60 protein-coding genes, 1 tRNA gene and 1 pseudogene (1 of these 62 running past the window's edge) are annotated in these 55,154 nt (G+C 72.3%); 43 read left to right on the top strand and 19 right to left on the bottom strand.

Translation table 11 applies throughout. The annotated features are described in order from the left end of the window. Positions 1–409: 409 nt before the first annotated feature. Positions 410–483 (bottom strand) — tRNA-Ile (locus tag IE290_RS09845). Between the two features lie 257 nt (positions 484–740). On the opposite strand from IE290_RS09845, the gene IE290_RS09840 reads away from it, so the two are divergent. After that, positions 741–2,507, top strand: a complete 1,767-nt coding sequence (locus tag IE290_RS09840; protein WP_191244236.1) for a homocysteine S-methyltransferase family protein — start codon at positions 741–743, stop codon at positions 2,505–2,507. 31 nt (positions 2,508–2,538) lie between these two features. Further along, positions 2,539–3,684 carry a serine hydrolase domain-containing protein gene (locus tag IE290_RS09835; protein ID WP_191244235.1) on the top strand — a complete coding sequence of 382 codons (1,146 nt, stop codon included), beginning with the start codon at positions 2,539–2,541 and terminating at the stop codon, positions 3,682–3,684. Here the strand turns inward: IE290_RS09835 and IE290_RS09830 are convergent. Then, positions 3,663–4,877: an amidohydrolase gene (locus IE290_RS09830; protein ID WP_229874369.1), complete on the bottom strand. Its 1,215-nt coding sequence runs from the start codon at positions 4,875–4,877 to the stop codon at positions 3,663–3,665. The genes IE290_RS09835 and IE290_RS09830 overlap by 22 nt on opposite strands. Positions 4,878–4,904: 27 nt before the next feature. Here IE290_RS09830 and IE290_RS37780 point away from each other — a divergent pair, with 27 nt between their 5' ends. Continuing rightward, on the top strand, positions 4,905–5,138 hold the full coding sequence (locus IE290_RS37780; RefSeq protein WP_229874368.1) for a hypothetical protein: 234 nt from the start codon (positions 4,905–4,907) through the stop codon (positions 5,136–5,138). A 36-nt stretch (positions 5,139–5,174) separates the two neighbouring features. Beyond that, positions 5,175–5,537: a hypothetical protein gene (locus tag IE290_RS37775; protein ID WP_229874367.1), complete on the top strand. Its 363-nt coding sequence runs from the start codon at positions 5,175–5,177 to the stop codon at positions 5,535–5,537. Here the strand turns inward: IE290_RS37775 and IE290_RS09820 are convergent. Further along, positions 5,506–6,270: an SDR family oxidoreductase gene (locus tag IE290_RS09820; protein ID WP_191244234.1), complete on the bottom strand. Its 765-nt coding sequence runs from the start codon at positions 6,268–6,270 to the stop codon at positions 5,506–5,508. The genes IE290_RS37775 and IE290_RS09820 overlap by 32 nt on opposite strands. Positions 6,271–6,369: 99 nt before the next feature. Here IE290_RS09820 and IE290_RS09815 point away from each other — a divergent pair, with 99 nt between their 5' ends. Then, positions 6,370–7,215, top strand: coding sequence for a helix-turn-helix transcriptional regulator (locus tag IE290_RS09815; RefSeq protein ID WP_191244233.1), 846 nt, complete (start codon positions 6,370–6,372; stop codon positions 7,213–7,215). A gap of 1 nt (position 7,216) precedes the next feature. Here IE290_RS09815 and IE290_RS09810 read toward each other — a convergent pair whose 3' ends face one another. Then, positions 7,217–8,110 carry an alpha/beta fold hydrolase gene (locus IE290_RS09810; RefSeq protein ID WP_191244232.1) on the bottom strand — a complete coding sequence of 298 codons (894 nt, stop codon included), beginning with the start codon at positions 8,108–8,110 and terminating at the stop codon, positions 7,217–7,219. A gap of 87 nt (positions 8,111–8,197) precedes the next feature. Between IE290_RS09810 and IE290_RS09805 the strand changes: the two genes are divergently transcribed. After that, positions 8,198–8,773, top strand: a complete 576-nt coding sequence (locus tag IE290_RS09805; RefSeq protein WP_191244231.1) for a TetR/AcrR family transcriptional regulator — start codon at positions 8,198–8,200, stop codon at positions 8,771–8,773. Positions 8,774–8,788: 15 nt separating this feature from the next. Here IE290_RS09805 and IE290_RS09800 read toward each other — a convergent pair whose 3' ends face one another. From IE290_RS09800 to IE290_RS09785, 4 genes are read right to left on the bottom strand one after another with little or no spacing between them, the layout of a single operon-like run. After that, positions 8,789–9,925 carry a sulfotransferase family protein gene (locus IE290_RS09800; RefSeq protein ID WP_191244230.1) on the bottom strand — a complete coding sequence of 379 codons (1,137 nt, stop codon included), beginning with the start codon at positions 9,923–9,925 and terminating at the stop codon, positions 8,789–8,791. Between the two features lie 10 nt (positions 9,926–9,935). Then, complete coding sequence (locus IE290_RS09795; RefSeq protein WP_191244229.1) at positions 9,936–10,712, bottom strand: SDR family oxidoreductase; 777 nt, start codon at positions 10,710–10,712, stop codon at positions 9,936–9,938. After that, complete coding sequence (locus IE290_RS09790) at positions 10,712–11,878, bottom strand: hypothetical protein (RefSeq protein WP_191244228.1); 1,167 nt, start codon at positions 11,876–11,878, stop codon at positions 10,712–10,714. Before IE290_RS09790 ends, IE290_RS09795 begins: the two co-directional genes overlap by 1 nt. A 21-nt stretch (positions 11,879–11,899) precedes the next feature. After that, positions 11,900–12,379 carry a nuclear transport factor 2 family protein gene (locus IE290_RS09785; RefSeq protein ID WP_191244227.1) on the bottom strand — a complete coding sequence of 160 codons (480 nt, stop codon included), beginning with the start codon at positions 12,377–12,379 and terminating at the stop codon, positions 11,900–11,902. A gap of 57 nt (positions 12,380–12,436) precedes the next feature. Between IE290_RS09785 and cysD the strand changes: the two genes are divergently transcribed. The 3 genes from cysD to IE290_RS09770 are packed head-to-tail and all read left to right on the top strand — an operon-like array spanning position 12,437 to position 15,662. Beyond that, positions 12,437–13,348, top strand: coding sequence for a sulfate adenylyltransferase subunit CysD (gene cysD, locus IE290_RS09780; protein WP_191244226.1), 912 nt, complete (start codon positions 12,437–12,439; stop codon positions 13,346–13,348). Continuing rightward, complete coding sequence (gene cysC, locus IE290_RS09775) at positions 13,348–15,180, top strand: adenylyl-sulfate kinase (protein ID WP_191244225.1); 1,833 nt, start codon at positions 13,348–13,350, stop codon at positions 15,178–15,180. Before cysD ends, cysC begins: the two co-directional genes overlap by 1 nt. Continuing rightward, positions 15,171–15,662, top strand: a complete 492-nt coding sequence (locus tag IE290_RS09770; RefSeq protein WP_191244224.1) for a pyridoxamine 5'-phosphate oxidase family protein — start codon at positions 15,171–15,173, stop codon at positions 15,660–15,662. Before cysC ends, IE290_RS09770 begins: the two co-directional genes overlap by 10 nt. 3 nt (positions 15,663–15,665) lie before the next feature. Here IE290_RS09770 and IE290_RS09765 read toward each other — a convergent pair whose 3' ends face one another. After that, a complete protein-coding gene (locus IE290_RS09765; protein ID WP_191244223.1) occupies positions 15,666–16,457 on the bottom strand; it encodes a tyrosine-protein phosphatase in 792 nt (263 codons plus the stop codon). A gap of 11 nt (positions 16,458–16,468) precedes the next feature. Then, positions 16,469–17,155, bottom strand: a complete 687-nt coding sequence (locus IE290_RS09760) for a rhomboid-like protein (protein WP_229874366.1) — start codon at positions 17,153–17,155, stop codon at positions 16,469–16,471. Between the two features lie 36 nt (positions 17,156–17,191). Here IE290_RS09760 and IE290_RS09755 point away from each other — a divergent pair, with 36 nt between their 5' ends. The 4 genes from IE290_RS09755 (at position 17,192) to IE290_RS09740 (ending at position 19,480) form a co-directional block, all read left to right on the top strand. Further along, on the top strand, positions 17,192–17,494 hold the full coding sequence (locus IE290_RS09755) for a hypothetical protein (protein ID WP_191244222.1): 303 nt from the start codon (positions 17,192–17,194) through the stop codon (positions 17,492–17,494). Positions 17,495–17,560: 66 nt separating this feature from the next. Continuing rightward, entirely contained in the window at positions 17,561–17,782 is a 222-nt protein-coding gene (locus IE290_RS09750; RefSeq protein WP_191244221.1) for a hypothetical protein, read from the top strand. Between the two features lie 9 nt (positions 17,783–17,791). Further along, positions 17,792–18,805 (top strand): aminotransferase class V-fold PLP-dependent enzyme, encoded by a 1,014-nt coding sequence (locus IE290_RS09745; RefSeq protein WP_191244220.1) that lies wholly within the window; start codon positions 17,792–17,794, stop codon positions 18,803–18,805. A 33-nt stretch (positions 18,806–18,838) separates the two neighbouring features. Further along, positions 18,839–19,480: a hypothetical protein gene (locus tag IE290_RS09740; RefSeq protein WP_191244219.1), complete on the top strand. Its 642-nt coding sequence runs from the start codon at positions 18,839–18,841 to the stop codon at positions 19,478–19,480. Here the strand turns inward: IE290_RS09740 and IE290_RS09735 are convergent. Both IE290_RS09735 and IE290_RS09730 read right to left on the bottom strand, forming a co-directional pair. Then, the gene (locus IE290_RS09735; RefSeq protein ID WP_191244218.1) at positions 19,477–20,049 is read right to left on the bottom strand and encodes a hypothetical protein; all 573 of its coding nucleotides are present in this window, start codon (positions 20,047–20,049) and stop codon (positions 19,477–19,479) included. The two genes, IE290_RS09740 and IE290_RS09735, sit on opposite strands and share 4 nt — an antisense overlap. Before the next feature lie 83 nt (positions 20,050–20,132). Further along, positions 20,133–21,062: a ferritin-like domain-containing protein gene (locus IE290_RS09730; RefSeq protein WP_191244217.1), complete on the bottom strand. Its 930-nt coding sequence runs from the start codon at positions 21,060–21,062 to the stop codon at positions 20,133–20,135. Between the two features lie 107 nt (positions 21,063–21,169). On the opposite strand from IE290_RS09730, the gene rimP reads away from it, so the two are divergent. The 7 genes from rimP (at position 21,170) to IE290_RS09695 (ending at position 27,606) form a co-directional block, all read left to right on the top strand. Beyond that, positions 21,170–21,703, top strand: coding sequence for a ribosome maturation factor RimP (gene rimP / locus IE290_RS09725; RefSeq protein WP_191244216.1), 534 nt, complete (start codon positions 21,170–21,172; stop codon positions 21,701–21,703). Then, positions 21,700–22,725 (top strand): transcription termination factor NusA, encoded by a 1,026-nt coding sequence (nusA, locus tag IE290_RS09720; RefSeq protein WP_191244215.1) that lies wholly within the window; start codon positions 21,700–21,702, stop codon positions 22,723–22,725. Before rimP ends, nusA begins: the two co-directional genes overlap by 4 nt. A gap of 134 nt (positions 22,726–22,859) precedes the next feature. After that, positions 22,860–23,114, top strand: a complete 255-nt coding sequence (locus IE290_RS09715) for a YlxR family protein (RefSeq protein ID WP_229874365.1) — start codon at positions 22,860–22,862, stop codon at positions 23,112–23,114. 89 nt (positions 23,115–23,203) lie between these two features. Then, positions 23,204–26,122: a translation initiation factor IF-2 gene (gene infB, locus IE290_RS09710; protein ID WP_191244213.1), complete on the top strand. Its 2,919-nt coding sequence runs from the start codon at positions 23,204–23,206 to the stop codon at positions 26,120–26,122. A gap of 67 nt (positions 26,123–26,189) precedes the next feature. Continuing rightward, positions 26,190–26,483 (top strand): DUF503 domain-containing protein, encoded by a 294-nt coding sequence (locus IE290_RS09705; protein WP_020422054.1) that lies wholly within the window; start codon positions 26,190–26,192, stop codon positions 26,481–26,483. A 13-nt stretch (positions 26,484–26,496) separates the two neighbouring features. Then, on the top strand, positions 26,497–26,958 hold the full coding sequence (rbfA, locus tag IE290_RS09700; RefSeq protein ID WP_191244212.1) for a 30S ribosome-binding factor RbfA: 462 nt from the start codon (positions 26,497–26,499) through the stop codon (positions 26,956–26,958). Between the two features lie 264 nt (positions 26,959–27,222). Beyond that, the gene (locus IE290_RS09695; protein ID WP_191245103.1) at positions 27,223–27,606 is read left to right on the top strand and encodes a hypothetical protein; all 384 of its coding nucleotides are present in this window, start codon (positions 27,223–27,225) and stop codon (positions 27,604–27,606) included. 172 nt (positions 27,607–27,778) lie between these two features. Here the strand turns inward: IE290_RS09695 and IE290_RS09690 are convergent, their stop codons facing one another. Beyond that, the gene (locus tag IE290_RS09690; protein WP_191244211.1) at positions 27,779–28,813 is read right to left on the bottom strand and encodes a TRM11 family SAM-dependent methyltransferase; all 1,035 of its coding nucleotides are present in this window, start codon (positions 28,811–28,813) and stop codon (positions 27,779–27,781) included. Positions 28,814–28,837: 24 nt separating this feature from the next. On the opposite strand from IE290_RS09690, the gene IE290_RS09685 reads away from it, so the two are divergent. The 15 genes and pseudogenes from IE290_RS09685 to IE290_RS09620 all read left to right on the top strand — a co-directional run bounded on the left by IE290_RS09685 (position 28,838) and on the right by IE290_RS09620 (position 43,712). Then, positions 28,838–29,839, top strand: a complete 1,002-nt coding sequence (locus IE290_RS09685; RefSeq protein ID WP_191244210.1) for a DHH family phosphoesterase — start codon at positions 28,838–28,840, stop codon at positions 29,837–29,839. 124 nt (positions 29,840–29,963) lie between these two features. Continuing rightward, complete coding sequence (locus tag IE290_RS09680; protein WP_191244209.1) at positions 29,964–31,286, top strand: MATE family efflux transporter; 1,323 nt, start codon at positions 29,964–29,966, stop codon at positions 31,284–31,286. 276 nt (positions 31,287–31,562) lie between these two features. Then, positions 31,563–32,888 (top strand): MFS transporter, encoded by a 1,326-nt coding sequence (locus IE290_RS09675; protein ID WP_191244208.1) that lies wholly within the window; start codon positions 31,563–31,565, stop codon positions 32,886–32,888. 24 nt (positions 32,889–32,912) lie between these two features. After that, positions 32,913–33,824 (top strand): tRNA pseudouridine(55) synthase TruB, encoded by a 912-nt coding sequence (gene truB, locus IE290_RS09670; RefSeq protein WP_191244207.1) that lies wholly within the window; start codon positions 32,913–32,915, stop codon positions 33,822–33,824. A gap of 97 nt (positions 33,825–33,921) precedes the next feature. Next, positions 33,922–34,377 carry a GbsR/MarR family transcriptional regulator gene (locus IE290_RS09665; protein WP_229874364.1) on the top strand — a complete coding sequence of 152 codons (456 nt, stop codon included), beginning with the start codon at positions 33,922–33,924 and terminating at the stop codon, positions 34,375–34,377. Then, positions 34,367–35,230: pseudogene (locus tag IE290_RS37770) on the top strand (FAD-dependent monooxygenase); the annotation flags it as partial. The gene IE290_RS09665 and the pseudogene IE290_RS37770, both read left to right, overlap by 11 nt. A gap of 342 nt (positions 35,231–35,572) precedes the next feature. Then, the gene (locus tag IE290_RS37765) at positions 35,573–36,544 is read left to right on the top strand and encodes a bifunctional riboflavin kinase/FAD synthetase (protein ID WP_229874490.1); all 972 of its coding nucleotides are present in this window, start codon (positions 35,573–35,575) and stop codon (positions 36,542–36,544) included. Positions 36,545–36,661: 117 nt separating this feature from the next. Then, a complete protein-coding gene (locus tag IE290_RS09655; protein ID WP_116114383.1) occupies positions 36,662–37,141 on the top strand; it encodes a helix-turn-helix domain-containing protein in 480 nt (159 codons plus the stop codon). Between the two features lie 3 nt (positions 37,142–37,144). Then, positions 37,145–37,648: an RNA 2',3'-cyclic phosphodiesterase gene (thpR, locus tag IE290_RS09650; protein ID WP_191244204.1), complete on the top strand. Its 504-nt coding sequence runs from the start codon at positions 37,145–37,147 to the stop codon at positions 37,646–37,648. 114 nt (positions 37,649–37,762) lie between these two features. Further along, positions 37,763–38,032: a 30S ribosomal protein S15 gene (gene rpsO / locus IE290_RS09645; protein WP_017981770.1), complete on the top strand. Its 270-nt coding sequence runs from the start codon at positions 37,763–37,765 to the stop codon at positions 38,030–38,032. A 216-nt stretch (positions 38,033–38,248) separates the two neighbouring features. Then, positions 38,249–40,501, top strand: coding sequence for a polyribonucleotide nucleotidyltransferase (locus IE290_RS09640; protein WP_191244203.1), 2,253 nt, complete (start codon positions 38,249–38,251; stop codon positions 40,499–40,501). 80 nt (positions 40,502–40,581) lie between these two features. Beyond that, positions 40,582–41,946, top strand: coding sequence for a M16 family metallopeptidase (locus IE290_RS09635; protein WP_191244202.1), 1,365 nt, complete (start codon positions 40,582–40,584; stop codon positions 41,944–41,946). Continuing rightward, positions 41,943–42,710: a 4-hydroxy-tetrahydrodipicolinate reductase gene (gene dapB, locus IE290_RS09630; RefSeq protein WP_191244201.1), complete on the top strand. Its 768-nt coding sequence runs from the start codon at positions 41,943–41,945 to the stop codon at positions 42,708–42,710. Before IE290_RS09635 ends, dapB begins: the two co-directional genes overlap by 4 nt. Continuing rightward, positions 42,707–43,162: a tetratricopeptide repeat protein gene (locus IE290_RS09625; protein WP_191244200.1), complete on the top strand. Its 456-nt coding sequence runs from the start codon at positions 42,707–42,709 to the stop codon at positions 43,160–43,162. Before dapB ends, IE290_RS09625 begins: the two co-directional genes overlap by 4 nt. A gap of 283 nt (positions 43,163–43,445) precedes the next feature. Further along, on the top strand, positions 43,446–43,712 hold the full coding sequence (locus tag IE290_RS09620) for a hypothetical protein (RefSeq protein WP_229874363.1): 267 nt from the start codon (positions 43,446–43,448) through the stop codon (positions 43,710–43,712). On the opposite strand, the gene IE290_RS09615 is transcribed toward IE290_RS09620, so the two are convergent. Then, the gene (locus IE290_RS09615) at positions 43,697–44,644 is read right to left on the bottom strand and encodes an aldo/keto reductase (RefSeq protein ID WP_229874362.1); all 948 of its coding nucleotides are present in this window, start codon (positions 44,642–44,644) and stop codon (positions 43,697–43,699) included. The genes IE290_RS09620 and IE290_RS09615 overlap by 16 nt on opposite strands. A gap of 410 nt (positions 44,645–45,054) precedes the next feature. Further along, a complete protein-coding gene (locus tag IE290_RS09610; protein WP_191244199.1) occupies positions 45,055–45,576 on the bottom strand; it encodes a YqaA family protein in 522 nt (173 codons plus the stop codon). Positions 45,577–45,760: 184 nt separating this feature from the next. Here IE290_RS09610 and IE290_RS09605 point away from each other — a divergent pair, with 184 nt between their 5' ends. Further along, on the top strand, positions 45,761–46,243 hold the full coding sequence (locus IE290_RS09605; RefSeq protein WP_229874361.1) for a GtrA family protein: 483 nt from the start codon (positions 45,761–45,763) through the stop codon (positions 46,241–46,243). A 123-nt stretch (positions 46,244–46,366) separates the two neighbouring features. After that, positions 46,367–47,635 carry a glycosyltransferase 87 family protein gene (locus tag IE290_RS09600; protein WP_229874360.1) on the top strand — a complete coding sequence of 423 codons (1,269 nt, stop codon included), beginning with the start codon at positions 46,367–46,369 and terminating at the stop codon, positions 47,633–47,635. Positions 47,636–47,782: 147 nt separating this feature from the next. Here IE290_RS09600 and IE290_RS09595 read toward each other — a convergent pair whose 3' ends face one another. Further along, positions 47,783–48,343, bottom strand: a complete 561-nt coding sequence (locus IE290_RS09595) for a GNAT family N-acetyltransferase (protein WP_191244198.1) — start codon at positions 48,341–48,343, stop codon at positions 47,783–47,785. A gap of 39 nt (positions 48,344–48,382) precedes the next feature. On the opposite strand from IE290_RS09595, the gene IE290_RS09590 reads away from it, so the two are divergent. Further along, entirely contained in the window at positions 48,383–49,600 is a 1,218-nt protein-coding gene (locus IE290_RS09590) for a winged helix-turn-helix domain-containing protein (RefSeq protein WP_229874359.1), read from the top strand. A 215-nt stretch (positions 49,601–49,815) separates the two neighbouring features. On the opposite strand, the gene IE290_RS09585 is transcribed toward IE290_RS09590, so the two are convergent. Both IE290_RS09585 and IE290_RS09580 read right to left on the bottom strand, forming a co-directional pair. Continuing rightward, a complete protein-coding gene (locus IE290_RS09585; protein WP_191244197.1) occupies positions 49,816–50,712 on the bottom strand; it encodes a DUF4097 family beta strand repeat-containing protein in 897 nt (298 codons plus the stop codon). A gap of 2 nt (positions 50,713–50,714) precedes the next feature. Further along, a complete protein-coding gene (locus IE290_RS09580) occupies positions 50,715–51,230 on the bottom strand; it encodes a toxin-antitoxin system HicB family antitoxin (protein WP_191244196.1) in 516 nt (171 codons plus the stop codon). A 125-nt stretch (positions 51,231–51,355) separates the two neighbouring features. Here IE290_RS09580 and thyX point away from each other — a divergent pair, with 125 nt between their 5' ends. Further along, positions 51,356–52,108, top strand: coding sequence for an FAD-dependent thymidylate synthase (thyX, locus tag IE290_RS09575; RefSeq protein ID WP_191244195.1), 753 nt, complete (start codon positions 51,356–51,358; stop codon positions 52,106–52,108). Next, complete coding sequence (locus IE290_RS09570) at positions 52,105–52,494, top strand: ACT domain-containing protein (RefSeq protein WP_191244194.1); 390 nt, start codon at positions 52,105–52,107, stop codon at positions 52,492–52,494. Before thyX ends, IE290_RS09570 begins: the two co-directional genes overlap by 4 nt. Before the next feature lie 184 nt (positions 52,495–52,678). Here IE290_RS09570 and IE290_RS09565 read toward each other — a convergent pair whose 3' ends face one another. Continuing rightward, on the bottom strand, positions 52,679–53,125 hold the full coding sequence (locus IE290_RS09565) for a MarR family winged helix-turn-helix transcriptional regulator (RefSeq protein ID WP_191244193.1): 447 nt from the start codon (positions 53,123–53,125) through the stop codon (positions 52,679–52,681). A gap of 78 nt (positions 53,126–53,203) precedes the next feature. Between IE290_RS09565 and IE290_RS09560 the strand changes: the two genes are divergently transcribed. From IE290_RS09560 to IE290_RS09550, 3 genes are all read left to right on the top strand, one after another. After that, positions 53,204–53,677, top strand: a complete 474-nt coding sequence (locus IE290_RS09560; RefSeq protein ID WP_191244192.1) for a cupin domain-containing protein — start codon at positions 53,204–53,206, stop codon at positions 53,675–53,677. 126 nt (positions 53,678–53,803) lie between these two features. Then, on the top strand, positions 53,804–55,042 hold the full coding sequence (locus IE290_RS09555) for an Nramp family divalent metal transporter (RefSeq protein WP_191244191.1): 1,239 nt from the start codon (positions 53,804–53,806) through the stop codon (positions 55,040–55,042). Positions 55,043–55,117: 75 nt separating this feature from the next. Then, positions 55,118–55,154, top strand: partial view of a serine/threonine-protein kinase gene (locus tag IE290_RS09550; RefSeq protein WP_191244190.1) — the 5' portion only. 1,442 nt of this gene lie beyond the right edge of the window; 37 of the gene's 1,479 nt are visible here — the first part of the coding sequence; it begins with the start codon at positions 55,118–55,120; its stop codon lies beyond the right edge, outside the window.

The raw sequence follows: 55,154 nt of genomic DNA, 5'->3' as shown, positions 1-55,154 counted from the left end.
CCGCCGACAATGAACTGACCAAGACCGGCCAAGCCATCGACCGCTACCTGACCGTGTTCGAGCGCGAGGACGACGGAACAAGGACTCGTCGCCGACCGGCTCACCGAACTGCGCGCCAAGACCAAGCAACTCCGCGTCCGCCAAGACGAACTCACCCTCGCGCTCGACGACGAACCGGCGGCACCGGAGCCCGCTACCCTGGCGGCGGTAGCCGAGATCATCACCAACGGCAGCCATAACCAGATCAAGAGCCTCGTCGAAACCCTGGTTGCGAAGGTGACCGCCACCGGCCCCGGCCGGCTCATCCTCGTCTTCCGCATCCCCCAACCCCGCAACAACGACGAGGCCGCAATCGCCCTATCAGCGGAAACGGCTCCCAACGGAGTGGTTCGCACAATGACTAAACCGGTGGGCCGGGCGGGGCTCGAACCCGCGGCCAAGGGATTATGAGTCCCCTGCTCTAACCAGCTGAGCTACCGGCCCCAGGCGGGCGCACCAGCGCCCGCGCCCCGTCGAGGGGTGGACGACAACATATCGCACCTCCACCGGCCGCCGCCGCGGTGGGCGGGTCACCCGGACGGCCCAGTGGTGGTGCACCTGCGGTGTCGAACCGGTCAATCCGCCCGCCGCAGCGCCTAGGATGAGCTCATGGCGGGCGGTGCGGTGCTCTGGTGGGGGTGCGGCGCCGGCCGGATCCTCGTGCACGTGCACGCCCGGAGGTAACGGCGCCGGGAGGGTACGTGAGAGGTCGGTTCGCGGAGCAGCTGTCCGAGCGGGTTCTGGTGTTCGACGGGGCCATGGGCACCGTCCTGCACGTGGCCGGCAATTCGCTCGATCGGGCCCTACCCGAACTCAACCTCTCGAACCCCGAGCTGGTCAGCACGATCCACGAGAGCTACGTCGCCGCGGGGGCGGACGTCCTGCTCACCAACACCTTCGGCGCGAACCGGCTTCGGCTGGCCGGGCACGGCTGCTCGGTGAGTCCCCGGGACATCAACCTGGCCGCCGTCCGGCTGGCGCGGCAGGCGCGGCGCGGGGTGCATCGGACGATCTTCGTCGCCGGTTCCGTGTCGCCGGCGGTCAGCGCGAGCCAGCGGGCCGGGGTGCGCGCCGACGAGCGGGCCGAGGCCGTGCGCGAGCAGGTCCAGGCCCTGGTCGACGGCGGGGTCGACCTGCTGGTGCTGGAGACCTTCGGCTACCTCGACGAGCTGGTCGAGGCCGTCGCTCTGGCCGCCGAGGTCACCGACCTGCCCATCGTCGCCCAGGCGACCTTCGCGAACACCGGCCTCACGCCCGGTGGCGAGACCCCGCGCGAGGTGGTCAAGGCGCTCGCGAGCCTGCCGGTCACCGCGGTCGGCGCCAACTGCACCGCCGGCCCCCAGCACATGCTCGCGATCCTCGACGAACTCAAGGACGCCACCGACCTGCCGGTGGGCGTGCACCCCAACGCGGGCATGCCCCGCCGCACCGGCCGCCGCTTCAGCTACCCGGTCACCCGCGCCCACTTCGGCCGCTACGCCCGCCGCTACGCCGAGCACGGCGCGTCGATGATCGGCGGCTGCTGCGGCACCACGCCCAGCCACATTCGGGAGGTCGTCGCGCGCCTGGCCGACCTGCGTCCCCGCCAGGCCGGCCCCGTCGCGGCGGTGCCCAAGCCGCGTCCCGCGCCGCCGCAGAGCCCGCTCGCCCGGCGGTTCGCGCGGCCCGGCTTCGTGCTCGCCGCGCAGGTCACCCCGCACGGCGAGCCGGAGGACGTCGAGCGCGTCCGCGGCGCCGGCCTGGTCCTGGTCCGCGGCAACTTCGGCGAGGCGCTTCGCCTGGAGCGCGAGGCGGGCGTGGACACCATCACCACCGTCACCGCCTGGGACCGGTCGCTCGCGGCGCTGCAGGCCGACCTGCTGGGCGCGCACGCGTTCGGGCTGCGCACGGTGGTCTGCGAGACCGGCACGCCCGCGCCGCTGGGCGACTACCCGGGTGCCGACGGCGTCTGGGAGGTCGACTCGGTCGGCCTGATCGGGCTGCTCGCCGGCCTCAACGCCGGCCGCGACCACACCGGCCTCACCCTGGCGACCCGCACCGCGTTCCACATCGGCGCGCGCGTCAACCCCGGCGCGGAGGACCCGGACGCCGAGCTGGCGCGCACGAAGGCGAAGATCGCCGCGGGCGCGCAGTTCCTCATCACGCGGCCGGTCTACGAGCTGGAGGGCCTGTCCCGGTTGGCGACCGAACTGTCCGGTGTGGACATCCCGGTGCTGGTGGCGATCGCGCCGCTGTCCGGGTTCGCCGAGGCCGAGTACCTCGCCTACGAGGTCCCGGACGTGACGATCCCGCCACGCGCACTGTCCGAACTGGAATCCGCGGGGGAGCGGGAGGCCGAGGTCGGGCTGGCGCTGGCCGCGGAACTGCTCGATGGGGCACGCGAGCTGGTCCGGGGTGCCGTGGTGGTCGCCGACGAACACCCGGGGAAGATCGAATCGCTTCTGCGGCAAGAAAAATCGACGGTTTAACTCGGCCCGGTCGCGGTGCTACTCTCGCTCGATGGCCCTGTCGCGCAGGACGGTCCTGAAGCTGGGGGCACTCGGCACGGTCGGGTGCGCCGCCGTCACGGGCCGAGCGGCGGCCGGTGAATCACCACCCGTCGAACGCGCCCTCCGCGACGCGATGCGAGAACTCCACGCCGCACCAGGCGGTCCGCCGGCCATCACCGTCGCGATCAGACGCGACCACGGCACGGCCTTCCACAGCGTCGGTGTGTCCGATGTGGCGACCGGCCGGAAACCCCGCGCGGGAGACCACATGCGCGTGGCGAGCGTGGCGAAGGCGTTCAGCGCGGCGACCGCCCTGGTGCTGGTGTCCCGGGGCCGGCTGGGACTCGATGACACGGTCGGGCAGCGGCTGGACGGTTTCCCTCCGCGGTGGTCGGGGGTGACCCTCCGCCAGTTGCTCGGCCATACCAGCGGAATCCCGGACTTCAGCCGGTCGCCCCGGTTCGTCGAGGCGCTCGTGGCGTCGCTGCAGGACCCGCCGCCTCCGCGCGCCCTGCTCGGCTACCTCGACGACCCGGGCCCGGACTTCCCGCCCGGCACCCGCTACGCCTACTCCAACTCGGACAACATCCTCGTCGCGCTGATGTGCGAGGCCGCCGCCGGCGCCCGCTACGAGGACCTGCTGCAGCGTCTCGTGACACAGCCGCTGAACCTGCTCAGCACCAGCCTGCCCCGCGGTTCCGCGCTGCCCGAACCGTTCCTGCACGGCTACGACGGCGACGAGGACGTGAGCCGCCTGGTCGCGGCGGGCTGGAGCTGGGCGTCCGGGGGAGTGGTGTCCACACCGGCCGATCTGGCACGGTTCATCGCCGGGTACCGGGACCTGCTGCACCCGGCGGTGCGCGCCGCGCAACTCACGTTCCGGCCGGGTGGTTCCGAACCGCCCGGGCCGGGCACCAACGCGGCCGGTCTCGGCATCTTCCGCTACGACACCCGCTACGGCCGCGTCTACGGGCACACCGGCAACACCCCGGGCTACACCCAGTTCGCCGCGGCCACCCGCGACGGGCGCCGCGCCGTCGCGGTCAGCGCCACTGCCCAGATCACGCCGGGCAGTGACCCGGTGCTGTTCGAGCGGTTGCGGGGGATCTACGAACTCGCCGTCGGCGCGCTGCTTCAGACCAGCGTGAGGTCGTGAGCGACCACCCGCCCGGCGTGGATCACCGTGCGGTGCGGCAGCCGGTCCTGCACCGCGGCCGCGGGTGCCTCACCGTCCAGCAGCACCAGCTCGGCCGGATCGCCGACGGCGACGCCCGGGCGGTCGTGCACGCCCCGCAGCGCCGGCAACGACGGGTCGATCACCGTCGCGCCGCCCCAGGTACCGACGGCCAGCGCGTGCTCCACCACGTCGTCGTTGCGGAACCCGTTGGTGAACGCCAGCTGCCAGGTGCGGTCGAGCAGGTCCGCGTTGCCGTAGGGCGACCAGTAGTCACGCTGGCCGTCGTCGCCCAGGCCGACCCGGATCCCGGCCTCGGTGAGCCGCCGCAGCGGCAGCGTGTTGCGGCCGGGCGGGGCGACCGTGGCGACCGAGATGTCCAGCTCGGCCATCTCGGCCAGCACCTCGTCCAGCCGCGGCAACGGGGTGTGCGCGAGCGTGAAGGCGTGCGAGATGGTGACCTTGCCGCGCAGGTCCAGCGCCCGCGTCCGCTCGATGATCAGCTCGAGGCTGAACAGGCCCAGCTCGCCGGGTTCGTGCAGGTGGACGTCGACGGCGACGCCGAACCGATCGGCCAGGCCGAACACGATGTCCAGGTGCCGCACCGGATCGCGGTCCAGACCGCACGGGTCGATGCCGCCCATCACGCCGGCGCCGTTGCGCAGCGCGGCTTCCATCAGCTCCGGCACGCCGGGTTCGCGTAGCAGCCCGGCCTGCGGGAAGGCGATGATCTCGACGTCGGCCCGGTCGGCGTGCGTTTCGCGGGCGGCGACGACGGCTTCCAGGCGCTCCAGTTTGCAGTCGGCGTCGACCTGGGCGTAGCCGCGGACGCGGGTGACGCCGTGGGCGATGAGCAGGCCGAGCATGTGGGTGGACCGCTCAGTCATCGACGCCTCGGCCTCGCGCCAGTGGGCGCGGTCGTGCAGCATGTTCGCCCACACACCCCCGGGGGAGTCGTTGGGGCGCCACGGCAGCCCCAGCCGCGTGGAGTCCAGGTGGACGTGCACGTCGGAGAACGACGGCACGAGCAGCCGCCCCTCGCCGTCGAGACGGGGCACCCCCTCGGGCGCGGCAGTACCGGCCGCGGTCACCGCCGCGATGCGGCCGTCTCGGATCTCCACGTCGGACAGGGGACCGCCCCACGGGCGCACGCCGGACAGATACAGGTCGTTCACCGGACCAGGATCGCACGACCGGCGCGGGTGCCCGCCTCGATCCATCCAGGGTGGGGTGACGGTGGTCCGGCGGGCGACCGGGCAGGCGCTGGAGAACGCCGCGCTGCTGGCACGGACCAGGCGGACACGGCCGAGTCCGGGCAGGCGAGGCAGGCACTGGACGAGATCGCCTTCTGTTCGCTGGCCGGGGCGGCGCTGCTCATCGCCCTGGTGGGCGCGCTGCGCCACCGCTGGGACCTCGCGGTCGCGGCGGACGGGTGATCGTGCTCGGCCAGCCCAGCCGCCACCACGATCGCCATGACCCTGCTGTTCGCCGCGGTGCAGTGGGCGGTGGGGAGCGGGCAGTACACGCTCACCGCGAAGTGGCACCGGCTGTCCGACACCCTGGCCGCCGACGCGATCGCCCTCGGGCTGGCGGCGCTCGCGTCGTGGTGGCTGGCGCGGCGGAGCGCGGTGCACCCGTACGAGGGGAACCGGCGGGTTGGCCGGGTGGTCATCGGGTCCATCGCCGCGCTCGCCGCCCTGGCCTGCCTGACCCACGGCGGCATCCTGTGGGGCGTCCCGCTGGCGCGCGAGGGGCCGGCCGGGGTAGACGAGTGCGCCGGAACGATCGCCTCCGCCTGGCGACCTAGTGCTTGCCGTGCGGGTCGGCGGCGTTGAGGGTGGCCACGACCTGCTCGTAGTCGCCGCGGGCCTCGCCGTAGCGGAGGAACTTCACGTTCTCCACCTGGATCTCCGTGGCGTCCGGCTGGGACTCGAAGAGCTTGATCACCTCGTCGGCGAACTCGTCCAGCGGCATGGCGAAGTCGCTGTCCTCCTGGCCGGGCAGCAGCGCGGTCCGCACCGACGGCGGCTCCAGCTCGACGACCTTGACCGAGGTGTCCGCCAGCTGCAGCCGCAGCGACTCGCTGAGCATGTGGATGGCCGCCTTGCTCGCGTTGTAGCTGGGGGTGGCCGCCAGGGGCGCGAACGCCAGGCCCGAGGACACCGTCACGATGGTCGCGTCGGGCCGGGTCCGCAGGTGCTCGATGAACGCGGCCACCAGGCGGATCGGGCCGAGCAGGTTCGTCGTCACGGTTTCCTCGGCCGAGGACAGGAAGCCGTCCGGGTGGTGCCAGTCCTCGACGCGCATGATGCCGGCCATCGTGACGACCACGTTGAGGTCCGGGTGCTTGGCGATCACCTCGGCGGCCGCGGCGCGGATGCTGTCGGCGTCGGCGGTGTCGATCCGCACGGTGTCGAACCCGTGCTCGGCGGCGAGCTGGTCGAGCAGTTCGGTGCGGCGGCCGCCGATGATGACGGTGTTGCCCTTGGCCTGCAGCCGCTGCGCGAGCGCGAGGCCGATGCCGCTGGTGGATCCGGGGATGAAGATGGTGTTTCCGCTGATGTCCATGCCCCGAGTCTGGGCAGGCCGGACGGCCCGGAGAAGAGATCGCTCATCGGGGGATCGCCGGTCCCTGGTTCGCGCCGGGCGGGCGCGGATACTGGGGGTATGGATCGTGTCGAGCTGGCGGCGTTCCTGCGCCGACGCCGGGAGCAGTTGCGGCCCGAGGACGTCGGGCTGCCCGCCGGGCCCCGCCGCCGCGCGACCGGCCTGCGGCGGGAGGAGGTCGCGACCCTGGCGGCGATGTCGACGGACTACTACACGCGGCTGGAGCAGCAGCGCGGCCCGCAGCCGAGCGAGCAGATGCTGGCCGCCCTCGCCCGCGCCCTGCGGCTGACCGGTAGCGAGCGCGACTACCTGTTCCGGATCTCCGGCCGCAACGCGCCCACGCCCGTGGTCGCGGCGGCGCACGTGGCGCCCGCGTTGCAGCGGGTGCTGGACCGGCTGTCCGACACGCCCGCGCTGATCCTGTCCAACCTCGGCGAGGTGCTGGTGCAGAACAGCCTGGCCGACGCCCTCTACGGCGACCGGTCGCACCTCACCGGCTGGGCGCGCAGCGAGATCTACCGCTGGTTCACCGACCCGGCCGAGCGCCTGATCTACCCCGAGCACGACCGCGCCCGGCAGGGCCGCGCCCTGGTGGCCGGCCTGCGTGCCGCCCTCGGGTCGATGGGCCCGCAGTCCCGCGCCGGGGAGCTGGTGCGCGTGCTGTCGAAGGCCAGTCCGGAGTTCGCGGAGCTGTGGGGACGGCACGAGGTGGCCAAGCGGTTCGTGGACCACAAGGTGCTCGTGCACCCCCAGCTGGGGGAGATCGAGGTGGACTGCCAGGTGCTGTTCACCGAGGACCAGTCGCAGATGCTGCTGGTGCTCACCGCCCCGCCACGCACAGAGGCGGCGGAGAAGCTGCAGCTGCTCGGCGTGGTCGGCACCGAGCGGTTCGACAGGGTTCGCTAGCTCAGGCGAAGCGCTCCTGTCGTTCGACCTCGGCCAGGAATTCCAGCACCCGGGCGTTGACCTCGGCGGCCGACTCGCCCGCGATCGCGTGGGTGGCCGCCGGCCACAGCTCGACGCGGGCGTCCGGCAGCAGCTCCCGGGCGCGGGCGGCCGCGCGCGGGCCGTCGTGGATGACGCTGCGGGCCGCGATGAGTGCGAGGACCGGGACGGTCAGGCCACGCAGTTGCGCGTCGGTGAACAGCTGTGGCGTGGGCAGCGCGATCCGGTAGGTCCGCATGCCCTCGTCGATCACCGTGGCCACCGGGTCGTCCTCGGCCACCTCGGCGCCCCCGGAGATCCAGGCCAGGAAGGCGGGGCGGGCCCAGCGCCGGATGCCGGGGACCAGCGTGAGGGCGGTGCGCACGAGCAGGGGGACCGGGAACGGGGCGAAGGTCCGCACCGGGTCGATCAAGGTCAGCGAGGCGAGCCGGTCCGGTGCGCGCACGGCCAGGTTGGCTGCGAGCCACCCGCCGAAGGAGTAGCCGACGAGGTGGACGTCGCGCAGGCCCAGCGTGGTCAGCACGGTGTCGAGCCACGCGGCCTGGTCGTCGGCGTCGCGGATGGGCGCGGTCTGCTCGCTGCGCCCCGGCTCACCGATCAGGTCGAGCGCGTACACCGGGCCGCGCGCGATGAACGCGGGGAGGTTGGGTTCCCACATGATCGTCGTGCCCGCCCGGCCGGGAAGCAGCACCACCGGGGCGGGACCGGGTTCCCCGAAGCGGTAGACGCGCGCGGTGCCGAACGCCGTGGCCACGTCGCGCTGTTCGGCGGGGGTGGGCAGCGCGGCGAACCCCCGGTCGTAGGTCGCGTCGTACGCGACGCGGGCCTGCGGCGAGGTGAATCCGCCGAGCGTCATGGGGACCTCCCTGTTTGACGATACGATCGCATCGTAAACGGCTCCGGAACGGTTTGCAATCCGTTCGTATTGTGAAAAGGTGGCGGGGTGCCCAAGCGGGTCGATCACGAGCAGCGGCGACAGCTCATCGCCGCCGCGGTCCGCAGGATCGCGGCCGACCGCGGCCTGGAAGCGGTGAGTCTCGGCGAGGTCGCCGCCGAGGCCGGCATTTCCAAGGGCCTGGTGCAGCACTACTTCCCGAGCCGGGACGCCATGCTGCGCTACGCCACGCGGACGCTGCGCGACCGGGTGGACGACCGGCTGCGGACGGGGCAGGCGGGGCTGCCCGGCCTGCGCGCCGCACTGATCGCGCTCCTGCCGCTCGACGACGAGAGCCGGACCGAGGCACTGGTCGCGAACGCGTTCGTGGTGCGCGCGCTGAAGGACCCGGAGATCGCCGAGCGGTTCCGCCTCGGTCACGCCCAACTCCGCGACGCCATCGCCGCCATGATCACCGCCGCCCAGGCGGACGGCGACCTGCACACGGACCTGAACCCGATCCGGGAGGCGGACCTGCTGCTGGCCCTCGTCGCCGGTCTCGGCGACGCGGTCCTGCTGGGGCACCGGACGCCGGCGGAGGTGATCTCGCTCGTGGATCACCACCTGTCCCGCCTGATGCCGTGACCGGGGCAGCCGTCCTCAGGCGAACCGCTCCCGCACCTCCTCGGCCGTCAGGCCGAACTCTTCGAGTGTGTAGCGGTGCGACGGGCGGGCCGCGCCGGTCGTGCTGTCCTCGTACACCGCCCGCATCGCCGACTCCGCCTCGGCCGTGAACGGGAGTCCGAAGTGGTCGTAGACGGACGCGACCACAGCCAGCGGGTCGGCCACGAAGTCGGCGTAGTCGACGTCGCAGAACTGCGCCGGGTCGTGCTTGGCCCGTTCCCGCTTGAACGTCGCCGCGCCGCGGGACCAAAGCTCCAGCTGCGCACGGCCCACCACCGGCCCCTGGAACACCGTCGACCAGCCCGCCGACGCCTGCTGGTTCAGGCTGCACACCGACGCGATGATGGTTTCCGGGGCGCGGTGCGTCTGGATCACCAGCGCGTCGGGGTAGACCGCCAGCAGCGCGTCCAGCGCGAACAGATGCGACGGGTTCTTCAGCACCCACCGCTTGTCCGCATCCGGCAGCCCGATCAGCTGCAGGTTGCGCCGGTGCCGCGCGTACGCGTCGGTCCAGTCCTGCGCCGCCAGCCACTGCGAGTACGTCGGCACATGGGCCAGGCACTCGTAGGACACCGACTTCGCCGACTGCCGCAGCAGCTGCCAGCACTCCTCGACCTGCTCCGCGGACGAGTGGTGCACGCCGAGGAACTCCGGGTGCTCGACGTGGTGCCGCTCGTACCCGGCCTGGATGCCCTGGAACACCGGGTCGTCCGCCCACGTCTCCCGCGGCGGCCGCGGCTGCGGCACCTCGGTCAGCCACACCTCCAGGCCCTGGTGCGCCGGGTCGGCGGTGAGCAGCCGGTGAAGCGCGGTAGTGCCGGTCCGGGGAAGTCCGGTGACGAAGATCGGCCGCTCGATCCGCACGTCGGCGTAGGCTGGGTTCCGCTTCCACGCCTCCTCGCTGAGCAGCCGCGCCACCAGCGCCTGCCGGAGGAACGCGCGCTTGATCTTGTTGCCGAACGGCGTCAGCCCGGCGTCGCGCGCGTAGGACTCCAGCAGCACGGCGAGGCCCTCGCGGTATTCATCGCCGCCGAAGTCGGACAACCCGCAGAACCGGGTGGCCGATTCGTGCAGGTCCTCGACCGTGCCGACGCTGTCGCGCCCGATGCTCACCCAAGCCTCCTCAGTGGTGGTACTCGCCGCAGTTGACGTCCAGGCACTGCCCGGTGATCGCGCGCGCCATCGGCGAGGCCAGGAAGATCACGGCGTCGGCGATCTCGTCCGGTTCGGGAAGGCGGCGCAGGTCGATGCTCGACGCGGTCTCGGCGTAGACCTCGTCCCGGGTGATGCCGCGTTGCTCGGCGAGGTAGCCGAAGTACCACTTCAGCGTGTCCGCCCAGATGTAGCCGGGCGCGACCGAGTTGACCCGGATGCCGCGCGGCCCCAGTTCGGTCGCCAGGCTCTGCGCCAAGGCCAGCAGGCTGGCCTTCGCCATCTTGTACGGCCCGTACGGCTGCCGGGAATGTCGCAGCACCGCCGAGTTGATCATCACCACCGAGCCGCCGGCCGTCTCCAGCGCGGGCAGGAACAACCGGGTCAGCCGCAGCGCCGCGATCGAACTCGCTTCGAACCCGGCACGCACCCCGTCCAGCTCCACCTTCGCCAGATCGGTCATCGGCGGGATCGCGAACGCGTTGTGCACCAGCGCGTCCACCCGTCCGAAGGCGTCCACAGTGGTCTCGACGAGCCGTTGGGCATCGGCCTCGCTGGTGATGTCCGTGGGCACGGAGATCGTGCGACGGCCCAGCTCGTCGATCTCCTTGGCGACCTCGGCCAGCCGGGACTCGGTGCGCGCCGCGAGCACCACGTCGGCACCGGCCTTCGCGCTCCGCACCGCGATCGACCGGCCCAGTCCGGGCCCGACGCCGGAGACCACGACCACCTTGTCGCGCAACAACATCAGCCCAGCATCCTCGCGGCCGTGGCGGCCTGCCGGGCCGCGATCCGGGGGGACCACTCCGCGGGGGTCACCTTCGCCTGCTCGTAGAACGCCAGTTTGTCCGGCAGTTCCCGCACCGGCACGATCTCGACCTCCGGCCCGTCGTCCGGCTTGAGGTCGCGGGACAGGCGCTGCCAGCGGATCTGCACGTACCCGCGGCGGTGGCCGGTGCGCTCCAGCCAGTTCGCCACGCCCGGATCGCGCTCGCTGATGACGAACCGCATCTTGCCGTCCGGATCCACGCGCGCCTGGTCCGCGGTCAGGCTGGTCTGGTGGTTGGCGTAGTCCAGCGAGATGTACCACATGCTGCCCAGCTGGATGCCCTGGTAGGGCGCGTCCGGGCAGCGCGGCACGGTGACGACCATGGCCTGGTCGTCGTCGAGGTCGTAGTGCCCGACCGAGGAGAACTGCGTGCTGAGCCCGCCCGGGGTGGCGCGCGGCTCGGTCATCGTGTTGACCGGCAGGTCGAGGTAGAACCACTTCGGGAAGGCCAGGAACGTCCGCAGCCGCGACAGCAGGATCTTGCCCGCCACGCCGTAACGCTTGGTCAGCGTGTCCCGCGCCAGCGGCGGGGGAGCCTGGCCCTCGGCGCCGACGCGCTGGATGCGGACCATGCCGGGGCGTTCGCGTTCCCAGTCGCTGAACACCTCCCGCACGATCAGCATCGCCGATCCCGGTCCGAGCGGGAAGCGGTTGCGGCCGCTCAGCCCCGGGCCGAAGCGGATCTCGAACCGGCCGTCGTCGCCGATGTCGAACGCGCGGTCGTCGAACGCGGTGAGGCTGTCCGGTACCTCGACCGGCGAGTAGTTGCCGTTGAGAACCTGGAAACTCAGGTCGGCGGTGGTGCCGCGCTGCCCGGTGACCACGTATTCGGCGTCGTCGCGCAGGTAGGAGTGGAAGTAGAGGGTGTCCGGGTTGTCCAGGCCCATCTTCGTGTACGGGCCGGTGGAGCGGACGAAGAACGGGAAGTCCTTCTCGTACGCCCAGGCCATCTGCAGCGAGGCGCGGATGCTGCCGGCGAGGTAGTCCAGGCCCTCGACCAGGTCCTGTTCCCCCGCGATGTGCGGCGCCTCGGTGATGATCTTCTCGGCCTCGGCGAGCGCCTCGGCGAACGGCTGCGTGAGCACCGGCAACTCCTAGAACGCGTTCTATGCGGACGGGACGGCCCACCGGTTCGCGGTGAGCCGGAAGCTCTTCAGGTCGGCCAGCGACAGCATCGCCTCGTAGGTGCGGACGTAGCCGGTGTGCGCGATCCGCCAGACGCCGTCGGCTTCGCGCCGGTAGCGGTCTTCGTAGAACGCGGCGCCGATGATCGCGACGTTGTGCTCGGTGGCGATCACCTGGTCCTGGAAGGCCCAGGTGCCGGTCGCGGTGTCGCCGTCCACGTCGATCTCGGGCTGCGTGGCCAGGTGCACCGTGATGATCTCCGGGACCAGGCGTTCCCGCAGGAAATCCACGATCGCGGCGCGGCCGGACAGCCGGATCGGGTCGCCGTAGGTGGGGGTGCCGTAGTCGGCGGTGGCGTCGGAGGTGAACGTTCCGCCGATCTCGTCCCAGCGTTTGAGGTCGACGCAGCGCAGGTAGGCGTGCTTGGTCCGGCGGATCGCCTCGATCGCGGCAAGGTCCATGCGCCCAGCATGCTCGCCCGGTTGACCGCTGGCAAGAACGTGTTCTAATTTTTCCCGGTGACCACGGTCTACGAGCTGTCCCACCTCGAGCTGCTCGAGGCGGAGTCGGTGCACATCTTCCGCGAGGTGGCGGCCACCTTCGAGCAGCCGGTGCTGCTGTTCTCCGGGGGCAAGGACTCGGTGGTCATGCTCGCGCTGGCGGCGAAGGCGTTCTGGCCCGCGCCGCTGCCGTTCGGCGTGCTGCACGTCGACACCGGACACAACTTCGACGAGGTGATCGCCTTCCGCGACCGCACCGTGGACCGGATGGGCCTTCGGCTGCACGTGGCGCGGGTGCAGGACGACATCGACGCCGGCCGGGTCATCGAGGACACCGGCCCGCGCGCGTCCCGGAACCGCTTGCAGACCGTCACGCTGCTGCGCGCGATCCGCGAGGGCGGGTTCGACGCGGTGTTCGGCGGCGCGCGCCGCGACGAGGAGAAGGCCCGTGCGAAGGAGCGGGTGTTCAGCTTCCGCGACGAGTTCGGCCAGTGGGACCCGCGCAACCAGCGGCCGGAGCTGTGGAACCTCTACAACGGCCGGCACCGGCGCGGCGAGCACATCCGCGTGTTCCCGCTGTCGAACTGGACCGAGCTGGACATCTGGTCCTACATCGCGGCGGAGCGCATCGAGCTGCCGCCGATCTACTACGCGCACCGCCGCCCGGTGGTGCAGCGCGACGGGATGCTGCTGGCGCACACCAGGTTCCTCCAGTTGCTCGACGGCGAGGAGCCGTACGAGGCGACCGTGCGGTTCCGCACCGTCGGGGACGCCACCTGCACCGGCTGCATCGAGAGCACAGCATCGACCGCCGATGAGGTCGTGGCGGAGGTGGCGGCCACGCGGGTGACCGAGCGTGGCGCGACCCGCGCCGACGACCGGATCTCCGAGGCCGGCATGGAGGACCGCAAGAAGGAGGGCTACTTCTGATGCCCCAGCTCCTGCGCCTGGCCACGGCCGGCAGCGTGGACGACGGCAAGTCCACGCTCATCGGGCGGCTGCTGTTCGACTCCAAGTCGCTGTTCACCGACCAGCTCGCCGCCGTCGAGCGGGCGAGCAGGCAGCGCGGTGAGGACTACCCGAACCTCGCGCTGCTCACCGACGGCCTGCGCGCCGAACGCGAGCAGGGCATCACGATCGACGTGGCCTACCGCTACTTCGCCACGCCGCGGCGGAAGTTCGTCATCGCCGACACCCCGGGCCACATCCAGTACACCCGCAACATGGTCACCGGAGCGTCCACAGCGGACCTCGCGCTGATCCTGGTGGACGCGCGCAAGGGGGTGCTGCAGCAGTCGCGGCGGCACGCGTTCCTGGCTTCCCTGCTGGGGATCCCGCACCTGGTGCTGTGCGTGAACAAGATGGACCTGGTGGGCTGGTCGCGGGAACGGTTCTCCGAGATCCGCGAGGATTTCCGCCGGTTCGCGATGAAGCTGGACGTGACGGACCTGTCGTTCATCCCGGTGTCCGCGCTGCACGGCGACAACGTGGTGCACCGCTCGGCGAGCATGCCGTGGTACGAGGGCACGTCGCTGCTGCACCACCTGGAGGAGGTGCACGTCGCCTCCGACCGCAACCTGATCGACGCGCGGCTGCCGGTGCAGTACGTGATCCGCCAGGCCGGGCGGGATTTCCGCGGTTACGCCGGAACCGTGGCGGGCGGGGTGTTCAAGCCCGGCGACGAGGTCGTGGTGCTGCCCTCCGGGCTGTCCAGCCGGGTCGCCGCGATCTGGGGGCCGGGCGGGATGCCGGTCACCGAGGCGTTCCCGCCGCAGGCGGTGACGGTGCAGCTGACCGGGGAGCTGGACGTCGGCCGCGGCGACCTGATCTGCCGCCCGGCGAACCGGCCGCACACCGGGCAGGACCTGGACGCGATGGTGTGCTGGCTCGCCGAGGCCGGTTCGCTGGCGCCGGGCGCGACGTACACGATCCGGCACACCACGGCGGAAACCACGGCGGCGGTGCAGAAGCTGGACTACCGGCTGGACGTCGACACGCTGCACCGCGACGAGACCGCGAAAACGCTTGCGCTCAACGAAATCGGGCGGGTGCAGCTGCGCACCCGCAAGCCGTTGCTGTTCGACGCCTACCGGCGCAACCGGGCCACCGGCAGTTTCATCCTGGTCGACGACACGACCGGGAACACGGTGGCGGCCGGGATGATCACCGGGCCGGCGCTGCCCGCGTCGAAGGTGGTGTGGCACGCGGCGGCGGTCGGCCGGGAGGAACGGGCGACGCGCGGGCTGACGGTGTGGCTGACCGGGTTGTCGGCGTCGGGAAAGTCGACGATCGCGGTGGAGCTGGAGCGGCGCTTGGTGGCGGCGGGGCGGCCGGCATACCTGCTGGACGGGGACAACCTGCGGCACGGGCTCAACGCCGACCTCGGGTTCAGCGCCGCGGACCGGGCCGAGAACGTGCGGCGGGTCGGGGAGGTGGCGCGCCTGTTCGCCGACGCCGGGGTGGTGGCGGTGGCGTCGCTGATCAGCCCGTACCGCGCGGACCGGGAGCGGGTGCGGGAGGTGCACGAGCGGGCCGGGTTGCCGTTCCTGGAGGTGTTCGTGGACACGCCGCTGGAGGTGTGCGAGGCGCGCGACCCGAAGGGGATGTACGCGAAGGCGCGGGCGGGGGAGATCCGCGGGTTCACCGGCATCGACGACCCGTACGAGGCGCCCGGTGCGCCGGAACTGGTGTTGCGGCCGGACGATCCCGATCCGGCCGGGCGGATCCTGACCCTGGTGAACGGGAGCGTGCTGTGGGAGTGAACCAGCGGGCCGAGATCCGCATGACCGAGGCGGAGATCGCCGGGTTCGTGGCGGGCAGCCGGACGGCGACGATCGCGACCCTCGGGCCGGACGGCACACCGCACCTGGTGGCGATGTGGTTCGCCGTGCTGGACGGGACGATCTGGCTGGAGACGAAGGCGAAGTCGCAGAAGGCGGTCAACCTGCGCCGCGACCCGCGCATCACGGTGCTGGTGGAGGACGGCCTGACCTATGACGCGCTGCGCGGGGTGTCGATCGAGGGGCGCGGGGTGATCAGCGAGGACCCGGACGAGATCTGGGCCGTCGGGGTGAACGTGTTCGAGCGGTACTACGGGCCGTACTCGGCGGAGCTGCGGCCGGCGGTGGAGATGATGCTGAACAAGCGGGTGGTGGTGCGGATCGACCCGGTGCGGGTGCGTTCGTGGGACCACCGCAAGCTCGGCCTGGACCCGATGCCGCTGGGCGGTTCGACGGCTCCGTAGGCGTCAGCCGTTCCGGAGCTTGTCGCGCAGGGCGGCCACATCGGCCGCATCGAAGCCGTGCTCGTCCAGCCACCGCAGCACGCCGCCGTAGCGGTTGTCGACCTCGGCCAGGAACAGCTCCATGCTCTTCGGCTTGGGGCGGTGGTCGTCGTCGTCCGGGCGTTTGTCCAGGTCCGGCGCGTAGGTGGGGGAGGCCCGCAGGCGGTCCAGGATCGCGCGGATCCGCTCACCGCTGGCGGCGTAGTCCTCGATCACCGCGTCCCGCCGCACGCCCGCGACGGTGAGCGCGAACGCCGTCACCACGCCGGTGCGGTCCTTGCCCGCCGCGCAGTGCACCAGCGCCGCGCCCGGCGCGGAAGCGATCGCGCGCAGCGCGCCCACGATGCTCTCCGGCCGGTCCTCCAAATAGCCCAGGTACAGCGCGGTCATGATGTCGTCGGGGAACCGCTCCAGCGTGCGCCGGCGGCGGTTGGCGTACAACGCGTCGCTGATGTCGTCGGCCGTCGCGTCGGTGGTGCCGCCGCTTTCCGGCAGCACCGAGAAGTGGTGGTGCCGCACCGACTCGACGCTGCGCAGCGGCCCCGGCCCCTCCCGCGTCACCTCGGGCGTGCCACGCAGGTCCACCACCGTCGTCAGGCCCAGGTCCTCCACCAGGACCTTGACGTCCCGGGGCGTGAGGCCCTGCAGGTTGTCCGACCGCAGCAGCCGCCGCTGCGCGATCGCGCCGCCGTCCTCGGTCGGCAGGCCGCCGACGTCGCGGGCGTTGGCCGCCCCCTCCAGTTCGAGCCAGTGCATGCCCCCATCGTTCACCGCGCCGCCGATCCCGCCAAGGGCCGCGTCCGGTCGCCGGGCCCGGCCGGCCGGGGCAGGGTCGCGGTCACGCCGCGCCGCCGCAACCACCGCCACCAGCCCAGCATCCCGATGTGCGCGGCGATCAGGTGCCCCGCGAAGGTCACGTTCCCGCCCAGCGTGCCGGGTGCGTCTATGAGGTAGATCACCACGATCCCCGCTTCGAGCGCCGGCACCGCCCACACCCGGAACCGCCGCGCCAGCACCGGTACGAGCGCACCGGCGGTGGCGAAGAACCCGTAGCTGACCCCGATGTCGAGCCACCGGCCGTCGGCGCCGGGCAGGAACCCCTCGGCGATCGCCCACATCACCGGCAGCTCGGTCGCCAGCGTCGCGAGCACGTGCCCGCTGGCGAACACCGCGCACGTCCACCCGGCCCCGATCCGGCGCTCCAGTGGCGCCACGGCGAAGGTGAAGATGATCACGTAGATGATCCAGCCGTCGTCGCCGAGCCACAGCGCGCTGCTGATGAGGCTCATCACCGGGCGGTGCCAGAGGTTGTGCGCGTCAGTGCTGGCCAGCTCCAGCAGGCGCGCGGAGAGCGTCTCACCGAGCACGTGCCGCAGGGCTGTGGTGGCGAGCAGCACCGTCAGGTACCAGAACGTGAACGGCGTGTTCACGGGGCTGGGCAGCAACCTGGTCACGGTCCGAAGTCTTCCCGCGTACGCTGTGAAAACACTGTGACCACCCGATCGGGGTCAGCGTGGCGGTCCGTCGAGCAGCAGCCCGACCTGCTCCACGAGGAGCGGAGCCCCGCCGCGATCTCGAGCCGCCGCCCGGCGAGCCCGTCGATGAGCAGCATGATCCAGACGGCGAGCCGGTCGGCGGGAAGGTCCGTCCGCACCTCGCCCGCGCACTACGCCTCCGCGACGACCTCCCGGAGCGCGGCCGCGATGTCCGGGTGGGACGTCAGCCCGCCGACGACCGTGATGAAGCCCGCCGCGTGCGGGTCGGCCAGGTCAGCGACTGCGTGGCCGACGTAGTCGAGGACGACCTGCCGCGGCGGGGTTCAGGGATCGCGTGCGGCGAAGAACCGGCGCGTCTCGTCGGTGCCCTCCTCGAGGATCGCCGCGGGCATCCTGGCGGAGACCACCGCAGTGGAGATCACGGAGCAGGGCGTGACCGTCGAGGTGCACGACCTGCTCCGGTCGCGCGAACGGGCGCTGCGGGACCAGGTCCAGGACCTCGTCGTGGGGCGGGAGCGCAGTCGCGCCACGAACAGCGGTGGCGACTGGCGAAAACGCGGTGACCACCGTCCGGCGCTCGGTTAGCGTCCGGGCATGCGCACAGCCTTCGGAGCCGACTTCGACGTTCCCGCCGGGTACCTGAACACCCCGAGCATCGGGATCCCGCCCGCGGCGGTGGCCGACGCGGTGGCGGCCTCCGTCGAGGCCTGGCGCACCGGCGCCAACCACCCGGGCGACTTCGAGCCGCTCGTCGCGCGGGGGCGGGAGTCCTTCGCCGGGCTGATCGGCGTGCCCGCGGACCGGATCGCGATCGGCACGGCCGTCGCCCAGCTGCTCGCGACCGTCGCGGCCGGGCTGCCCGACGGCGCCCGCGTGCTCACCGCCGCTGGCGAGTTCACCAGCACCACCTTCCCGTTCGCCGCCCGGGGTGCGCGGATCACCGAGGTGCCGGTCGCCGAGCTGCCCGGCGCTGTGCGCGGGCACGACCTGGTGACCGTCAGCGTCGCGCAGTCCGCGGACGGCGCGCTGGTGGACCTGGACGCGCTGCGTGCCGAAGCCGAAGCCGCGGGCGTGCCGGTCGTCCTCGACGCGACCCAGGCCGCCGGCTGGATGCCGCTGGACCTGGAGTGGGCCGACTGGGTGGTGGCCGCCGGCTACAAGTGGCTGATGTCCCCGCGCGGCTGCGCCTGGCTCGCGGTGCACCCGCGCGTCGCCGAGCGGACCGTGCCGGTCGTGGCGAACTGGTACGCGGGCGAGGACCCGTGGCAGACCACCTACGGCATGCCGCTGCGCCTGGCCCAGGGTGCGCGCCGGTTCGACCTGTCCCCGGTGTGGTTCGCCCACGCCGGCGCCGCGGTGGCGTTGCCGTACCTGGCCTCGCTGGACCTCGCGGCGGTGCGCGCGCACAACGTCAAGCTCGCCGACACCCTGCTGACCAGGCTCGGCCTGCCCGAACGGGGCAGCGCGATCGTGGCGCTGGAGGCCGATCCGGACGCGCTCACCCGGGCGGGGGTCACCGCCAGCGCCCGCGCGGGCAAGGCGCGCGTCGGCTTCCACCTCTACAACACCGAAGACGACGTCGAACGGGTTATGGACGCGTTGCGGTGAGTCACCCGGAGGAGTGAGCTACGGTGTCCCTCCGTGGTTGGTGCGCAGTTCCCTCCCGGTCGCGGTGACACCGCGCCGCTGCCCCGCATCCCGGCCGAACCGTCGCCGCCGCCGCCCCGGCGCGCGGGCGGCCCGCTGCTCAAGATCGCCGGACTGGTGGCCGTCGCGGTCGTGTCGGGGCTGGTGTGGTGGATGATCCGCGGCTCCGCGGACGAGACCCCGCCGGCGGCGCAGGCCCCGGCCAAGGAGTTCCAGTTCACCGTCACCGACGGCCCGGTGGCCGCGACCGACTGCGCCGCGAACTCGTATTCCCAGGTCAAGCAGTTCTTCACCCAGCACCCGTGCCAGCGCCTGTCGCGCGCCCTCTACACCACCGCCAGTGGCGCCTCGCGCGCGCTGGTGTCGGTCGCGGTGGTCGCGATGTCCACCCCGGAGGAGGCGCAGCAGCTGAAGAAGCTCGCCGACACCGACGGCACCGGCAACGTCAACGACCTGGTGCGGGACGGCACCGCGAAGATCGCCGGCGCGCCGAAACTCGCCGACGGCGACTACCTGTCCCGCGTGACCGGCAGCTCGGTGACCATCGTGCTGTCCGCGTTCTTCGACGGCCACACCGACGAGGCCACGCTACAGCGCATCAGCAAGGAGGCCCTCGACCTCGCGCCGGGCGCCTAGCTCGCGTTGCGGAGGTAGGCCACCAGGGCGTCGATGAGCAGGAACGGTGGCTTGCCGAGCGCCGGGATCTCCGGGGACGGCGGGAGCCGCTCGCCCGCGACCACGAGGTCCTTCGAGCTCTGCAGGAACACCGGCTGGTGCTGATCGTCCAGCACGAACATCACCGCGGTGTGGTCCACCAGCCGCGCGATCGTGGTGCCGGTGATCCCGGGCCGCGAGCCGGTGAACCGGGCGCCGGTGCCCAGGTAAACGCCGCGGCGGCCCGGGTCGGCGTCGCGCCAGCCCTGGTCGGCGCCGGGCACCAGGCGCGGGTCGCCGTGGGCCGCCTGCAGCTCGCTCAGCGCCCGGCCCTGCACCTGCGGCAGCGGCTCGTCCACCAGCGGCTGCGCGACCTCGTACAGCGCGTAGCGGCTTCCGCCGGGTTCGGGCGGCACCAGGAACAGGTGCAGCACGACGAACTCGCCGGGCCGCCCGTGCGGCATCCGGATCAGCTGGCGCAGCAGCAGGCCGCGCAGGCGGGCGGCCCCGTCCTCGGTGAGGCCGGCCAGGGTGCGGGTCAGGGTCAGCAAGGGGCGTCCTCGGGCGTCGAACGTGTCCCGGGAAGGTTATGTCGTCACGCGCCGTGGCGCGCCCCCAGTCAGCTCTGCGCGGATCAGCTTTGGGCCGAGCCGGGCAGCACGATCGCCGTCGGTTGCTCGCCCGCCGCCTCGCGCCAGCGGGTGCCGCGCCGGGCCGACGCGAGCAGCGCCTTCAGGGCGACGTCCCGCAACGCCGCGTCGTCGGTCTGCTCCAGCACGCCCCGCCAGGCGGTGGCGGCGTCCGCCTCCGCGGTGGCGACCACCGCCTTCGCCGACGTCGCGTCGGTCACCGGCTGTGGCGGGATGTAGGCGGGCTCGGCCACGCCCGGCTCCACACCGGCCGCGGTCAGCATCCGCACGCACGCGTCGCGCCGGTCCTGGTGCTCGGCCGTGCCCTCGGCGACCCCTGCGGTGTAGTTGCCCGGCAGGAACGCGCTGACCAGCCCGTAGATCCACAGCGCGGCGTGCTCGGCGGACAGGGCCTGCTGCACCGGGCCGACCGACTCCGGCGGGATCGCCGACGCGGTCGCGGTCACCGCGCCCGGTTCGGCGCCCGGTCCTAGCTTGGTGCCGACCTGCTGGAGCCCGGCGCAGCCCCCGGCGACGGCGGCGACCAGCCCGGCCCGGTACCGGGGCAGCCCGCCGACCAGGCTCTCCGCCTGCTGCCGGGCGGTGGCCAGCCGCTGCTTGAGCCCGGCCATGCCCTGCTCGGTGGGCACCACGACGGCCGGCTGCGACTTCGGCCGGTTCAGCCGGTCCACTTCGGACTGCAGCGCCTGCGCGTGCGCGGTTCGGGCGGCCGAGTACTGGCGCGCCACGTCCGCGTCGGCGGACGACGAGGCGGCCACGGCGTCGGCTGCGGCGGCGTCGGCGCGGGCCTGTTCGGCCAGCAGGGCCAGCGGATCCGGATCGTCGGAGTAGCCGGTTGCGCACGCGGCGAGCGGGACGGCCAGGGCCGCCAGCGCGCTCGCGCGCAGGACGTCACGACGGGTACGGGGTCTCACGTGCGCCCATCCTGCCAGGGGACCGGTGACCACGGGCGGTGACCGGGGCCAACAAGATAAGCTTGTCCCTCACTGACCGACAGCAGACCAAACAGGAGAGCGCCAAGGTGCCTGGAGAACTCGCCGCCCGGCTCGAGCCGATCGTGGCCGAAGCCGTGTCCGGCGCGGGTTTCGACCTCGACGCGCTCGACGTCCAGCAGGCGGGCCGCCGCAAGCTCGTCAAGGTCGTCGTCGATTCCGACGACGGCGTGGGACTCGACGAGGTCGCCGACATCAGCCGTGCCGTCTCGGCCGCGCTGGACGAGAACGAGGAGCTGATCGCGGGCGCCTACACGCTCGAGGTCACCTCGCCCGGCGTCGACCGACCGCTGACCCGGCCGCGCCACTGGCGCCGCTCGCGGTTCCGCCTCGTGCGGATCACGCCGCGGGAGGGCGCCGAGTTCGTGGGCCGCATCGGGCACGCGGGTGAGGAGTCGGTGCGGGTGCTGGTGGCCGGTGAGATCCGGGACGTGCCCTACGCCGACGTGGCCAAGGCCGTGATCGAGATCGAGTTCAGGCAGCCACCGGCCGAGGAGCTGAAGCTGCTCGACCAGGACGCCTCGGAGCACAACGCAGGCGAGCCGGAGGAGGATCCGAAGTGAACGTGGACATCGCGGCCCTGCGCGCGATCGAGCGGGACAAGGACATCCCCTTCGAGACGGTCCTCGAGGCCATCGAGACCGCGCTGCTGACGGCCTACAAGCACACCGAGGGGCACCAGCCGCACGCCCGCATCGACATCGACCGCAAGACCGGCGTGGTGCGCGTCCTCGCGCACACGCTGGACGAGAACGGCGACGTGGACGAGGAGTGGGACGACACGCCCGAGGGCTTCGGCCGGATCGCGGCCACCACCGCGCGGCAGGTCATCCTGCAGCGCCTGCGCGACGCCGAGCACGAGAAGACCTACGGCGAGTTCTCCACCCGCGAGGGCGAGATCGTCGCCGGCGTGATCCAGCGCGACGCGCGGGCCAACGCGCGCGGCATGGTGATCGTGCAGGTCGGCGACACCGAGGGCGTGATCCCGCCCGGCGAGCAGGTGGCCGGCGAACGGTACGAGCACGGCGAGCGGATCAAGGCCTACGTGGTCACCGTCTCCCGCAGCGCGCGCGGCCCGTCGATCACGCTCTCGCGCACCCACCCGAACCTGGTGCGCCGCCTGTTCGCGCTGGAGGTCCCGGAGATCGCCGACGGCACCGTCGAGATCGCCGCGGTCGCCCGCGAGGCCGGGCACCGGACCAAGATCGCTGTCCGGTCCACCGTCCCCGGCGTCAACGCCAAGGGCGCCTGCATCGGCCCGATGGGTCAGCGGGTGCGCAACGTGATGAGCGAGCTCGGGGGTGAGAAGATCGACATCGTCGACTACTCAGAGGATCCGGCTCGCTTCGTCGGGAATGCGCTGAGCCCCGCGAAGGTTGTCTCGGTACGGGTGGTGGACGAGCGTGCGAAGACGGCCCGCGTGGTCGTGCCGGACTTCCAGCTGTCCCTGGCCATCGGCAAGGAAGGCCAGAACGCCCGCCTGGCCGCGCGGCTCACCGGGTGGCGGATCGACATCCGCAGCGACGCCGCGGCCGGCTCCGAGGAGGACGCCACGCCCGCGGCGACAACCGGTTCGGCTGAGTGAGGGGTCAGGAGTTAAACTCGAAGATGGTGCGTAGCTCGCATTCGGCTACCGCACGCTCCGAGCACCGGGGGACCACCCCGGTGCGGACGTGCGTGGGGTGCAAGAAGCGGGCTGCCGCCGGTGAACTACTGCGAGTGGTCGTGCAGGACGGGCGACTGGTCGCCGACATCCGTCGGCGGCTGCCCGGGCGGGGTGCCTGGTTGCACCCCGAGCCGGAGTGCCTGGCCAAAGCCGAGCGGCGGCGGGCGTTCCCCAGGGCACTGAGGGTGCCCGGGGTGCTCGACGTCGCGGGCGTGCGGCAGCATCTCGAGAAGATCACCGTCGGCATGGCGGACCGGGGAACCGCCCCGGTCCGGATGGATTCAAGGAAGCAGGTCGACCCGTCATGAGTCAGCCGTGAAGCTGAAGCCATGAACGCGCGACGATAGGACGAGGTCGAGCGGGTTTTGCCGCCCGGCCTCACCAGTTGAGGAGAGCAGTGGCAGGCAAGGCCCGTGTGCACGAGCTCGCGAAGGAGCTCGGAGTTACGAGCAAGGAAGTTCTCGCCAAGCTGAAGGAGCAGGGCGAGTTCGTGAAGTCGGCGTCGTCGACCGTCGAGGCACCCGTTGCCCGGCGGCTGCGGGACGCCTTCGTCACCAAGGACAACAAGTCCGCCGGCCGGTCCGGCGGCGCCCGGCCGGGACCGTCGGCCGGGAACGGCAACGGTGCGGCCCCCAAGCCGGCCGCGCCGCGTCAGCAGCAGCCGCAGGCCCGCCCGGTCCCGGGCGCCAAGCCCGGCCCGCGTCCCAGCCCGCAGCAGCAGGCCCCGGCCCCGCAGGCGCCCGCGCCCCAGGCGCCGGCCCCGCAGCAGCGTCCGGAGCCCCAGCAGCCGGCCCCGCAGCAGCAGGCCCCGGCCGCGAAGGCGCAGCCCCAGGCACCCAAGCCCCCGGCACCGCGTCCCGGTGCGGGCGGCTCCGGCCAGTCCGGCTCCGTGGTGCCGCCCAAGCCGCAGGGCCCCAAGCCCGGACCGAAGCCCGGTCCGCGCGCCCCGCGGCCCGGCAACAACCCCTTCGGTGTCGGCCAGGGCGCTCCGGCGCCCCGTCCGCCGGCACGTCCCGGCGGCCAGGGCGGCGAGCGCCCGGCCGAGCGGTCCGGCGGCGGTGACCGTCCGGCTCCGCGTCCCGGTGGCGGCACCCGCCCGAGCCCGGGCAACATGCCGCCGCGCCCGAACCCGGGCATGATGCCCGGCCGCGTGCAGCGGCCCGGCGGTGGTCCCGGCGGCGCCGGTCGTGGCGGTCCCGGTGGCGGCCGCGGTGGTGCCGGTGCCGGCCGTGGCGGACCGGGTGGACCCCGTGGCGCCGGCGCGCCGCGTGGCGGTCCCGGCGGCGGCGGTGGCGGCGGTTTCCGCCCCGGTGGCGGCGGTGGTGCCCCCGCCGGCGGCGGTGGCTTCCGCGGTGGCGGCGGCGGCCGTGGTGGCGGCGGTGGCCGCGGCGGCACGGCCGGTGCCTTCGGCCGTCCGGGTGGACCCTCGCGCAAGGGCCGCAAGTCGAAGCGGCAGAAGCGCCAGGAGTACATGGAGAACATGCAGGCGCCTTCGGTCGGTGGCATCCGGCTGCCCAAGGGCAGCGGCGAGACCATCCGGCTCCCGCGGGGCGCCTCGCTGACCGACTTCGCGGAGAAGATCGACGCGAACCCGGCCTCGCTGGTGCAGGTGCTGTTCCACCTGGGTGAGATGGTCACCGCGACGCAGTCCGTCTCGGACGAGGTGCTGGAGCTCCTCGGCTCGGAGATGAACTACAACGTCCAGGTGGTCAGCCCGGAGGAGGAGGACCGCGAGCTGCTGGAGACCTTCGACATCACCTACGGTGAGGACGAGGGTGGCGAGGAGGACCTGCAGGTCCGCCCGCCGGTGGTGACCGTCATGGGTCACGTCGACCACGGTAAGACCCGCCTGCTCGACACCATCCGCAAGACGCGGGTGCACGAGCGGGAGGCCGGCGGCATCACCCAGCACATCGGCGCCTACCAGGTCGAGACCGAGCTGGACGGCACCCCGCGCCTGATCACCTTCATCGACACCCCGGGTCACGAGGCGTTCACCGCCATGCGTGCCCGTGGTGCGAACTCCACCGACATCGCGGTGATCGTGGTCGCCGCGGACGACGGCGTCATGCCGCAGACGGTGGAGGCGATCAACCACGCCCAGGCGGCCAAGGCGCCGATCGTGGTCGCGGTCAACAAGATCGACAAGGAAGGCGCGAACCCGCAGAAGATCCGCCAGCAGCTCACCGAGTACGGCCTGGTGGCCGAGGAGTACGGCGGCGACACCATGTTCGTCGACATCTCCGCCCGCGAGAACATCAACATCGACGGGCTGCTCGAGGCGATCCTGCTGACCGCGGACGCCACCCTGGACCTGCGGGCCAACCCGGACATGGCGGCCCAGGGCGTCGCGATCGAGGCGCACCTCGACCGCGGCCGCGGCCCGGTGGCCACCGTGCTGGTCCAGCGCGGCACCCTGCGGGTCGGCGACTCGGTGGTCGCCGGCGACGCGTACGGCCGCGTGCGGCGGATGGTCGACGAGTACAACGAGGACGTCACCGAGGCGCTGCCCTCGCGTCCGGTGCAGGTCATCGGCTTCACGTCGGTGCCCGGCGCGGGCGACACGTTCCTCGTCGTCGAGGAGGACCGGGTGGCCCGGCAGATCGCCGAGCGCCGCCAGGCCCGCATCCGCAACGCGCAGAACGCCGCGAAGCGCAAGCGCGTCAGCCTGGAGGACCTGGACTCCGCGCTGAAGGAGACCAACAGCCTCAACCTGATCATCAAGGGTGACAACTCCGGTACGGTCGAGGCCCTGGAAGCGTCGCTCATGCAGCTCGACGTCGGCGAAGAGGTCGAGCTGAACGTGGTCCACCGCGGCGTCGGTGGTGTCACGGAGAGCGACATCGACCTGGCGACGGCCTCCGACGCGATCGTCCTGGGCTTCAACGTGCGGGCCGAGGGCAAGGCGACCGAGCGGGCCAACCGCGAGGGCGTCGACGTCCGGTACTACACGGTGATCTACCAGGCGATCGAGGAGATCGAGCAGGCCCTCAAGGGCATGCTCAAGCCGGAGTACGAAGAGGTCGAGCTGGGCCGCGCCGAGGTGCGCGAGGTCTTCAAGTCCTCCAAGTTCGGCACGATCGCCGGTTGCCTGGTGCAGTCCGGGGAGATCCGCCGCAACGCCAGGGCGCGCCTGCTGCGGGACAACGTGGTCGTCGCCGAGAACCTGCCGGTCAGCTCGCTGCGGCGGTTCAAGGACGACGTGGTCGAGGTCCGCGAGGGCTACGAGTGCGGTCTGACGCTCGGGTCCTACGGCGACATCAAGGTCGACGACATCATCGAGACCTACGAGCAGCGCGAGAAGCCGCGCGTCTGATTCGGGTCGTGGTACGCGGGGCCGGTCTGGTGACCGGCCCCGCGTCCTCACCTGGGACAGGGAACCCATGTACGTAGGTGCGCTCGAGCTCGACGTCCTGTTCGGCGACGTCCATTCGCTGAAGCAGAAGCGGTCGCTGGTGCGGCCGCTCATCGCCGAGGTCCGCCGCCGGTTCGAGGTGTCGGTCGCCGAGGCCGGTCACCTCGACCTGCACCGCCGCGCCCTGATCGGGGTGGCGGTGGTGGCGGCCGACGGTGAACATGTTCGTGACGTGCTCGACGGCTGTGAACGGCTGGTGGCGCAGCGCCCCGAGTTGGAGCTGCTCTCCACCCACCGCCGCCTGCTCGGGCCAGAAGACTAAAGGGGAGTGCGTGATGGCCGATCCGGCTCGCGCCCGCAGGCTGTCCAAGCGGATCTCGCAGATCGTGGCGTCGGCGATCGAGCACGAGATCAAGGACCCGCGGTTGAAGAACGTGACGATCACCGACGCGAAGATCACCGCGGACCTGCACGACGCGACGGTCTACTACACCGTGCTGGGGGAGACGCTGGAGTCCAAGCCGGACTTCCCGGGCGCGGCCGCCGCGCTGGAGTCGGCGCGGGGCGTGCTGCGCAGCCGGGTCGGGCAGGGCACCGGGGTGCGGTTCACGCCGACGCTGACGTTCGTCGCGGACACCATCCCGGAGGACGCCCGGCACATCGAGGACCTGCTGGCGAAGGCCCGCGAGGCCGACGCCGAGCTGGCCCGCCGCGCGGCCGCCGCCCAGCACGCCGGTGACCCGGACCCGTACAAGCAGCCGCGCGAGGCCGACGAGGACGACCCCGACGACGAGTAGGTCTTGACCCGCGCTTGGATCGCCGCTGCCCCCGCGAGGCCGACGTGGAGTGGCCTCGCCTGCTGTGGGCCCGCGGTGTTCGGGTTGTCGCCGCGCCGCGGTGCCGACGTGGAGTGGCCTCGCCTGCTGTGGGCCCGCGGTGTTCGGGTTGTCGCCGCGCCGCGGTGCCGACGTGGAGTGGCCCCGCACGCCCTTGACCCGCGGTGCTTGGATTGCCGCAGCACTGCCGCTGCGACGCGATCTGAGGGGGTCCGCGTGAGGTCGATGGGATGGCTGTACCCGTTCCGTTCCCGGCCGTGGGCGGAGATCGCCGCCGAGTTCCACCGGCTCGCCGACGCGCGGCCGGCCTACCGTCCGATGGCCGAGGTCGTCGACAGCGTGCTCGGCTCGGCCACCGTGCTGCTCGGCACGACCTCGCTGGGTGACCTGATCGTGGTCGACCGGCCGGTGCCGCGGGCGCCGTGGGGCGCGGTCGTGGTGTCTGGGCCGTGGTCGCGGCGGGCCGCGGTCGAGCCCGGATGGGTGCGGGTGGAGCACGTGGGCGCCGACGGTGAGTTCGACGTGCGTCCCGTGGCCGAGGCCGTGCCGCTGTTCTGGTGCTTCGTGACCCGCAAGTTCGGCGTCGTACCGGCGGCTCAGGTGTCCTGAGGGCGGAGCCCGTCGAGCAGGAAGGTGCCGGTGCCAGTCGCCGAGCGGCGCCGTTTCTGGAGGAGCCGACCGCCGAAGGCGTTGCGGCACGGGCGTTCCCAGCGGACGCCCGCCGCGGCGTCGACCCGGAGCGGGTGGACCCGGCCGAGCGGACGGTCGGCGCGCTGGCCGGCTAGGCGGGTTTGCGCGCGACGATCAGGTCCCGCAGGATCGCCTGGTCGACCCGGTGCGCGAACTCTTCCCACGGCCCGCCGGCGCGGACCTCCAGCCCGGCGCGGTCGAGGATCGCCGCGATCTCTTCGCGCTTGGCGACGTGCGTGTTCCAGCTCAGGCCCAGCGCGCCGCCCGGCTTGAGCACCCGCGCCCACACCGGCACGGCGGCCGCCAGCAGGTCCCGGGGGCTCCGCGCGAGCTCGTCGGGCTGGTGGCTGCCGTGCTGGACGCCGTAGGGCGCGTCAGCGACCACCACGTCGGCGGAGCCGGCCTTGAGCAGCTCGTCGGTGGTCAGGGTGTCGGCGTTGAAGAACGTGACGTGCCGCGCGTCGCCGGCCTTCCAGCGTTCCTTGTCCAGCGCGTAGGAGATCTCCAGGCGCTGGCCGAGCCGGTGCTTGTGCCGCCGCAGCGGGCCGGAGTCGGCGTTGTGCTTGACGCGCTTCTGCCGCAGCCAGGTCTTGATGAACCGTTCGTAGGCCTCGAAATCCTTCTTGTCGACGTCCAGCCCGGTCGCGTCCAGGCCGTACATCATCGCCTGGTTCAGCGTGGTGCCGCGGCCGCACAACGGGTCCACCACGTGCAGCGGGCGCTGAAGGAACTCGACGGGCCGGGACCGGGACAGCAGCGTGACGTTGAGCAGCAGCTTGGTGAACAGCTCGTTGGTCTTGCCCGGGTACTTCTGGATCGTCAGCAGGTCCGAGTCGAGCTGGTCCAGCGGCGTGATCTCCAGCGGGCGCAGCAGGTCGCCGCGGAACTCGAACAGCGCGTACAGCGACGAGAGGTTCGACAGCAGCGTGATGTCCTCTTCGGACAGCGGCTCCGCGGTGGTGAACGTGACGTAGGTGACGCCGCCGATCCGGCGCTCGCCGATCTCGGCCGGCGGCGTGCGCAGGGCCTCGCCGAACACGGTCAGTTCGGCGCGCAGCAGGCCGGCGGAGGCGTCGGCGTAGACGCGGTTGGCGCCGGGGTAGAGGAGGATCCCGTAGTCGAACATCGGGAAAAAGCGTAGCTTGCCCGCATGAGCTCCTCCGCCCCGCTCGACTTCCCGCGCGCCGCCGGGCTGCTGCGCGAAGCGAACGACGTCACCCTGCTGGCCCACGTCCGCCCGGACGCCGACGCGCTCGGCAGCGCACTGGCCCTCGGCCGGGCGCTGTACCTGCGAGGCGCGACGGTGCGCGTGTCCTTCGCCGAGCCGGCCGAGGTGCCGGAGAGCCTGCGTGGTCTCGACGCCGACAACCTGTTCGTGCCGGCCGCCGAGGTGCCGCCGTCGGCCGGGTTGCTGGTGTGCCTGGACACGCCGAGCCCGGCGCGGCTGGGTTCGCTGGCCGACCGGGTGGACACCACACGCGCGGCCGGTGGCGAGGTGCTGGTGGTCGACCACCACGCGTCGAACCTGCGGTACGGCTCGGTGCACCTGGTGGACGACACCGCGGAGGCGACCGCGGTGCTGGTGCTGGCGCTGCTGGACGAGATGGGCGTGGCGCTGGACGAGCCGATCGCGCGCTGCCTGTACGCGGGGCTGGTCACCGACACCGGCGGGTTCCGGCGGGCCCGGCCCTCGACCCACCACGCGGCAGCCCGGCTGCTGGAGGCCGGCGTCGACCCGGACCGGCTCGCGCGCGAGATCGTCGACGATCACCCGTTCGCGTGGCTGCCGATGCTGTCCACCGTGCTGGCGACCGCGCGCCTGGAACCGGAGGCGGCGCAGGGGTTCGGGCTCGTGCACGCCGTGGTGACCGCGGACGTGGCCGCGACGGTGCGGCTGGAGGAGGTCGAGGGCGTGGTGGACGTGATCCGCTCGACGCGCGAGGCCGAGGTCGCCGTGGTGCTGAAGGAGCAGGCGCCGGGGGAGTGGTCGGTGTCGTTCCGGGCGATCGGGAAGATCGACGTGTCCCAGGCGGCACGCACCCTCGGCGGCGGCGGGCACCGGCTGGCGGCCGGCTGCACGATCCACGGCACGGCGGAGGAGGGGCTGGCGCTGGTGCGGCGCGCGCTGGAGGAGGCGCCGCTGCTGAGCTGAGCCCGGGACTTCTCGGCGATGCCGCTGAGAAGTCAGGGCGAGCTGCCCGGTCGAGCGCCGCGGAGGGGGCCGCCGCTGGGCTGGTGCGCCTGATCTTGTCGGACCCCCTCGTTACCCTGCGAGCGTGTCCGAAACCGTGGAGTCCGCCGGCGAGAAGGTGCCGGCCCGGCGTGTCCTGGGGCTGGCCGTCCCCGCGCTCGGGGTGCTCGCCGCCGAGCCGTTGTACGTTCTGGTCGACACGGCCGTCGTCGGGCATCTGGGGGCGCTTCCGCTCGCCGGGCTCGCCGTCGCGGGCGTGGTGCTCGCCCAGGTCTCCACCCAGCTGACGTTCCTGTCCTACGGCACCACCTCCCGCACCGCCCGCCTGCACGGCGCCGGCCGCCGGGCTGAGGCGGTCAGCGAGGGCGTCCAGGCCACCTGGCTCGCGATCATCGTCGGGCTGGTCGTGCTCGCCGTGGGGCAGCTGCTCGCCGGGCCGGTCGCGCGTGTGCTCTCCGGCAGTGACGACGTCGCCGCGCAGGCCGTGTCCTGGCTGCGGATCGCGTTGTTCGGGGCGCCGCTGATCCTGATCACCATGGCCGGCAACGGCTGGATGCGCGGTGTCCAGGACGCGGCCCGCCCGCTGCGGTACGTCCTGGCCGGCAACGGGATCTCCGCCCTCCTCTGCCCGCTGCTCGTCTACGTCGCGGACTGGGGACTCGAGGGCTCGGCCGTCGCCAACGTCGCCGCCCAGGTGATCAGCGCCGGGCTGTTCCTGCGGGCCCTCGTCGCCGAGAAGGTGCCGCTGAAACCGCATCCGAAGGTGATGCGGGCGCAGCTGGGCCTGGGGCGGGACCTCGTGTTGCGCAGCCTCGCGTTCCAGGCGTGTTTCGTCTCCGCCGCCGCGGTCGCCGCCCGCACCTCGACCGCGGCCGTGGGCGCGCACCAGATCGTGTTGCAGCTGTGGACGTTCCTGTCCCTGGTCCTGGACTCGGTGGCGATCGCGGCGCAGTCGCTCGTCGGGGCGGCGCTGGGGGCGGGCTCGGCGCGGCAGGCGCGCGGGGTGGCCGGGCAGATCACGCGGTACGGGCTGGTCATGGGGTGTGTGCTCGGCGTGGTGTTCGCCGCGGTGTCGCAGGTGCTGCCGCACGCGTTCACCTCGGACGCCGGCGTGCTGGGCGAGGTGCCGCACGCCTGGTGGTTCTTCGTGGCGCTGCAGCCGATCGCCGGGGTGGTGTTCGCGCTGGACGGGGTACTCCTCGGCGCGGGCGACGCGGCCTACCTGCGCACCGCGACGCTGGTCAGCGCGGCGCTCGGGTTCCTGCCGCTGATCTGGGCCTCGCTCGGCTTCGGGTGGGGACTGACCGGCATCTGGACCGGGCTGTCGCTGTTCATGGTGCTGCGGCTGGCCGCGGTGGTGGCCCGCTGGCGCTCCGACCGCTGGACCGTGCTCGGCGCCGTCCGCTGACGCCGGGCTGTCTGCCGGTTTTCGGCTCGGGGCTGGGGCGGTGCCGCGTGCGGCGGTGCGGCGGCGGAATGTGCACGATGGTTCGGACGTGCTCGCCGCCGTCCGCTGAACGGGTGGCCTCCGCTGGGCCGTGTGGCTGAAAACACCTCGGTAACAGGTAAGTTTCAGCCTTGCATAGGCGATACAACTATCGGGACGGCGATGCGGGCGTCCCCGTGCCGAATCGTCGCCTATCCGTTCCGGGAGGAATCCTTCGTGCCGCCGCAGCAGGCACCCGTGACCGGCCAAGCCAGCCGCCGGTCGTGGTTCATCTGGTTCACCGCCGCCATCGTCTACCTCCTCTCCGTCTTCCACCGCACCTCGTTCGGGGTCGCCGGGCTGGAAGCCGCCGACCGGTTCGGGGTCGGCGCCGCCGCGCTCTCCACCTTCACCGTCCTGCAGGTCGGCGTCTACGCCGCCATGCAGATCCCCACCGGCGTCCTCGTCGACCGCTTCGGGCCGCGCAAGGTCCTCACCGCCGCGCTGCTCTTCCTCGGCCTCGGCCAGATCCTCGTCGCCGTCGCGGACACCTACGCGCTGGGCCTGCTCGCGCGCGGTGTGCTCGGGTTCGGTGACGCGCTCACCTTCGTCAGCGTGCTGCGCCTGATCGCCGCGCACTTCCCGGGCCGCCAGTACGCCGTCGTGACGAGCTTCACCACCGCGATCGGCTTCCTCGGCAACCTCGCCGCGACCGTCCCGCTCACCCTGCTGCTCGCCGGCCCCGGCTGGACCCCGACGTTCCTCGCCGCCGGCCTGGTCACCGCGATCTACTCCGCCGTCGTCGCCGGCCGCGTGCGCGACACCCCGGCCGGCGCCACCCCGAAGGCCGGCCCGGTCAACGCCCGCCAGCTGGCCCGTCAGGTCCGCACGGCCTGGCGCGTCCCGGGCACCCGCCTCGGGTTCTGGGTGCACTTCTCCACGATGTTCGCCCCGAACGTGCTGACCCTGCTGTGGGGTGTGCCGTTCCTGGTTCAGGGCCAGGGCCGCCCGGCCGCGACCGCCAGCGCGCTGCTGACCGTGTTCGTGTTCGGCTCGATGATCGGCGGCCCGCTAGTCGGCAGCATCATCTCCGCCCGCCCGGGCGCGCGGATGCCGCTGGTGCTCGGCTACCTCGCCGGCGCCGCGGCGGTGTGGGCCGTGCTGCTGAGCTGGCCCGGCCAGATCCCGGTCGGCGTGCTGGTGCCCGCGTTCGCGTTCCTGTCCCTGGGCGGCCCGGCGTCGATGATCGGGTTCGCGCTGGCCCGCGACTACAACCCGCTGTCCCGCGTGGGCACCGCGACCGGTGTGGTCAACGTCGGCGGGTTCGTCGCCACCACGGTCACCGCGCTGGTGATCGGCGTGCTGCTGCAGCTGACCGGCGGCCAGTTCCGGCTCGCGCTGCTGGCCGTCGTCGCGATGCTGGCGCTGGGCACGTTCCGCATGCTGGTGTGGTGGCTGCGCGCCCGCGCGGAGCTGTTCGCCGCGCAGGAGCGGGGCGAGCACGTGCCGGTCCAGGTGCGCCGCCACGTGTGGGACGCCCCGGCCCGGAAGGTCTCCGCCCGGAAGGTCCCGACAGCCGCATAACGGCGCCCCGTAAGGTGTCCAGCCGTGTCCCAGCCGAAGACTCGACGCCCCGCGCCCCCGCCCGGCCTGCTCGTGGTGGACAAGCCACCGGGCATGACCTCACACGACGTGGTGGCGCGGGTGCGCCGGATCATGGGCACCCGCAAGGTCGGGCACGCCGGCACGCTCGACCCCATGGCCACCGGCGTGCTCGTGCTCGGCATCGAGCGGGCGACCAAGCTGCTGGGCCACCTCGCGCTGGACCGCAAGACCTACCTCGCCACGCTGGCCCTCGGCGTCTCGACCACCACCGACGACGCCGAGGGCGAGCACCTCTCCACCGCGGATCCGGACGCCCTGGCCGCCGTCACCGACGAGGCGATCGCGTCCGGGATCGCCGCCCTGACCGGGGAGATCCAGCAGGTCCCCAGCGCCGTCAGCGCGGTCAAGATCGCCGGCAAGCGGGCGTACGCGCGCGTGCGGGCCGGTGAGGAGGTCGCGCTCAAGCCGCGGCCGGTCACCGTCTACCGCTTCGACCTGCTCGCCACCCGCCGCGTCGCCGACCGCATCGAGTTGGACGCGATCGTCGAATGCTCCTCGGGTACCTACGTGCGGGCGCTGGCCCGCGACCTGGGCGAGGCGCTCGGCGTGGGCGGCCACCTCGCCGCGCTGCGCCGCACCACCGTCGGCCCGTTCGGCATCGCCGCCGCGCGCACCCTGGAGCAGCTGGAGGAGAAGCCGGAGCTGTCGTTCGACCTGGACGACGCGGTGGCCGCGGCCTTCCCGCGCTACGAGGTCGACGCGGCCACCGCCCGGGCCGTCCGATATGGACAGCAGGTGCGTGCCTCCGGCATCGAGGGCACGTACGGGGTGTTCGACCCGGACGGGCACGCCCTCGCGCTGGCCGTGGACGCCGGCGGCGTGGCCCGCTCGGTGGTCGTTCTCGCTCCGGCCTGATCCCCGCGAAGCCCGCTTCCGGGGACAGCTCTGGCCATCAGATGCTAGTTCGAGCTAGCATATGCCAGCATCAACTGATCGACGCTGGAGGCGACGCGTGGCCGAGCCGGAACACGACGAACTGCGGGCCTGGGTGGAGGAGGTGGCCACGTTCTTCGCCGAGCAGTACGGCCAGCCGCCGATCGCGGGCCGGATCCTGGGCTGGCTGATGGTGTGCGACCCGCCCGAGCAGTCGGCCACGCAGATCGCCGAGGCGATCGGGGCCAGCCGGGCGTCCCTGACCACCAACCTCAACCTGCTCACCTCCGCCGGCCTGGTGCGCCGCCGGACCGGGCCGGGTGCGCGCACCACCTACTTCCGGGTCGACGACGACGCCTGGCCCGTGGTGGTCAAGCGGCGGATCGCCACGCTGGCCTCGTTCGCCGACGTCGCCGAACGAGGGATGGACCTCTTCGGGGCGGACAGCGCCAGGGCGGGCCGGTTGCGCGCCGCGCGCGAGACCTTCCGGTGGATGGCCAGGGCCTTCGAGAGGAGCGACGACCGTGACTTCTGAAGGTTCGGCAGTGGTGGCCGGCGGTGGCATCGGCGGGGTAACCGCCGCCATCGCCCTGCGGCGGGCCGGCTGGGACGTGGTGGTGCTGGAGCGCGCCCCCGAGCTGCGTGAGGTCGGCGCCGGACTGTCGATCGCCCCGAACGCGTTGCGCGCGCTCGACGCGATCGGTGTGGGCGAGGACGTGCGGGCCGCCGCCACCCCGTCGTGGGCCGCCGGCAACCTGCGGCTGCCCGGCGGCGAGTACCTGCGGCGCGCCGATCCGGAGCACGACACCGCGCTCTCCTGCTTCCACCGGGCCGATCTGCACCGCCTCCTGGCCGATCGGCTGCCCGCCGGAACCGTCCGAACGGGAGCCACCGTGACCGGGGTGAGCACGTCGGCGGCCGGCGCGACGGTCCGCTACCGGACGGCCGAGGGCGAGCACGAGATCGAGGCCGGGCTCGTCGTGGGCGCGGACGGCATCCACAGCACTGTGCGCGCGACCCTCTGGCCGGACGCGCCGGCACCCCGCTTCCGATACACGGCGTGGCGCGGGGTCACCCGGCCCGGATCGGTGTGGCCGGAGGACGGGACGTTCACCTTCGGGCGCGGGGCGTACTTCCTGGCTCACCCGATCGGCGGTGAACGGGTCTACTGGGCGCTGGGCGTGCACGCCGAAACGCCCGGCGTGCGCTACCCGGACGACCTGGCCGAGGTGCGCCGCCGGCTGACGGGCTGGCACCGGCGGGTCGGCGAGCTGCTCGACGCGACACCCGCCGATGCCGTGCTGCACAACGACATCAACGACCTCGGCGCGCTGCCCACCTACGTCCGCGGCCGGGTCGTGCTGCTGGGCGACGCGGCGCACGCGATGACGCCCGACATGGGGCAGGGGGCCTGCCAGGCGATCGAGGACGCGGTCACGCTCGCCGCGACCACCGGTGACCTCGCCGCCTACGACGCGGGCCCGGCTCGGGCGGACCCGCGCGATCGTCTCGACGGCCCGCCGGAAGGGCAGGATCGCGGTGTCGCGATCCAGGCTCGTCCACCGGATGCAGGTCCTCGGCATGCGCCGGGCGCCGGCGTCGATCGTGCGCAAGGAGACCGGCAGGGTGTGGGACTGGACACCGCCCGGCACCGCCGATGCTCCGGGCGGACGGTGACGGCCCGCGACCGCCCCCGGCGGACGCGCTTCGCGCGGCAGTACCCTGCATCCGTGCAGAGGTGGCGAGGGCTCGGTGATCTCCCCGGGGGCTGGGGACGGTGTGTGGTCACGATCGGCGTGTTCGACGGGGTGCACCGCGGGCACCAGGCGCTGATCGCCCGGACGGTCGAGGTGGCCAAGAACCGCAACCTGCCCAGCGTGATGCTGACGTTCGACCCGCACCCGTCCGAGGTCATCCGGCCGGGGAGCCACCCGGCGCAGTTGACCACGCTGCGCCGCAAGGCGGAGCTGGTCGAGCAGCTGGGCATCGACGTCTTCTGCGTGCTGCCGTTCACCGCGGAGCTGTCCCGGCTGACCGCGCACGAGTTCGTGCACGAGGTGCTGGTCGACCGGCTGCACGCGGCCGCCGTCGTGGTGGGGGAGAACTTCACCTTCGGGCACAAGGCCGCCGGTGACGTGGCCCTGCTCAAGGAGCTGGGCCGCCGGTTCGGGTTCGCCACCTTCGGCGCCGAGCTGCAGGGCGGCAGCATGCCCGACGGCGAGGCCGCGGATTCCGGCGAGATCACCTTCTCCTCGACCTACGTCCGCTCGTGCATCGACGCCGGTGACGTGGTCGCCGCCGCCGACGCGCTGGGCCGGCCGCACCGGCTGGAGGGCATCGTGGTGCGCGGCGACGGCCGCGGCCACGACCTGGGCTACCCGACGGCCAACCTGTCCACGCCGCGGTTCGCCGCGGTCCCCGCCGACGGGGTCTACGCCTGCTGGTTCGTCCGCGACAACCAGCCCGGCCGGCTGCTGCCCGCGGCGGTCTCGGTCGGCACCAACCCGACGTTCTCCGGCCGCGAGCGCACCGTCGAGGCGTTCGTGCTGGACGTGGACGAGGACTTCTACGGCCAGCACGTGGCGCTGGACTTCGTCGGCCGGCTGCGCGACATGGTGAAGTTCACCAGCGTCGACGACCTCGTCGAGCAGATCGGCGACGACGTGCGGCGCACCCGGGCGATCCTGGGCCTGGACGGCTGACCGCGGCCGGTGCGAATGCGAATCGTCGGGTGATTCCGCCCCGCGTGCCCGATCCCACCTGGCAAGATGGGCTCGGCGCGGGCCAGGACTGTTTGGGGAGAGCAGGGAGCACAGCACGTGGATGACCACAAGATCGTCCAGCGGAACATCGCCCTCCAGCGGGAGTGGTACGGCGAGCCGCTGGGTGACCGGGTGCGCCGTCTCGTGGTCGCGTTCGACGTCTCGCAGGCCTACCTGGCCGAGGTGCTGGGCATCAGCGCCCCGATGCTGAGCCAGGTGATGAGCGGCCGCCGGGCCAAGATCGGCAACCCGGTGGTGCTCGCGCGGATGATCATGCTCGAGCGCAAGTGCCTCATCCCCGAAGTCGCCGCCGGCCACAAGGAAGCCCTGATGGCCGCGCTGGAGGACGTGCGCGACGCGCGGCCCACGGTCGGCCGCGACACCTTCCCGGTCAACGCGCTGTCCGAGGAGCGGGCGGTGCTGTCCGCGCTGCGGGACATCGCCGAGGACGAGGACCTGATCGAGGCGGCCAAACGCCTCGACGACGAGTTCCCGGCCCTGGCCGACCTGCTCCGCCGCGCCGGTCAGCAGGGCTGAGCCGTGGTGCTGTTCTCGGCGGTCCTGCCGCCCGCCGCCGTGGTGGAGGCACTGGCCGCCGAGATCGGCGGCCTGCCGCGGCTGGACGGGGTGCGCTGGAGCTCGCCGGAGAACTGGCACGTCACCCTGGGTTTCTACGGCGAGGAGGACCCCGCGGCGCGCGCGGAGTGGCTGCGTCCGCGGCTGGCGGGAATGCCGGCGCCGCGGATCTGGTTGGAAGGAGCGGGCGCGTTCACCCGGGTCCTCTACCTCGGGGTGTACGGCGAGGGGATCACCGAACTCGGCCTCGCCGCCGGGGCCGGTGACGAGGGCCGCCCCTACCTGCCGCACCTGACGCTGGCGCGCACGCGCGAGCGGGTGCCGCCGGAACTGCGGCGGCGGTTGTCCGGCTACCGCAGCGAGATGTGGACGGCCGCGGAGGCGGTGCTCATGCGGTCGCGGCGGACCGCCGAGGGCGTCCGGTACGTCGCGGTCGAGCGGTTCCCGCTGTCCCAACAGGCCAGCTAGAGCACACCCTGATACGCTGAACCACCGGGTCCGGCTGCAGTCCGTGGCGGCCGCGACCGACTACCCGCGTCCAGCGGGCCTCACGGCACAGAACAACACAGAGGAGAGAACTCAGTGGCGCTGTCCACCGACGAGAAGAAGTCGATTCTGACCGAGTACGGTCTGCACGAGTCCGACACCGGGTCCCCGGAGGCCCAGGTCGCGCTGCTCACCAAGCGGATCATCGGTCTCACCGAGCATCTCAAGGTGCACAAGCACGACCACCACTCCCGTCGCGGCCTGTTGCTGCTGGTCGGCCGTCGTCGCCGGCTGCTCAACTACGTGATGAAGGTGGACATCGAACGCTACCGGTCGCTGATCCAGCGACTCGGCTTGCGCCGATGACGTGACCCGAGGGGGAGTGACCACGGTCGCTCCCCCTCGGTCCATACGAAGTAAGAAAGAGGAAGGGCAGGCGCTCGAGGGCAAGGACGCCGGTCCTCGGTAGTGGCTTACGGGACGCCTCCCGTGGGCTTCGATCGAAGACCGGCTCGTTCCTCGGACGCCGCTCCGCACGGGCGGGGCGCACTGCTGCCCGAACGAACGAGGAGTCAACTACACATGACCGAAGCAAGCGGACCCGTCGTGCACGAGGCCGAGGCCGTCATCGACAACGGCAAGTACGGCACGCGCACGATCCGCTTCGAGACGGGCAGGCTCGCCCGGCAGGCCGCCGGCGCTGTCGTGGCCTACCTGGACGAAGAAACCATGCTGCTGTCGGCGACCACCGCCTCCAAGCAGCCGAAGGAGCACTTCGACTTCTTCCCGCTGACGGTGGACGTCGAGGAGCGGATGTACGCCGCGGGCCGGATCCCGGGCGCGTTCTTCCGCCGCGAGGGCCGTCCCTCCACCGACGCGATCCTGACCTGCCGCCTGATCGACCGGCCGCTGCGCCCGTCGTTCGCCGACGGCCTGCGCAACGAGATCCAGATCGTCGTCACGGTGCAGAGCCTGCACCCCGAGGACCCCTACGACGTGCTGGCGATCAACGCCGCGTCGGCCTCGACCCAGATCGGCGGCCTGCCGTTCTCCGGCCCGATCGGCGGCGTGCGCGTCGCCCTGATCGAGGGCCAGTGGGTGGCGTTCCCGACCTGGTCGCAGCTGGAGCAGGCGACCTTCAACATGGTCGTCGCCGGCCGTGTCGTCGGTGACGACGTCGCGATCATGATGGTCGAGGCCGAGGGCACCGAGAACACGCTCGACCTGATCGCGGGTGGCGCCCCGGCGCCGACCGAGCAGGCCGTGGCCGAGGGCCTGGCCGCCGCCAAGCCGTTCATCCGCGTGCTGTGCGAGGCGCAGCAGAAGCTCGCCGACGCGGCCGCCAAGCCGACCGGCGACTTCCCGGTGTTCCCCGCCTACCAGCAGGACGCCTACGACGCGGTCGCCGCGATCGCGACGGAGGACCTGGCCAAGGCGCTGACCATCGCCGGCAAGCAGGAGCGCGAGACCGCCACCGACGAGGTCAAGGCCGCCGTGCTGGCCAAGGTCGGCCTCGGCGAGGGCGAGGCGTTCGAGGGTCGCGACAAGGAGATCGGCGCCGCGTTCCGGGCGCTGACCAAGAAGCTGATCCGCCAGCGCATCCTGCGCGACAAGGTCCGCATCGACGGCCGCGGCCTGACCGACATCCGCCAGCTGGCGGCCGAGGTCGCGATCATCCCGCGGGCGCACGGTTCGGCGCTGTTCGAGCGCGGCGAGACCCAGATCCTGGGTGTCACCACGCTGAACATGCTGCGCATGGAGCAGCAGATCGACTCGCTGTCGCCGGAGACGACGAAGCGGTACCTGCACCACTACAACTTCCCGCCGTTCTCCACCGGCGAGACCGGCCGCGTGGGCTCGCCCAAGCGGCGCGAGATCGGCCACGGCATGCTGGCCGAGCGCGCGCTGGTGCCGGTGCTGCCGAAGCGGGACGAGTTCCCCTACGCCATCCGTCAGGTGTCGGAGGCGCTGGGCTCCAACGGCTCCACCTCGATGGGCTCGGTCTGCGCGTCCACGATGTCGCTGCTCAACGCCGGTGTGCCGCTCAAGGCGCCGGTCGCGGGCATCGCGATGGGCCTGGTGTCCGACGAGGTCGACGGCGAGACGCGGTACGTCGCGCTGACCGACATCCTCGGCGCCGAGGACGCCTTCGGTGACATGGACTTCAAGGTCGCCGGCACCAAGGACTTCATCACCGCGCTGCAGCTGGACACCAAGCTCGACGGCATCCCGTCGGACGTCCTGGCGGGCGCGCTGAACCAGGCCAAGGACGCCCGGCTGACCATCCTCGAGGTGCTGGCCGAGGCCATCGACACCCCGGACGAGATGAGCCCGTACGCCCCGCGCGTCACGAGCGTGAAGATCCCGGTCGACAAGATCGGCGAGGTCATCGGCCCGAAGGGCAAGATGATCAACTCGATCACCGAGGAGACCGGCGCCGACATCTCCATCGAGGACGACGGCACGATCTACGTGGGTGCGGCCGACGGCCCGTCCGCGGAGGCCGCGATCAGCAAGATCAACGCCATCGCGAACCCGCAGCTGCCGAAGGTGGGCGAGCGCTTCCTGGGCACCGTGGTGAAGACGGCCGCGTTCGGCGCGTTCGTCTCGCTGCTGCCGGGCAAGGACGGCCTGATCCACATCTCGAAGCTGGGCAACGGCAAGCGCATCGGCAAGGTCGAGGACGTGGTCAACGTGGGCGACAAGCTCCGCGTCGAGATCGCCGACATCGACAACCGCGGCAAGATCAGCCTGGTTCTCGTCAAGGACGAGGACGAGGGCGAGAAGAAGGCCGAGGAGGCTCCCGCCGAGGGTGCCGAGGCCGACGCCAAGTAGGACGACGCGGTAGCCGGGAAACGGCCCGTCCCCGGCGGGGCGGGCCGTTTTCCGTGTTCCGCACCGAGTGTTGGGATTCGATGGCGCGACAGATTGCCGGGCACGAGCAGGCCGTGGGCACCACGCGCACGCTCGAGACCGGGGCGAACGGCCAGGTTGTCAAGCGCACGGTGCTGCCGGGCGGGCTGCGGGTGGTCACCGAGCACGTGCCGGGGGTGCGGTCGGCGACGGTGGGACTGTGGGTCGGGGTCGGCTCGCGGGACGAGCCGCCGAAGGTCGCCGGTGCGGCGCACTACCTGGAGCACCTGCTGTTCAAGGGCACCACCACCCGGTCGGCGAAGCAGATCGCCGAGGAGATCGACGCGGTCGGCGGTGAGCTGAACGCGTTCACCGCGAAGGAGCACACCTGCTACTACGCGCAGGTGCTCGACGAGGACCTGCCGCTGGCTATGGACCTGGTCACCGACGTGGTGTTCGAGGCGCTCTGCGCGGAGTCCGATGTGGACACCGAGCGCAGCGTGGTGCTCGAGGAGATCGCCATGCGCGACGACGATCCCGAGGACCTGCTGCACGACACGTTCGTGTCCACGGTCCTGGGCTCGCACCCGCTGGGGCGCCCGGTGCTGGGCACGACCGAGTCGATCACCGGCATGTCGGCTTCCGGGCTGCGCGGGTTCTACCGGCGGCGCTACACGCTGCCCAAGATGGTGCTCGCGGTGGCGGGCAACGTCGAGCACGCGCAGGTGCTCCGCCTGGCGCGCAAGGCGTTGCGCGGTCGTCTGTCCGGTTCGGACACTCCGGTCGCGCCCCGCACGGGCAAGGCGCGGGTGGCCGCGGACCGGCGGCTGGTGCTGCACAGCGACGACACCGAGCAGGCGCACGTCATGCTCGGCATGAAGGCCCTGTCGCGGCACGACGAGCGCCGGTACGCGCTGTCGGTGCTCAACGCCGCCCTCGGCGGCGGGATGAGCTCGCGGCTGTTCCAGGAGGTGCGCGAGCAGCGCGGCCTGGCCTACCAGGTGTACTCGTCGGTGGCGACCTACGCCGACACCGGGCACTTCTCCGTCTACGCCGGGTGCCAGCCGGAGCGGCTGGGCGAGGTGTCGGCGGTGCTGCGGGACGTGCTCGGGCAGGTCGGCAAGGACGGGTTCACCGACGCCGAGGTCGCGCGCGCCAAGGGGCAGCTGCGCGGCGGGATCGTGCTGGGCCTGGAGGACACCGCGTCGCGGATGTCGCGCATCGGCAAGCAGGAGCTCAACCACGGCGTGCACCTCACCGTCGACGAGTCGGTGGAGCGCATCGCCGCGGTGACTACCGAGGAGGTGTGTGAGCTGGCCCGCACCCTGTTCGGGACGCCGGGAGGGGTCACCGCCGCCGCGGTGGTCGGGCCGTACGCTTCCGAGCAGGACCTACCGGAAGATCTGCACGAGGTGATCGCGAAATGAACCCCCGCGGCGAGGACAACCCGATCCGGGTCGGCGTGCTGGGCGCCCACGGACGGATGGGGGCGCAGGTGGTCAAGGCCGCCGGGGGCGCGCCCGACATGGCGGTCGTGGCGACCGTGGACGCCGGGGACGACCTGAGCGCGCTGACCGAGGCCGGCGCTGAGGTGGTCGTCGACTTCACCCACCCGGACGCGGTGATGGGCAACCTGGAGTTCGCGGTCACGAACGGACTGCACGCCGTGGTAGGCACCACCGGGTTCACCGAGGAGCGGCTGGAGTCGGTGCGGTCGTGGCTGGCCGGCCGGCCGGAGGTCGGGGTGCTGATCGCGCCGAACTTCGCGCTCGGCGCGGTGCTCGCGATGCGGTTCGCGCAGCAGGCGGCCCGGTTCTACGAATCGGTCGAGGTCATCGAGCTGCACCACAACCGCAAGGCCGACGCCCCGTCCGGCACCGCGGCCCACACCGCGCGGCTGATCTCGCAGGCCCGCCGCGAGGCCGGGCTGAAGCCGGGCGCGGACGCGACGACGAGCGAGCTGGACGGCGCCCGCGGCGCGCGGGTGGAGGACGTGCACGTGCACTCGGTGCGGCTGCCCGGGCTGGTGGCGCACGAGGAGATCCTGTTCGGCCAGGAAGGCGAGACGCTCACCATCCGGCACGACTCGATGGACCGGACCTCGTTCATGCCGGGCGTGCTGCTCGGGGTGCGGGAGGTGCTGGGCCGTCCGGGCCTGACCGTCGGCCTCGAGAACGTGCTCGACCTGTGAGGACCCGCAACGTCGCCCTGGTGCTGACCGCCGCGCTGGTGGTCTACCTGGTGCTGCTCGGGGCGCGGGGCGTGGAGCTGATCGCGACCGGCACCGGCGTGGGGGTCGCGCTGGGCGTCGGGGTGCTGGTGCTGCCGCTGCTCGGGCTGTGGATGGTGATCGCGACCTGGCGGTCCGGGACGCGGATCCAGCACCTGGCGAGGCGGCTGGAGTCCGAGGGCGGGCTGCCGGACGTGGCCGATCTGCCGCGCCGCCCGTCGGGCCGGGTGGACCGCGCCGCGGCGGACGCGTGGTTCGAGGAGCGCCGCGCGGAGCTGGAGCAGCACCCGGAGGACTGGCGGTACTGGTACCGGCTGGCCCACGCGTACGACATCGCGGGCGACCGGCGCCGCGCCCGCGCCACGATGCGCAAGGCACTGGACCTCGAGGCGACCGAGTCCGCCCGGGGCTGATCTGGGAGGCGACGCTCCGGCGGTCAGCTTGTCCGCGGGCCGGCCGGCAGTGCTGCCAGTTCCTCGCCGAGGAGCCGCCGGGCCTCCTCCGGCGCGTAGTCGTCCAGGTACATCGCGCACAGGTGCTGTTCCCTGTGGAGACCCGCGCAGTGCAGCTCGGCCAGCGATTGGTCGACACTGCTCGTGGTGCCATCCAGGGCACGGGGGACATGCCGTCCGGCCTGGCCGCGACCTTCGTGTCGCGCACGGTCCGGAGTTCTGGGCCTAGCACGCCGACCGGGACATGGCCGCGCCGTTCGACGGGCACGCTGTCGTGCGCGGTTTCGAGATCATCGGCGTCGAGTCCGACCTGATGAACGTGCACTCCTGGCTGTGCCACGGCTACGAGGCGGACGCCGGTGTCCACCTCAACCAGTGGGGTCTGATCGGCAGCCACGCCCAGGTGTCGTCCGTGCTGGCCTGGATGCTGGAGCTGCCCGCCGAGGAGGCGCCGGAACCGGTGTACTGGACCGTGGCCGCGATCGCCGAGGTGGGTCACGCCCTCAGCTGACGGCCCGCCACCTCGCCGAGGGCGTCCGCCGACTCGTTCACGAAGTCCGCGAACGGTCCCGGCTCGAACGCGGCCGCGGCCTCCAGCCGGGCGACCGCCTCGGGTGGCAGCGTCACGTCCAGGGCGGCCACGCTCTCCGCGACCCGGTCCGCCGTCCGGAACCCGATCAACGGGTGCACGATCGCCGACCGGGCGCGCGACCACGCGATCGCCACCTGGGCCGGCGTGACCCCCAGCTCGTCCGCCACCGCCCGCACCGCCGCCGCCACCCGCTGCTGGCTCGCTGACGGCGAAGCGACCCGGCTCGAGCCGGTCAGCGCGCCGTGCTCCAGCACGCCCCACGCGACGACGCTCAGCCCCAGCTGCTCGGCCATCGGCAGGACATCGCGCTCGATGTCGCGGTTCAGCAGGCTGTAGGGCACCTGCACGCCCGCGAACGGCGTCCACCCGCGCCACTCCGCCAGCACGTCCGCCCGGCTGACCACCCACGCCGGTGTGTCGGACACCCCGAGGTAGCGGACCTTGCCCGCGCGGACCAGGTCGTCGAGCGCGCGCAGCGTCTCGGCCACCGGCGTGTGCGGGTCCCAGGTGTGCACCCACAGGATGTCGACGTAGTCGGTGCGCAGGCGCCGCAGGCTGCGTTCCAGCGAGGCGATCAGGTTCTTGCGGTGGCTGCCCCCGGCGTTCGGATCGTGCGGGTCGCGAGTGAGCGTGTACTTGGTCGCCAGCAGGAAGCGGTCCCGCTCGGTGAGCACCTCCCCGAGGACGCTCTCGCTCTCCGCGTAGGCCGAAGCGGTGTCGATCACGTTGCCCCCGGCTTCGGCGTAGGCCTTGATGACGCGCCGCGCCTCGTCCGGCTCCTGCAGCGCCATCGCGCCGAGGAACATCTCCGCGACCCGCAGGCCGGTACGCCCGAACAACCGGTATCTCATGGTGCCCACCATGCCCGATCAAGGACGACGCAGGAGGCGGTGCCGGGGTGACACCCGCCTTGTGGACGTGACCTCGGCAAACGCGGGGCCGGGATCAGCGCGAAGAGTTCGCTTCCGACATCGCACACCGACTGCCATCGGGGCTCTTGTGCGCCGGGAACTTCCCGTTCTTGTTCAGCGTCAACGGCCTCCGGCGACAACAGGGACACGTCTGCCTGCTGCGGGGCCGCGTGCATGGGCGTCCGAAATCCCGCTCCGGCACGTAATCCGTCTTGCCGGAGCGCTGCACATCCTCTGCTCACCGTGATTCCAGAACCCGGTGGTCCAACGCCGGCGTCTCCCTAGGCCTGCGTCCGCACCGGCGCGATGAACTCAGTACAAGGACAGCGGCCTCCCCGGAACCACGTACCTCAGTGGTGGAACCAGCCCGCGAACACCGCCGGGCACGCGGCCAGCGCGCTGTACCGGATGAACCGCCCGGTCAGGCCCGCCGTGAGGAACGTCGACATCCGCATGTCGGCCAGGCCCGCCAGCACCGTCGTCGCCATGAAGGGCGGCAGCCCGATCAGCGAGCTGACCCCGTAGGTGCCCGTCATCCAGTGCGGGTGGCGGTGGCAGCGTTCGCGCAGGGCCTCGATCTTGCCGCGCAGCCACTTGGTCCGCCGGTGCCACCGGTCGCGGAGCCGGCTGGGCGGGCGCACGCGGTGCAGGCGGTCGTGCAGGAACCGCGGCAGCCTGATCGACCCGCGCGCGGCCAGGTAGTACAGCAGCTTGCCGGCGACCTGGCCGATCGAGACGGCCGCGCCGATCAGCAGCCAGTGCAGCCCCGGCTCGCTGGCCACGAGCCCCAGCACGAACACCTCGACGCTGATGAGGGGCACGATCGCCGACCCGAAGGCGACGCCGAGCGCCACCCAGAACCAGGCGAACATCCGCGCCTCCTGACGGGGCTTCGGGGCGGGCGAGGCCTCCGCGGGGAGCGGAGGATCACACGGACGGGGTCACAAGAAGATATCAGCCCGAAGTGTGATCTCCGTAGTGCCGGGGACACTTTCCGCCGCTTTCCGACTACCGGCTGCTCACCTTCCCGTCACCCGCTTCTGCCACCGTGGCGCCGTGCCACAGGACATCCGGGTGACGCGGTCGCCCGTGCAAAGGTTCGCGTCGTTCTGCGCGACGGTCGTCCGCTACCTCCCACTCGGCCTGAACACGCTGGTCCCGCCCAGTTTCGTGGGCTTCGCGCTGATCAACGGGTGCACCTTCGGCGTCGACCTGCTGCTGCTCACCCTCGGTCACGGCGTGGCCGGGCTGCCGCTGCCGGCCGCGATCACCATCGCCTACGTCTGCGCCTTCGCCCTGAGCTTCGTGCTCAACCGCGTGTTCAACTTCCGCTCGCACGCCCCGGTCGGGCGGCAGGCCGTGCTCTACGCCGTCGCGGTGGCGGTCAACTACGTCGCGTTCATCCTCGGTGCCGGGGCCGGCCTGGCCGCGCTGGGCGTGCAGTACCACCTGGCGCGCATCATCGCGGGCGCGTGCGAGGCGGTGTTCCTCTACAGCGTGCTTCGCTGGATCGTGTTCACCGATCGCAGCCGCGAGTAGCGCAAGGGGGACCCGCTCGTAACATCGATCACGCCGACAACGAAGATAGGCGCTGCGGCGTCTGTTCCGTGAGATCACGCGTGGCCGGGACTGGGAGTACGAGTGAAAGCTGTCATCGAGACGATGAGGTACGGCAGTACCGCCGAGCGGGTACGCCTGGGCTTGGAACTCCTGCTGGCCGTGGGCCTGTTCGCCGCGCTCGCGTACTACGCGCACGGGATCCGGAAGTGGCCGACCGACGTCGACATCTACCGGCTGGGCGCGGACACCTTCCTCAAGGGCCACTCGATCTACTCCGAGCTGCCCGTCTCGACCATCGGCGGCGCACTGCCCTACACCTACCCGCCGTTCTCCGCGGTGCTGTTCACCCCGCTGGCGATCATCCCGCCGCCGATCGGCTACCCGCTGCTGACCGGCGCGACCTGCCTGGCGCTGTTCCCGATCATCCTGGCGTACCGCAACTCCTCGCCGGAGCTGCGCGGACTGCTGAACAAGACGTGGATGGTCTTCGCGGCGGCGATCGTGATGGTGGTCGCGCACCCGGTCGCGAACACGATCTTCTGGGGCCAGATCAACGTCCTGCTGATGATGCTCGTCGCGGTCGACATCCTGTGGCCGAACCCGCGCTGGCCCCGGGGCGCGCTGATCGGCATCGCGGCGGCGGTCAAGCTCACCCCGGCCGGGTTCTGCCTGATCTTCCTGCTGCGCAAGGACTTCCGCGCGGTGGTCACCGCGTTCGTCAGCTTCCTGGTGATGACGGCGATCGCGTTCGTGCTGATGCCCGGCGACTCGTGGACGTACTGGACCGACCGCGTCTTCAACGCCACCGGCATGAACATCGGCCCGATCCACGCGAACGAGTCGATCACCGCCACGTTCGAGAAGCTGCACCTGACCGGCACCACGCTGACGGTGGTCGGCGGACTCGGGGTGATCGCGGTCGTCGTGATGACGTTCCTGGGCACCGCCCGGGCGTTGCGGGACGACAACCTCGCGCTGGCATTGGGCGTCAACGCCGCCGGTGTCCTGCTGATCTCGCCGATCTCCTGGTCGCACCACTGGATCCTGGCCCTGCCGACCGCGGTGCTGGTGCTGGTGATGGGCGTGCAGCGGAACAACAAGTGGCTCATCGTCTCCGGCTGGGGCGCGGTGGTGATCCTGTGGCTCGCGCCGCACTACTGGGTGCCGCTGGAGTGGGAGCACTGGAGCTTCGCGCAGCAGGTCGCGGGCAGCAGCTACCAGATCGTGGCCGTGGTGTTCCTGATCGTGATGTCGGTGCTGTGGTTCCGCGGGCGGGGCAAGCCCGCACCGTCCGAGGACCTGGACTTCGAGCTGAGTCAGGAGCTGACGAAGCCGGCGTTCGCACCGGTCCGCGCGGGCGACGAGGCCTGACCGGCCGAGGCGGAGCCCGGGGCTTCCTGGGCTCTACTTCTTCCCGCCGCGTTGGTCGTCGAACGCCGTCGCCCCGGATCAGGCCGCTGGTGGTGGCGCTCGGGTTCACGATCCTCCAGGTGCTGATCGTGCCGGCGACTTGGTGAACTACTCGACGAGGTGGATGTCCAGCGCGCCGGTGAGGCGGAGTTCGCGCAGGCGGCGCTCGCCGGTGTCGAGGGTGCGGACGGTGCCGTCGGGGTGCCAGCCGGCGCGGCGGTAGAAGCCGAGGGTGGCCGCGTCGGACTCGGCGGCCCAGGTGATGCCGCGGCCGGCGCCCAGTTCGCGCAGCCCGGCGGCGGCCGCGGCCAGCAGGCGGGCGCCGTGCCCGCGCCGGGACCAGCGCGGCTCCACCAGCAGCGTCCCGATCAGGCCGGTGCGGTCGGCGTCGGCGGGCAGCTTGCCGGCGGCGTCGGCCACGTCCTCGCGCGGCGCAGGCCCGGCGACGCAGAACCCGACCGTGAACCCGCCTTCGACGGCCAGGTGGATCCGGGAGCCGGGGTGGCCGATCGCCTCCGCCCAGCGCGCTTCGACCTCGGCGGAGCCGAGTTCGGCGAGGGCCTGCTCGCTGAGGACGCCCTGGTAGGCCGTCCGCCAGGTGACGCGCTGGATCCGGGCGATCTCCGCGGCGTCGGCTTCGACGGCTTCGCGGACCGACACGGTGCTCATGCCGGGAACCTACCGGTTTTGTCGGTGGGTGCTGGCACCATGAGCACCACGATGGAGACGATGAGTGTGGCGGCCGCCCGGCGGGCGGCGCTGGCGGCCCAGGGCTTCGCCGACCCGCGGCCGGGTGCCGAACCGACCCGGCGGCACCTGAAGCGCGTGCTGTCACGGGTGCAGCTGATCCAGCTGGACTCGGTGAACGTCGCGGTCCGGGCGCACTACGCGCCCGTGTTCGCGCGGCTGGGCGCCTACGATCCGGCGCTGATCGACGAGGCCGCCTGGTCGCACAGCAGCCGCAAGCCGCGGATGCTGGTGGAGACGTGGGCGCACGAGGCCAGCCTCATCCCGGTCGAGGACTGGCCGCTGCTGCAGTCCGGCGCGAAGCGGCCGGGGTGGTGGCGCCACTACCAGCGCCTGGCCGACCGGTCACCGTCGCTGGTGGAGGACGTGCTGGCGGTGGTGAAGGAGCTCGGCCCGATCGGGGCGGGCGGCATCGAGCGCGAGCTGGAGGGCGAGTCGACGCGACGGCCCGGGTCGTGGTGGGAGCGGTCGGAGGTCAAGAAGATCTGCGAGTTGCTGTTCGGGCTGGGCCAGCTGACCACCGGCACGCGGCGCGGGTTCGAGCGGCTGTACGACCTGACCGAGCGGGTGGTGCCGGCGGAGATCCTGGCGCGGCGGGTGTCGCCCGAGCAGGGCGCGCGCGAGCTGATCTCCCGCGCGGCGACGGCGCTGGGGGTGGCGACGGAGCCGGACCTGCGGGACTACTACCGGCTGGGCCCGGAGACGAGCCGCCAGGCGGTGGCGGAGCTGGTCGAGGCGGGGGTACTGGAGCAGGTCGAGGTGCGCGGCTGGCGCGGGCCCACGTACCGGCTGGCGGGGGCGCGGATGCCGCGGAAGGTGGCGGGGCGGGCGCTTCTGTGCCCGTTCGATCCGCTGATCTGGGAGCGGGCCCGCACCGAGCGGCTGTTCGGGTTCCGGTACCGCATCGAGATCTACGTGCCCGAGCCCAAGCGCGTGTACGGCTACTACGTGTTCCCGTTCCTGCTCGACGGCGAGCTGGTGGCGCGGGTGGACCTGAAGGCCGACCGGGAGGCCGGGGTGCTGCGGGTGCAGGGCGCGTTCACCGAGCCGGAGGCCGACGCGCCACGGGTGGCGGCGGAGCTGGCGGGGGAGTTGCGGGTGATGGCGTCGTGGCTGGGGCTGGACGGCTTCGTGGTGGGGGAGCGGGGTGATCTGGCACCGCTGTTGCGGCGCGCATGACCCGGGTGACGCGGGCTCCATGCCGAGGTCCTGCGGCGCCGAGGCCCCGCTGCAGGTTCCAGCCAGGCGCGCGATCCGGGCGGGCCACGTCCCGAGAGCGTCGTCATCCAGGCCGGGGGTGGCCGCGCAGACCGAAACGGGGTGGTGTGACACGCCCCCATGCCACACCACCCCTCCACCCCCACGGCGGCCCGCAGGCCGCCTTCTCCGGTGGTCTACTGCGCCGCGCGGGTCACCATCGCCGCGCCGGAGCCGGTCCGCGCCCGCACGTTCAGCGGGATCTCGCCGTCCGGCCGGGTCAACGCCACGTCCAGCTCGCTGGACACCTTGCCGGCGCTCGCGGTCAGGTCGACCTCCGCGGCGACCCCCTGGCGGACCCCGATCCGGATGTCGCCGGAGCCGGTCACCAGCTCCAGGTTCCCGCTCGCCGCCTCGGCGACCGACAGGTCACCGCTCCCGCTGCGGGCCAGCACCGAGCCGGAGACCATGCCCAGCCACACGTCGCCGGTGCCGGTGGCCAGCGTCGCCGACCCGGACAGCGACGCCACCTCCACATCGCCGCTGCCGGTGCGCAGGTGCAGCCCCGCCAGCGTCGGCCCGAGCCGGATCGCGCCGGAGCCGCTGCGCACCGTCGCCGCGCCCTCGGACCGGTCCAGCCGGATCTCACCCGAGCCGGTGGACACGTCCACCCGGCCGGCCGATCCGCTCACCGTCACGTTGGCCGAACCGGCCCGCACCTCCACCGCCGTGCCGGCGGGGGCGATCACCGTGACCGCGAGCGGGATGTTCCGCAGTGGCAACGCCTTCGGCGCGTGCACGGTCAGCCGGCTGCCGGTCTGCTCCAGCCGCGTCTGCTGCACCGCGTCCGCGGGCGTGCCGTTGAGGTCGGTGCCCAGCTGGTCGCCGAACCGCTCGCTCACCCAGCTCAGCAGGCTGGAAATCCCCTGCGTCCACGGCTGCTGCGCGTCCGGGTCGTGCCGGATCTCCACCGTCGCCTCGGGTTCCTCGGCGTCCAGCTTCACCTCGACCCTTCCCAGCGTGACGGCGATGTCCAGCTCCAGCGGCCCCGGCAGGGGGAACGTCTGCGTGCGCACGAGCTCCGGATCGGTCATGACTATCCCTTCACCCAGCCGTGCAGGTGCGACTCGGACTGCGAGCCGGCCTGCTTCTCGGCGTGGAACGACTGCGAACCGTGCAGCGCGCCCTGCACGGCCTGCGAGATGAACGTGTTCAGCGAGACGCCCTGTGACGAGGCGGCGTGCTCGGCCTGCTCCTTGAGCTTCTCCACCAGGCGCAACGTCATCCGGGAGATGTCGCCGCCCTCCATCAGCGGCGGCGGGGGAGGCAGTGGCGGTGGCCCGGGTCGCTCGGGGCGTTCGCGCTCGCCGGCGGTGCCGGTGACCACCACCCGCACGTCGCGTCCGTCCAGCCGCACCTCGACGACGTGGTCCGGCAGCTGCGCGGTCGCCTCGGCGGCGAGGTCGGCCAGCGCGTTCATCAGCGCCAGCCGCGCCGCGGGTTCGAGCGCACCGGACAGCAGCGCCGCCGCGCGCCGGATCTGCTCGTCCCCGGCCGAGGCCGTCGCGGTGAGGTCCTCGCGGAGGCTGGTGATGTACGGGGTCAAGTCCATGACACCACTATGACGTCATTGGTGGTGTCAGTCAAGGCGGTGGTGACACCACGTGGTGTCGCGGGGAAGTTGTCGGCCCCTCCCGTTACGCTGCCTGGGAGTCGTTGAGGGGAAGGAGTGCGACCGTGGCCGAGACCGTGTCGCCGAAGGTGCAGCTGATCGCGAAGACGGAGTTCTTCCCGCCGGAGGACGTGCCGTGGTCGACCGACGCCGACGGGGGTGAGGCGCTCGCCGAGTTCGCGGGCCGCGCCTGCTACCAGTCGTGGAAGAAGCCGAACCCGAAGACGGCCACCAACGCCGGCTACATCGACCACATCATCGAGGTCGGTCACCTGTCGGTGCTGGAGCACGGTTCGGTGAGCTTCTACATCAGCGGGGTGTCGCGCTCGCTGACGCACGAGCTGATCCGCCACCGCCACTTCTCCTACTCGCAGCTGTCCCAGCGGTACGTGCCCGAGCGCGACGCGGCGTTCGTCGAGCCGGACGTCATCGCGAACGACCCGGAGTTGCACGAGAAGTTCCTCAAGGCCGCGCAGGCGAGTGTCGACGCCTACAACGAGCTGCTGGCCGGGCTGGAGGACAAGTTCGCCGACGCGCCCAGCGCCACGCTGCGCCGCAAGCAGGCGCGCCAGGCCGCGCGGTCGGTGCTGCCCAACGCCACCGAGACCCGCATCGTGGTCACCGGCAACTACCGCGCCTGGCGGCACTTCATCGCGATGCGCGCCACCGAGAACGCCGACGTGGAGATCCGCGGCCTGGCCGTGGAATGCCTGCGGCAGCTGCAGAAGGCCGCGCCGAACGTCTTCGCCGACTTCACCATCTCGACGCTGCCCGACGGCACCGAGATCGCCTCCAGCCCGAAGGTCCTGGAAGGGTGAAACGCCTCGCGATCGACGTCCAGCCGGGGGAGTACGCGGTGGCGCGGCTGGAGCCGGGTGCCGCGGTGCCCGGTCTGGACGCGCCGGACGGGCTGGTCTCGATCACCCGCACGCCCGCGGAGACGTCGGTGATCTGCCCGGCCGGCCTGGCGCCGGAGGGCGCCCGGATCGAGTCCGGCTGGCGGCTGCTGACCGTGCGGGGCCCGCTGGCGTTCACCCTGACCGGGATCATCGCGGCGCTGGCGAGCGAACTGGCCTCGGCCGGGGTCGCGTTGTTCACGCTGTCGACCTTCGACACCGACCACGTGCTGGTCAAGGACGCCGAGCTGACGCGCGCGGTGCAGGCGCTGCGTGCGGCCGGCCACGAGGTCGCCGGCGGCGACTGAGGCCGATGGCCCGGGGCGGTGCAGGAGCTGCACGGAGACGGCGCGGGTCCCGGGCGGCGCGGGTGTCCAGTGTGGCGGGTTGACGCGCCGTAGGCGCCGCGGGTGGCTGGGGCCGTGCGAGGTCGGTGGTGCGTGGGCGATGCAGGCGCTGCGGCCGCCGGGCGAGCGCGCGCGGCTGTGCGTCCTAATCCAGCCGTTCCGTCACCGCGCGCATCGCGCGGCCGACGGCTCTCAGGTCCTCCTCCGAGATCACGTCCACGAAGTGCTTGCGGACCGTCCGGAGGTTGTCCGGCGCCGCCTGCCGTAACGCCTCGTAGCCGGCGTCGGTGAGGCGGGCCACCACGCCACGCCGGTCGTCGTCCGTGGGTTCGCGGCGGACCAGGCCCCGCGCCTCCAACCCCTTGATCCGGTGGGACAACCGGCTCCGCGAGTAGTACGCCGACGCCGCGAGATCGGCCATCCGCATCGACCGTCCGTCCGCTTCGGACAGACGCACCAGCAGTTCGAACTCGGCCAGCGTGAGGCCGTGCTGGTCCTGCAGCCTCCGGTCGAGCAGGTCGATGAACCGGATCGAACCCTCGATGAACGCCCGCCAGTCGCGCTGCTGATCCGCGTCGAGCCACTCGGTCACCCGCCCACCCTAGCAGTTGACGACTTCAACCACTCATGGCTAATGTAATTGAAGACTTCAACTACTAAGGAGGCGACGATGACCGGCGCATGGGTGGTCCAGGCGGACGAGGCGGAAACCGTGGCGCGGCCCGCGTTGCAGCTGCTGGCCGACGCGAGCCACACCGGCGGCCTGCTCGGTGCGAACCGGCTGCACCTCGAGCCCGGGGAGCCCGGGACGAAACCGCACTACCACGCGCGCTCCGCGGAGGCGTTCTACGTGCTCGACGGAGCGCTGCGGATGCTGATCGGCACCGAGATCCTGACCCTCCGGCGGGGCGGCTACGCGGTGGTGCCGGCGGGTGTCCGGCACGCGTTCGCCGCGGACTCGGACAGTCCCGCGAACGTGCTCATCACCCTCGTGCCGGGCGTCGAGCGGTTCGGCTACTTCCGGCGGCTGCCGGAGATCCTGCGCGGCGGCTTCGCCGAGGAGGAGGTCGCGAGCATCCACGAGCAGTACGACGTGCACTTCGTCGACTGCCCGGAATGGGACGCGCGGCCCGCGGGGCGATAGGGCCACCCGGGACTAACTTCCCCTCGCCCGGGTAGCCGAACGGCGACGCAGGCCACATTTCGACTCCCTGTACACCGAAGTTTGGCGTGCCTAAAATCAGGGTTCGGCACACTGACGGGAGGGCGCATGGCGCTGACGGACCAGCTCGGACCACGGCTCAAGCGGGTGCGCTCCGGCTCCCTGCTCCTCGGCCCGGCGTTCGTCGCCGCGATCGCCTACGTCGATCCGGGCAACGTCGCCTCCAACATCAGCGCCGGCGCCCAGTTCGGCTACCTGCTGGTGTGGGTGATCGTCGTCGCGAACCTGATGGCCGGGCTGGTCCAGTACCTGTCGGCGAAGCTGGGGCTGGTCACCGGCCTGTCGCTGCCGGAAAACCTGCGCGAGCGGATGACGCGCACGGGGCGCCTGGGTTACTGGGCGCAGGCCGAGCTGGTGGCGATCGCGACCGACCTGGCCGAGGTCGTCGGTGGCGCGATCGCCCTGAACCTGCTGTTCGACCTGCCGCTGCTGGCCGGCGGCGTGATCACCGGTGTGGTGTCGATGGCCCTGCTGCTGGTGCAGGACCGGCGCGGTCAGCGGCCGTTCGAGCGGGTCATCACCGGCCTGCTCGGCGTCATCGCGGTCGGGTTCCTGGCCAGCGTCTTCGTGGAACCGCCCTCGGCCGCCGACGCGGCGGCCGGCCTGGTCCCGAAGTTCGCCGGCACCGAGAGCGTGCTGATCGCCGCCGCGATGCTCGGCGCCACGGTCATGCCGCACGCCGTCTACCTGCACTCCGGCCTCGCCCGCGACCGGCACGGCCAGGTCGAGCCGGCCCGGCAGTTCCGCCTGCTGCGCATCACCCGGTTCGACGTGGGCCTGGCGATGCTGCTGGCCGGCGCGGTCAACCTGTCGATGGTGCTGCTGGCCGCGACGAACCTGCAGGGCCAGGAGGGCGTCGACTCGATCGCGGGCGCCCACGCCGCCGTGGGCGACACGCTCGGCCCGGCCGTGGCGCTGCTGTTCGCGATCGGGCTGCTGGCCTCCGGCCTCGCCTCGACATCCGTGGGCGCCTACGCCGGCGCGATGATCATGCAGGGCCTGCTGCGCAAGCGGATCCCGCTGCTGCTGCGGCGGCTGATCACGCTGCTGCCCGCGATCGTGGTGCTCGCGATCGGCGTGGACCCCAGCCGCGCGCTGGTGGTCTCCCAGGTGGTGCTGTCCTTCGGCATCCCGTTCGCGCTGGTCCCGCTGGTACGGCTGACCAGCGACCGCGGGCTGATGGGCCCGGCCGCCAACCACCGCGTCACCACGACGCTGGCGTGGGTGATCGCCGCCGTGATCATCACCCTCAACGTGGTGCTGATCTACCTCACGTTCGCGGGCTGAACCGGAACCGAACGGCGCCGGCGACGGTCGGACTAGCATCCCGCTGTCCGAACAGTCACGATCACCGGAGCCACGTTGACCGAAGAGCAGACCCAGCAGACCACCCCGCGCC

This window comes from Amycolatopsis deserti, from assembly GCF_014653945.1.
In the GTDB taxonomy this organism is placed as follows: domain Bacteria; phylum Actinomycetota; class Actinomycetes; order Mycobacteriales; family Pseudonocardiaceae; genus Amycolatopsis_E; species Amycolatopsis_E deserti.
The sequence above is the reverse complement of the archived record's forward strand: the minus strand, read 5'-3'. Positions and strand labels throughout refer to the sequence as shown.

Bases quoted from the DNA above. Each gene is read 5' to 3' on its own strand.
- IE290_RS09835 (WP_191244235.1), top strand. From the start codon at position 2,539: ATGGCCCTGTCGCGCAGGACGGTCCTGAAGCTGGGGGCACTCGGCACG.
- IE290_RS37775 (WP_229874367.1), top strand. From the start codon at position 5,175: ATGACCCTGCTGTTCGCCGCGGTGCAGTGGGCGGTGGGGAGCGGGCAG.
- IE290_RS09820 (WP_191244234.1), bottom strand. From the start codon at position 6,270: ATGGACATCAGCGGAAACACCATCTTCATCCCCGGATCCACCAGCGGC.
- IE290_RS09815 (WP_191244233.1), top strand. From the start codon at position 6,370: ATGGATCGTGTCGAGCTGGCGGCGTTCCTGCGCCGACGCCGGGAGCAG.
- IE290_RS09810 (WP_191244232.1), bottom strand. From the start codon at position 8,110: ATGACGCTCGGCGGATTCACCTCGCCGCAGGCCCGCGTCGCGTACGAC.
- IE290_RS09795 (WP_191244229.1), bottom strand. From the start codon at position 10,712: ATGTTGTTGCGCGACAAGGTGGTCGTGGTCTCCGGCGTCGGGCCCGGA.
- IE290_RS09785 (WP_191244227.1), bottom strand. From the start codon at position 12,379: ATGGACCTTGCCGCGATCGAGGCGATCCGCCGGACCAAGCACGCCTAC.
- cysC (WP_191244225.1), top strand. From the start codon at position 13,348: ATGCCCCAGCTCCTGCGCCTGGCCACGGCCGGCAGCGTGGACGACGGC.
- IE290_RS09765 (WP_191244223.1), bottom strand. From the start codon at position 16,457: ATGCACTGGCTCGAACTGGAGGGGGCGGCCAACGCCCGCGACGTCGGC.
- IE290_RS09745 (WP_191244220.1), top strand. From the start codon at position 17,792: ATGCGCACAGCCTTCGGAGCCGACTTCGACGTTCCCGCCGGGTACCTG.
- IE290_RS09705 (WP_020422054.1), top strand. From the start codon at position 26,190: ATGTACGTAGGTGCGCTCGAGCTCGACGTCCTGTTCGGCGACGTCCAT.
- rbfA (WP_191244212.1), top strand. From the start codon at position 26,497: ATGGCCGATCCGGCTCGCGCCCGCAGGCTGTCCAAGCGGATCTCGCAG.
- IE290_RS09695 (WP_191245103.1), top strand. From the start codon at position 27,223: ATGGGATGGCTGTACCCGTTCCGTTCCCGGCCGTGGGCGGAGATCGCC.
- IE290_RS09690 (WP_191244211.1), bottom strand. From the start codon at position 28,813: ATGTTCGACTACGGGATCCTCCTCTACCCCGGCGCCAACCGCGTCTAC.
- IE290_RS09685 (WP_191244210.1), top strand. From the start codon at position 28,838: ATGAGCTCCTCCGCCCCGCTCGACTTCCCGCGCGCCGCCGGGCTGCTG.
- IE290_RS09640 (WP_191244203.1), top strand. From the start codon at position 38,249: ATGACCGAAGCAAGCGGACCCGTCGTGCACGAGGCCGAGGCCGTCATC.
- IE290_RS09635 (WP_191244202.1), top strand. From the start codon at position 40,582: ATGGCGCGACAGATTGCCGGGCACGAGCAGGCCGTGGGCACCACGCGC.
- dapB (WP_191244201.1), top strand. From the start codon at position 41,943: ATGAACCCCCGCGGCGAGGACAACCCGATCCGGGTCGGCGTGCTGGGC.
- IE290_RS09620 (WP_229874363.1), top strand. From the start codon at position 43,446: ATGGCCGCGCCGTTCGACGGGCACGCTGTCGTGCGCGGTTTCGAGATC.
- IE290_RS09615 (WP_229874362.1), bottom strand. From the start codon at position 44,644: ATGAGATACCGGTTGTTCGGGCGTACCGGCCTGCGGGTCGCGGAGATG.
- IE290_RS09610 (WP_191244199.1), bottom strand. From the start codon at position 45,576: ATGTTCGCCTGGTTCTGGGTGGCGCTCGGCGTCGCCTTCGGGTCGGCG.
- IE290_RS09600 (WP_229874360.1), top strand. From the start codon at position 46,367: ATGAGGTACGGCAGTACCGCCGAGCGGGTACGCCTGGGCTTGGAACTC.
- IE290_RS09595 (WP_191244198.1), bottom strand. From the start codon at position 48,343: ATGAGCACCGTGTCGGTCCGCGAAGCCGTCGAAGCCGACGCCGCGGAG.
- IE290_RS09590 (WP_229874359.1), top strand. From the start codon at position 48,383: ATGAGCACCACGATGGAGACGATGAGTGTGGCGGCCGCCCGGCGGGCG.
- IE290_RS09585 (WP_191244197.1), bottom strand. From the start codon at position 50,712: ATGACCGATCCGGAGCTCGTGCGCACGCAGACGTTCCCCCTGCCGGGG.
- IE290_RS09580 (WP_191244196.1), bottom strand. From the start codon at position 51,230: ATGGACTTGACCCCGTACATCACCAGCCTCCGCGAGGACCTCACCGCG.
- IE290_RS09560 (WP_191244192.1), top strand. From the start codon at position 53,204: ATGACCGGCGCATGGGTGGTCCAGGCGGACGAGGCGGAAACCGTGGCG.
- IE290_RS09555 (WP_191244191.1), top strand. From the start codon at position 53,804: ATGGCGCTGACGGACCAGCTCGGACCACGGCTCAAGCGGGTGCGCTCC.